Origin of the sequence: Streptomyces antarcticus (genome assembly GCF_026627255.1) — a bacterium.
GTDB lineage: Bacteria > Actinomycetota > Actinomycetes > Streptomycetales > Streptomycetaceae > Streptomyces > Streptomyces antarcticus.
In genome coordinates this window covers 1-55601 of the sequence record NZ_JAPNLM010000008.1, presented here as the reverse complement: position 1 = coordinate 55601, position 55601 = coordinate 1, and the positions used below count along the sequence as shown (strand labels likewise).

52 protein-coding genes, 1 tRNA gene and 4 pseudogenes are annotated in these 55601 nt (G+C 71.1%); 26 read left to right on the top strand and 31 right to left on the bottom strand.

Annotation, left to right across the window (positions count from 1 at the left end):
* Positions 1-361 precede the first annotated feature (361 nt).
* Positions 362-595: pseudogene (locus OTB16_RS39575) on the top strand (multicopper oxidase domain-containing protein); the annotation flags it as partial.
* 79 nt (positions 596-674) lie between these two features.
* On the opposite strand, the gene OTB16_RS14485 reads toward OTB16_RS39575, so the two are convergent.
* The 3 genes from OTB16_RS14485 to OTB16_RS14475 all read right to left on the bottom strand — a co-directional run bounded on the left by OTB16_RS14485 (position 675) and on the right by OTB16_RS14475 (position 2784).
* Positions 675-1076 carry a cupredoxin domain-containing protein gene (locus OTB16_RS14485; protein ID WP_267720557.1) on the bottom strand — a complete coding sequence of 134 codons (402 nt, stop codon included), beginning with the start codon at positions 1074-1076 and terminating at the stop codon, positions 675-677.
* Between the two features lie 426 nt (positions 1077-1502).
* Complete coding sequence (locus tag OTB16_RS14480; RefSeq protein ID WP_324290824.1) at positions 1503-2393, bottom strand: carboxylate-amine ligase; 891 nt, start codon at positions 2391-2393, stop codon at positions 1503-1505.
* A gap of 10 nt (positions 2394-2403) precedes the next feature.
* A complete protein-coding gene (locus tag OTB16_RS14475) occupies positions 2404-2784 on the bottom strand; it encodes a SixA phosphatase family protein (protein WP_267720556.1) in 381 nt (126 codons plus the stop codon).
* A gap of 53 nt (positions 2785-2837) precedes the next feature.
* Here OTB16_RS14475 and OTB16_RS14470 point away from each other — a divergent pair.
* A tRNA-Met gene (locus OTB16_RS14470) sits at positions 2838-2911 on the top strand.
* A 223-nt stretch (positions 2912-3134) separates the two neighbouring features.
* Here the strand turns inward: OTB16_RS14470 and OTB16_RS14465 are convergent.
* Positions 3135-4265 carry a site-2 protease family protein gene (locus OTB16_RS14465; protein ID WP_267720555.1) on the bottom strand — a complete coding sequence of 377 codons (1131 nt, stop codon included), beginning with the start codon at positions 4263-4265 and terminating at the stop codon, positions 3135-3137.
* A gap of 359 nt (positions 4266-4624) precedes the next feature.
* Positions 4625-5185, bottom strand: a complete 561-nt coding sequence (locus tag OTB16_RS14460) for a nucleoside-triphosphatase (protein ID WP_267720554.1) — start codon at positions 5183-5185, stop codon at positions 4625-4627.
* Positions 5186-5295: 110 nt separating this feature from the next.
* On the opposite strand from OTB16_RS14460, the pseudogene OTB16_RS14455 reads away from it, so the two are divergent.
* The 3 genes and pseudogenes from OTB16_RS14455 to qcrB all read left to right on the top strand — a co-directional run bounded on the left by OTB16_RS14455 (position 5296) and on the right by qcrB (position 8558).
* Positions 5296-5747 (top strand): annotated as a pseudogene (locus OTB16_RS14455) (YbhB/YbcL family Raf kinase inhibitor-like protein).
* A gap of 190 nt (positions 5748-5937) precedes the next feature.
* Positions 5938-6750 (top strand): HAD-IIA family hydrolase, encoded by an 813-nt coding sequence (locus OTB16_RS14450; RefSeq protein ID WP_267720553.1) that lies wholly within the window; start codon positions 5938-5940, stop codon positions 6748-6750.
* A 146-nt stretch (positions 6751-6896) separates the two neighbouring features.
* Positions 6897-8558, top strand: a complete 1662-nt coding sequence (qcrB, locus tag OTB16_RS14445) for a cytochrome bc1 complex cytochrome b subunit (RefSeq protein ID WP_267720552.1) — start codon at positions 6897-6899, stop codon at positions 8556-8558.
* Between the two features lies 1 nt (position 8559).
* Here qcrB and ctaF read toward each other — a convergent pair whose 3' ends face one another.
* The 4 genes from ctaF to OTB16_RS14425 all read right to left on the bottom strand — a co-directional run bounded on the left by ctaF (position 8560) and on the right by OTB16_RS14425 (position 16443).
* Positions 8560-8958 (bottom strand): aa3-type cytochrome oxidase subunit IV, encoded by a 399-nt coding sequence (gene ctaF / locus OTB16_RS14440; RefSeq protein WP_267720551.1) that lies wholly within the window; start codon positions 8956-8958, stop codon positions 8560-8562.
* Positions 8948-10621 carry an aa3-type cytochrome oxidase subunit I gene (gene ctaD, locus OTB16_RS14435; protein ID WP_267720550.1) on the bottom strand — a complete coding sequence of 558 codons (1674 nt, stop codon included), beginning with the start codon at positions 10619-10621 and terminating at the stop codon, positions 8948-8950. Before ctaD (OTB16_RS14435) ends, ctaF begins: the two co-directional genes overlap by 11 nt.
* A gap of 150 nt (positions 10622-10771) precedes the next feature.
* Positions 10772-14830: a tetratricopeptide repeat protein gene (locus OTB16_RS14430; RefSeq protein WP_267720549.1), complete on the bottom strand. Its 4059-nt coding sequence runs from the start codon at positions 14828-14830 to the stop codon at positions 10772-10774.
* A gap of 239 nt (positions 14831-15069) precedes the next feature.
* Complete coding sequence (locus tag OTB16_RS14425; RefSeq protein WP_267720548.1) at positions 15070-16443, bottom strand: FAD-dependent oxidoreductase; 1374 nt, start codon at positions 16441-16443, stop codon at positions 15070-15072.
* Positions 16444-16551: 108 nt separating this feature from the next.
* On the opposite strand from OTB16_RS14425, the gene OTB16_RS14420 reads away from it, so the two are divergent.
* Positions 16552-16926: an ArsR/SmtB family transcription factor gene (locus OTB16_RS14420; protein ID WP_267720547.1), complete on the top strand. Its 375-nt coding sequence runs from the start codon at positions 16552-16554 to the stop codon at positions 16924-16926.
* Between the two features lie 5 nt (positions 16927-16931).
* Positions 16932-17394, top strand: a pseudogene (locus OTB16_RS14415) (N-acetyltransferase family protein).
* A gap of 65 nt (positions 17395-17459) precedes the next feature.
* Here the strand turns inward: OTB16_RS14415 and OTB16_RS14410 are convergent.
* Positions 17460-18254 carry an aquaporin gene (locus OTB16_RS14410; protein WP_267720546.1) on the bottom strand — a complete coding sequence of 265 codons (795 nt, stop codon included), beginning with the start codon at positions 18252-18254 and terminating at the stop codon, positions 17460-17462.
* A gap of 40 nt (positions 18255-18294) precedes the next feature.
* Complete coding sequence (locus tag OTB16_RS14405; RefSeq protein WP_267720545.1) at positions 18295-18609, bottom strand: ArsR/SmtB family transcription factor; 315 nt, start codon at positions 18607-18609, stop codon at positions 18295-18297.
* 112 nt (positions 18610-18721) lie between these two features.
* Between OTB16_RS14405 and OTB16_RS14400 the strand changes: the two genes are divergently transcribed.
* Entirely contained in the window at positions 18722-19144 is a 423-nt protein-coding gene (locus tag OTB16_RS14400; protein WP_267720544.1) for an arsenate reductase ArsC, read from the top strand.
* Between the two features lie 32 nt (positions 19145-19176).
* On the opposite strand, the gene OTB16_RS14395 is transcribed toward OTB16_RS14400, so the two are convergent.
* Positions 19177-19626, bottom strand: coding sequence for a TOBE domain-containing protein (locus tag OTB16_RS14395; protein ID WP_420717695.1), 450 nt, complete (start codon positions 19624-19626; stop codon positions 19177-19179).
* Positions 19627-19847: 221 nt separating this feature from the next.
* On the opposite strand from OTB16_RS14395, the gene OTB16_RS14390 reads away from it, so the two are divergent.
* A complete protein-coding gene (locus OTB16_RS14390; protein ID WP_267720543.1) occupies positions 19848-20096 on the top strand; it encodes a hypothetical protein in 249 nt (82 codons plus the stop codon).
* Positions 20097-20202: 106 nt separating this feature from the next.
* Here OTB16_RS14390 and OTB16_RS14385 read toward each other — a convergent pair whose 3' ends face one another.
* The 5 genes from OTB16_RS14385 to OTB16_RS14365 form a co-directional block, all read right to left on the bottom strand.
* On the bottom strand, positions 20203-21048 hold the full coding sequence (locus OTB16_RS14385) for an MFS transporter (RefSeq protein WP_267720542.1): 846 nt from the start codon (positions 21046-21048) through the stop codon (positions 20203-20205).
* Positions 21049-21498 (bottom strand): MFS transporter, encoded by a 450-nt coding sequence (locus OTB16_RS14380; protein ID WP_267720541.1) that lies wholly within the window; start codon positions 21496-21498, stop codon positions 21049-21051. It abuts the gene before it with no gap.
* A gap of 179 nt (positions 21499-21677) precedes the next feature.
* Positions 21678-21977 (bottom strand): thioredoxin family protein, encoded by a 300-nt coding sequence (locus tag OTB16_RS14375; protein ID WP_267720540.1) that lies wholly within the window; start codon positions 21975-21977, stop codon positions 21678-21680.
* 14 nt (positions 21978-21991) lie between these two features.
* On the bottom strand, positions 21992-22219 hold the full coding sequence (locus tag OTB16_RS14370; protein WP_267720539.1) for a hypothetical protein: 228 nt from the start codon (positions 22217-22219) through the stop codon (positions 21992-21994).
* Positions 22216-22440, bottom strand: coding sequence for a hypothetical protein (locus tag OTB16_RS14365; protein ID WP_267720538.1), 225 nt, complete (start codon positions 22438-22440; stop codon positions 22216-22218). Before OTB16_RS14365 ends, OTB16_RS14370 begins: the two co-directional genes overlap by 4 nt.
* 206 nt (positions 22441-22646) lie before the next feature.
* Here OTB16_RS14365 and OTB16_RS14360 point away from each other — a divergent pair, with 206 nt between their 5' ends.
* The 3 genes from OTB16_RS14360 to OTB16_RS14350 all read left to right on the top strand — a co-directional run bounded on the left by OTB16_RS14360 (position 22647) and on the right by OTB16_RS14350 (position 24634).
* Complete coding sequence (locus OTB16_RS14360; protein WP_267720537.1) at positions 22647-23051, top strand: hypothetical protein; 405 nt, start codon at positions 22647-22649, stop codon at positions 23049-23051.
* 127 nt (positions 23052-23178) lie between these two features.
* A complete protein-coding gene (locus OTB16_RS14355; RefSeq protein WP_267720536.1) occupies positions 23179-24342 on the top strand; it encodes an urease accessory protein UreH domain-containing protein in 1164 nt (387 codons plus the stop codon).
* Positions 24343-24355: 13 nt separating this feature from the next.
* Positions 24356-24634 carry a heavy-metal-associated domain-containing protein gene (locus OTB16_RS14350; protein WP_267720535.1) on the top strand — a complete coding sequence of 93 codons (279 nt, stop codon included), beginning with the start codon at positions 24356-24358 and terminating at the stop codon, positions 24632-24634.
* 61 nt (positions 24635-24695) lie between these two features.
* Here OTB16_RS14350 and OTB16_RS14345 read toward each other — a convergent pair whose 3' ends face one another.
* Positions 24696-27020: a heavy metal translocating P-type ATPase gene (locus OTB16_RS14345; RefSeq protein ID WP_324290823.1), complete on the bottom strand. Its 2325-nt coding sequence runs from the start codon at positions 27018-27020 to the stop codon at positions 24696-24698.
* Between the two features lie 80 nt (positions 27021-27100).
* On the opposite strand from OTB16_RS14345, the gene OTB16_RS14340 reads away from it, so the two are divergent.
* The gene (locus tag OTB16_RS14340) at positions 27101-27514 is read left to right on the top strand and encodes a heavy metal-responsive transcriptional regulator (protein ID WP_267720534.1); all 414 of its coding nucleotides are present in this window, start codon (positions 27101-27103) and stop codon (positions 27512-27514) included.
* A gap of 40 nt (positions 27515-27554) precedes the next feature.
* Here the strand turns inward: OTB16_RS14340 and OTB16_RS14335 are convergent, their stop codons facing one another.
* Both OTB16_RS14335 and OTB16_RS14330 read right to left on the bottom strand, forming a co-directional pair.
* Positions 27555-28826, bottom strand: a complete 1272-nt coding sequence (locus OTB16_RS14335; RefSeq protein WP_267720533.1) for an MFS transporter — start codon at positions 28824-28826, stop codon at positions 27555-27557.
* Entirely contained in the window at positions 28823-30187 is a 1365-nt protein-coding gene (locus tag OTB16_RS14330; protein ID WP_267720532.1) for an MBL fold metallo-hydrolase, read from the bottom strand. Before OTB16_RS14330 ends, OTB16_RS14335 begins: the two co-directional genes overlap by 4 nt.
* A gap of 89 nt (positions 30188-30276) precedes the next feature.
* On the opposite strand from OTB16_RS14330, the gene OTB16_RS14325 reads away from it, so the two are divergent.
* Positions 30277-30945 (top strand): ArsR/SmtB family transcription factor, encoded by a 669-nt coding sequence (locus OTB16_RS14325; protein ID WP_267720531.1) that lies wholly within the window; start codon positions 30277-30279, stop codon positions 30943-30945.
* Positions 30946-31595: 650 nt separating this feature from the next.
* Here the strand turns inward: OTB16_RS14325 and OTB16_RS14320 are convergent.
* Together OTB16_RS14320 and OTB16_RS14315 are read right to left on the bottom strand one after the other, a co-directional pair.
* Positions 31596-32045: a GNAT family N-acetyltransferase gene (locus tag OTB16_RS14320; RefSeq protein WP_324290827.1), complete on the bottom strand. Its 450-nt coding sequence runs from the start codon at positions 32043-32045 to the stop codon at positions 31596-31598.
* Positions 32024-32225, bottom strand: a pseudogene (locus OTB16_RS14315) (hypothetical protein); the annotation flags it as partial. The gene OTB16_RS14320 and the pseudogene OTB16_RS14315, both read right to left, overlap by 22 nt.
* Here OTB16_RS14315 and OTB16_RS14310 point away from each other — a divergent pair.
* From OTB16_RS14310 to OTB16_RS14300, 3 genes are all read left to right on the top strand, one after another.
* Positions 32216-32569 (top strand): hypothetical protein, encoded by a 354-nt coding sequence (locus tag OTB16_RS14310; protein ID WP_267720530.1) that lies wholly within the window; start codon positions 32216-32218, stop codon positions 32567-32569. The pseudogene OTB16_RS14315 and the gene OTB16_RS14310 overlap by 10 nt on opposite strands.
* 954 nt (positions 32570-33523) lie before the next feature.
* On the top strand, positions 33524-35263 hold the full coding sequence (ctaD, locus tag OTB16_RS14305; protein ID WP_267720529.1) for an aa3-type cytochrome oxidase subunit I: 1740 nt from the start codon (positions 33524-33526) through the stop codon (positions 35261-35263).
* Between the two features lie 15 nt (positions 35264-35278).
* A complete protein-coding gene (locus OTB16_RS14300; RefSeq protein ID WP_267720528.1) occupies positions 35279-35617 on the top strand; it encodes a hypothetical protein in 339 nt (112 codons plus the stop codon).
* A 331-nt stretch (positions 35618-35948) separates the two neighbouring features.
* Here OTB16_RS14300 and OTB16_RS14295 read toward each other — a convergent pair whose 3' ends face one another.
* On the bottom strand, positions 35949-36995 hold the full coding sequence (locus tag OTB16_RS14295; protein WP_267720527.1) for a fatty acid desaturase family protein: 1047 nt from the start codon (positions 36993-36995) through the stop codon (positions 35949-35951).
* Between the two features lie 457 nt (positions 36996-37452).
* Here OTB16_RS14295 and OTB16_RS14290 point away from each other — a divergent pair, with 457 nt between their 5' ends.
* Positions 37453-37578: a hypothetical protein gene (locus OTB16_RS14290; protein ID WP_267720526.1), complete on the top strand. Its 126-nt coding sequence runs from the start codon at positions 37453-37455 to the stop codon at positions 37576-37578.
* A gap of 264 nt (positions 37579-37842) precedes the next feature.
* Here OTB16_RS14290 and OTB16_RS14285 read toward each other — a convergent pair whose 3' ends face one another.
* The 3 genes from OTB16_RS14285 to OTB16_RS14275 all read right to left on the bottom strand — a co-directional run bounded on the left by OTB16_RS14285 (position 37843) and on the right by OTB16_RS14275 (position 41315).
* Positions 37843-39069, bottom strand: coding sequence for a PP2C family protein-serine/threonine phosphatase (locus OTB16_RS14285; protein ID WP_324290822.1), 1227 nt, complete (start codon positions 39067-39069; stop codon positions 37843-37845).
* Between the two features lie 200 nt (positions 39070-39269).
* Positions 39270-39713 (bottom strand): hypothetical protein, encoded by a 444-nt coding sequence (locus tag OTB16_RS14280; protein WP_267720525.1) that lies wholly within the window; start codon positions 39711-39713, stop codon positions 39270-39272.
* 333 nt (positions 39714-40046) lie between these two features.
* On the bottom strand, positions 40047-41315 hold the full coding sequence (locus OTB16_RS14275; RefSeq protein WP_267720524.1) for a serine hydrolase domain-containing protein: 1269 nt from the start codon (positions 41313-41315) through the stop codon (positions 40047-40049).
* 209 nt (positions 41316-41524) lie between these two features.
* On the opposite strand from OTB16_RS14275, the gene OTB16_RS14270 reads away from it, so the two are divergent.
* The 5 genes from OTB16_RS14270 to OTB16_RS14250 all read left to right on the top strand — a co-directional run bounded on the left by OTB16_RS14270 (position 41525) and on the right by OTB16_RS14250 (position 47625).
* Entirely contained in the window at positions 41525-42331 is an 807-nt protein-coding gene (locus OTB16_RS14270; protein ID WP_267720523.1) for a TioE family transcriptional regulator, read from the top strand.
* 109 nt (positions 42332-42440) lie between these two features.
* Positions 42441-43667, top strand: a complete 1227-nt coding sequence (locus OTB16_RS14265; RefSeq protein ID WP_324290821.1) for an erythromycin esterase family protein — start codon at positions 42441-42443, stop codon at positions 43665-43667.
* A gap of 297 nt (positions 43668-43964) precedes the next feature.
* The gene (locus tag OTB16_RS14260; protein WP_267720521.1) at positions 43965-45107 is read left to right on the top strand and encodes an MAB_1171c family putative transporter; all 1143 of its coding nucleotides are present in this window, start codon (positions 43965-43967) and stop codon (positions 45105-45107) included.
* A gap of 136 nt (positions 45108-45243) precedes the next feature.
* The gene (locus tag OTB16_RS14255; protein WP_267720520.1) at positions 45244-45798 is read left to right on the top strand and encodes a PadR family transcriptional regulator; all 555 of its coding nucleotides are present in this window, start codon (positions 45244-45246) and stop codon (positions 45796-45798) included.
* 102 nt (positions 45799-45900) lie between these two features.
* A complete protein-coding gene (locus OTB16_RS14250; RefSeq protein WP_267720519.1) occupies positions 45901-47625 on the top strand; it encodes an acyl-CoA dehydrogenase family protein in 1725 nt (574 codons plus the stop codon).
* A 144-nt stretch (positions 47626-47769) separates the two neighbouring features.
* On the opposite strand, the gene OTB16_RS14245 is transcribed toward OTB16_RS14250, so the two are convergent.
* The 3 genes from OTB16_RS14245 to OTB16_RS14235 form a co-directional block, all read right to left on the bottom strand.
* Complete coding sequence (locus tag OTB16_RS14245; RefSeq protein ID WP_267720518.1) at positions 47770-49443, bottom strand: D-alanyl-D-alanine carboxypeptidase/D-alanyl-D-alanine-endopeptidase; 1674 nt, start codon at positions 49441-49443, stop codon at positions 47770-47772.
* A gap of 225 nt (positions 49444-49668) precedes the next feature.
* Positions 49669-50751, bottom strand: a complete 1083-nt coding sequence (locus OTB16_RS14240; RefSeq protein WP_267720517.1) for an NUDIX hydrolase — start codon at positions 50749-50751, stop codon at positions 49669-49671.
* A gap of 134 nt (positions 50752-50885) precedes the next feature.
* Positions 50886-51515, bottom strand: a complete 630-nt coding sequence (locus OTB16_RS14235; RefSeq protein ID WP_267720516.1) for a LysE/ArgO family amino acid transporter — start codon at positions 51513-51515, stop codon at positions 50886-50888.
* Between the two features lie 69 nt (positions 51516-51584).
* Here OTB16_RS14235 and OTB16_RS14230 point away from each other — a divergent pair, with 69 nt between their 5' ends.
* The 3 genes from OTB16_RS14230 (at position 51585) to corA (ending at position 54150) form a co-directional block, all read left to right on the top strand.
* Positions 51585-52502 (top strand): LysR family transcriptional regulator ArgP, encoded by a 918-nt coding sequence (locus tag OTB16_RS14230; RefSeq protein WP_267720746.1) that lies wholly within the window; start codon positions 51585-51587, stop codon positions 52500-52502.
* A gap of 10 nt (positions 52503-52512) precedes the next feature.
* Positions 52513-52908: a TOBE domain-containing protein gene (locus OTB16_RS14225; RefSeq protein WP_267720515.1), complete on the top strand. Its 396-nt coding sequence runs from the start codon at positions 52513-52515 to the stop codon at positions 52906-52908.
* A 159-nt stretch (positions 52909-53067) separates the two neighbouring features.
* Positions 53068-54150, top strand: coding sequence for a magnesium/cobalt transporter CorA (gene corA, locus OTB16_RS14220; RefSeq protein WP_267720745.1), 1083 nt, complete (start codon positions 53068-53070; stop codon positions 54148-54150).
* Positions 54151-54225: 75 nt separating this feature from the next.
* On the opposite strand, the gene OTB16_RS14215 is transcribed toward corA, so the two are convergent.
* Both OTB16_RS14215 and sigK read right to left on the bottom strand, forming a co-directional pair.
* A complete protein-coding gene (locus tag OTB16_RS14215; protein WP_267720514.1) occupies positions 54226-54948 on the bottom strand; it encodes an anti-sigma factor in 723 nt (240 codons plus the stop codon).
* Positions 54945-55532, bottom strand: coding sequence for an ECF RNA polymerase sigma factor SigK (gene sigK, locus OTB16_RS14210; RefSeq protein WP_420717694.1), 588 nt, complete (start codon positions 55530-55532; stop codon positions 54945-54947). Before sigK ends, OTB16_RS14215 begins: the two co-directional genes overlap by 4 nt.
* Positions 55533-55601: the final 69 nt, after the last annotated feature.

The following is a 55601-nucleotide window of genomic DNA, read 5'->3' as shown; positions in this document are numbered from 1 at the left end:
CGCTTCCAGCAGCGGGGACGTGGTGGTCAGAGGCCTGGCCCAGCCGCCTTCATTTGCGCCTGGCGGGACGGATCGCGTCCCATGTCGGCATGTGCCGAGCCACCGCCCGGGGGTTCATGGCGTGTCGTTGGCCATCGACGCCCACGCTCGCTTGGCCGGGGATCAAACAGGTCCCGCGTGAAGCCGCCGTCGGTGGGCACACGTCAGTGGCTCCCAGTGCGGCCGGCAAGCCCGAACGACTCCAGGTCCTCCGTCAGAACACTGCGACGGTTGGGTGAGCTGACGGCTGAGTGGGCTCACCGGCTGGGCGGTATCGACAACCACACCACGCGCATCCATGCGGTCGGCACCGATGAAACGGGACGGTGTGTTCCCGCTCGTGGCGCTGGCCGAAGGAAGGAACGCGAACGGCCTTGCGCTGGTGCGTACCGGATCGGGCGGCGCCCCGTCCCCGATGGTCGGTCTGAAAAGCACTCGACGGCGTGACTCGGCCTTCTTCGACGCAGACAACCCGGGCCAGTGGATGCTGCATTGCCACAACGCCTATCACGGTGAAGCCGGAATGATGGCGAACGTGGCCTACCGCGCTGCCTGAGCGCGGCGCCCCCGACTTCGGGCACAGGCCCGGCGCGTCAGTCGGCGTGCCGGGCCGGTCGTGGTGACGACGTGCAGCGTCAGCTGACGATGAGTGTCCCCTTCATCTGTGGGTGGATGGAGCAGAAGAAGGGGTAGCTGCCGGGCTTGGACGGTGCGGTGAAGGTGGCGGACGCGCCGCCTTCGATCGTGCTGGTGTCGAAGGCGTAGCCCTCGGTGGCGGTCAAGGTGTGCGGAGCCGAGTCCTCGTTCATCACGGTGACTGTTGCGCCGGCGGTTACCTTGACCTCCGCAGGGATGAATTTGAGGCCTTGGATGCGAACCTCTGTACCCTCGATCGTGACGGTCGACGTGCTGGCGGGTGGGGACAGGGGCGCGGCGCTGGTACTTGTGGCGCCGACGATGGCGAGCAAGGCGCAGGCGGCGCCGACGGCTGCTCCCCGAGTACGGTTACGAATGCGGCGGGACCGGGTGAGTGACATGGCCACCCCTCTCACGGATCTGTCATGGTCTTACCGGCCCTGACGGTCTCTCTCTTTCGTGACCTCGCCCGGCCGGTTCACGTCCGCCTGCCGTGGGCGAGGCGGGAGGGTTCGAGGAGGCCCTGGGTAGAGCAGAGGACGCGGCGACCCTCTGCCGACGCCTGACCGACGTACACCTCGCGGCGCATGAGTCCTACCTGACGTACGCGCTGTACGCGTACGCCAAGGTGCGGTTGCTCGCGGACACCGAATTGCACCAGGCGCGGGAGTGCATCACCCAGGCCTCACGATGTGCCGCGAGCTCGGCCGGCACGAACCCGGCCTCGTCGCCTATCACCTCCCGGACACGGAGAGAACGCGTAGGCGGCTCTGTGGCGCGTCACAACCCCGCTTGATCGCCCTCCCCTTTCCGAGGCGTCATGCTGACTACCCGTCACCCGGCCGTTCGGTGGCTGCTGTGATGAGGTCGAGGACCGCGCGGATGCCGCCGTGGGCGTAGGCGTGGCGCTGGCGGTCGGCGGGGGTGCCCCGGCGGAGGAGCCGGGTGAGCCGGGCGGTGACGGCCTGGGTGTCTCCGGCCTCCGCGAGGGCCGGGGCGATGTGGTGCATCAGCCGGTCCAGCAGCTCCCGGGCGCTCAGCCGGGTACCGCAGGCCGTCAGGAGGGCCCCGCCGAGCCCGTGCCGTGCGGCGTACCAGTTCGCTGCCTGGAGCATCTCGGGCGGGCAGGAGGGCAAGGGGGTGGCCGCCTCGGCCTCGCGCAGAGCCGTGGCGACGAGCGCGCGGGCCAGTCCGGCGAACAGGACGGCGTCGTGGGCACGCAGCTGCACGTCCGCGCACCGGATCTCCACCGTCGGATAGCGCTCGGACAGCCGTGCCTGCCAGTAGATCTGGCCGGTGTCGCGGATGACCCCGCCGGCCACGAGGGACCGTACCCGCCGCTCGTGGTCGGCGAGCCCGTCGAACCGGGGAGGGGGGCCGCTGACCGGCCACCGTCCGAAGACCACCGTACGCCAGCTGGCGAAGCCGGTGTCCATGCCGCCCCAGAAGGGGGAGTTGGCCGCCATTCCCACCAGTGCGGGCAGCCACACACGGATTCGGTTGAGGACCGCCACCCCCTGGTCGCGGTCCGGGACACCCACATGGATGTGCATGCCGTTGATCAGCTGTTCGGCCACCAGCTGCGGCGCCTGCTCCCGCAGTTCCAGATAGCGACGGGTCTCCGTCACGGGTACCGGTGCTGAGTGCTTCAGCGGAGGGGCGCCGCAGGCGGCGACCCGGCAGCCGAAGGCCTCGGCCGATGGCGGTGCGGTTGGCATGTGGCGTAGGTCAGCGGGCGGCGCCCCGGGGGACGGCGAAGTCGGTCAGGCGGGCCGAGCCCGGCGCGAGCGGCTGCCAGGGACCGGGGCAGGCAAGCACCGCGATCGCGGACGTCGGAAATTGCTCGGGCAAGCATTCGATTGCCTTGGCATCCGCACCGTCCACGGCCTCGCGGGCGAGGCGGACGGCCAGATCCGCCAGGCCCGGGTTGTGGTCCACGAGCAGCAGCGTCCGTCCCTCGTCCGGTACCTCGGACATCACTTCCAGCAGGTCCTCCGGCTCGGCGGCGTACACCCGTTCGTCGAAGCGCACGGGGACCACGGCGCCGAGCTGTCCGGCCGCCGGCGCCCAGGTCTCGAGGGCCCGCCGGACGGTGGAACAGATCGCCAAGCGACCGCCACGACCATCGCACGTGCCGGAGTGCCGTAGGGTGGTATTACCGACGCGGGGTGGAGCAGCTCGGTAGCTCGCTGGGCTCATAACCCAGAGGTCGCAGGTTCAAATCCTGTCCCCGCTACTGCTGGAAGAGGCCCAGATCCCATGGATCCGGGCCTCTTCTGTATCCGGCATCACCGCAGCCAGGAATCGACATCCAGTGCATTGCGGAGCTCAAGCCGATAGCACTGGAGTCGAAGGAGATCCCTTCACCGCTGCGTTCGAACACAGTTGTGGCGTCTCGAGCGTGCGGATGCTCTCAGGGCTGCCCAGAACGCGTCGGCCGGGACCACAGCTGCGACGGCTCAGTTGGACCCTTGGCCACCCAGAGCGTGGCGCTGCATCAGCCGGGATATGTCCTTCGCGGTGACGATCCCCACCAGATGGCCGGAGTCCACTACGAGGATGGGCATGCCGGTCCCTGGGCCGAGCCGGTCGAGAACTTCGCTCAGAAGCTCGTTCGGAGCGGCAGTCGCACACTGTGCGAGCGCCGTCGCCACCTCGCGTACGCGTAGCGCTTCCCGGTTCGCTCCCGGGATCGAGGCCAGCCTGCGCATATGCACGATTCCGCTGGGACGGCCTTCGAAGTCGAGCAGCGGCAGGGCGGAATGCCGGGATTTCACTGCTACGTCGTCGATGAAACGCCGGACGGTCAGCCAGTCGGGGCCGGTGGCCACCGGGTTGGACATTGCATCGGCCACGCCCACACCCTGTACGGCCGTGTCGAGAACGGCGCGCTGCCGTTCCGCGCCGGCGACGACCGTGATGAAGAAGCCGACGAGGATGAGCCACAGCCCGTCCGGCGCCCCGCGCAGGAAGAGAATCCATCCGACGGCTGCCAGCAGCACTCCCATGACCTGACCGCTGCGGGATGCCGCCCGATCCGCACGCTGCCGGTCTCCGGTGCGCCACCACAGCAGCGCCTGGAGCACCCTTCCGCCGTCGAGCGGAGCGGCGGGCAGCAGGTTGAACACGCCCAGGAACAGGTTCGCCCAGCCGAGCCACACCAGGACGGCCGCGGGCACCGCCCAGCCGAGCAGCGCATCCAGCCCTATTCCGGCTCCGAGTGCTACGCCTCCGATGGCCAGGCTGGCGAGGGGCCCGCTGACCGCCACCGCGAAGACCGCCGCGGCGGTCTGCGGGCGCCCCATCCTGGTCATCCCGCCCAGCGCCCACAGCGTCACGTCCTGTACCGAGATCTTCCTCCTGCGGGCCGTCGCGGCGTGTGCCGTCTCGTGGAGCAGCAGGCTGCCCATGAGCAGCACCGCTCCTACGACACTGGCGACGGCGTACACGGCATCCGAGCGTCCCGGAGCCAATGCGGGGAGGGTCTGGCGGCCGAGACCGTATGCGAGCAGCACTACCAGCAGCGGAACGCTCCAGTGCATCCGCAGCGGTACTCCGACAACACGTCCGACACGGACGGAGCCGTTCATCGTCGTCTCCTGCCGGCTCGGCAGCCGGTCCATCCGAGCAGGACCCGCGACCTGCGCTCCGTGAACCGACCGGCACGGCACTCACCCACAATTGTCACTCTCGGAATCTCCGGCAGTCGACCGGTGCGGCCGCGGTCGGCGGTGGCGTGCATGGGGATCGCCTCAGGAGCCGGAGGGAAGGCCGACGCCTCCAGCTTGCGATCACCACGACCCTCACACCGGCCGTGATCAGTGCGTTTCCCTTGTTGGTGCGCCAAGGCTCGCGCGCCACGCCTGCGAACGGCCGTGCCGTCCGGCGGTAGGTCCCTGTCTGCCGGTGAGCGCGCCGACGACGTCCAGCGGGGGGTCCCGCCGTGTTCTCAGAACTGAGAAGGCGACCGCTCGGGCGTCCGGGGCTTCTGCAGCCGGGCCGCGAGCTTCTCGGGCAGGCCGTCTCGGTTGGCCGGGGTGAGGTGGATGACCTCGATGTCGGCGCGCCGCTTGAGGGCGTCGGTGAACGGATCGCGGTGCGCGTGGATCGTGGCTACGACGTCGACGTCCGCGGCGAACAGCGTGATGACCGCGTCCCGGAACGCCGTGCACGCCAGTTCCATCCGCCCCAGCTCGTCGATGAGTACCAGCCGCCCTGTCGCCTCCTCGATTGCCGTCGGCCGTAGCGACGGCAGCGCCAGTCGTTCCATGACACTCAGGTCTACGCCGTATTTTCCTACCTGCGGCGGGCCAGGGAGGTCGACATGGGCGAGCACCTCGCGTCGGCCTGCCAGGGTCTCCAGGGTGAAACCGACCCGGATGCCGGACTGCCGGATCTCCTCCGTGGTAAAGCCGGCGGCCGTGTGGGCGGGCAGTAGCGCGGCCAGCCGGCGGAGAGCGGTCGTCTTGCCTGCGCCAGGGCGGCCCTCGAGCAGGATCCTCGTCGGCACACTGCCATCCTCACCCCTGCTCCTGAGCGCGGCCGGGTCAGATCGGCCGAACGGGGGTTTTGGTCTGCGGACCGGTGCTGGCGCCGCCGCCCGCGGGTATGGCGGGGCGCATGAGCGGAATTGAACTCAGCAGCACCGCGTTCGACGACAAAACGGTGATCCCCCGCCGGTACAGCGGGGAGGGAGAGAACATCTCACCGCCCCTGACCTGGTCGGGTACCCCAGGGGGCCACGGAGCTGGTGCTCCTGTGCGAGGACCCGGACGCGCCAAGGGACGACCTTCCTGCACTGGCTGGTGACCGGCATCGATCCGGGGACGACCGGGGTGGCGGAGGGCCAGAAGCCCCACGGCGGCCTGCCATGGCCCAACGGCTTCGGGCGCGTGGGCTGGGGAGGGCCGATGCCTCCACCGGGGCACGGGCCGCACCGGTACTTCTTCCACCTGTACGCCCTGTCCGAGCCGCTGGCGCTGCACGACCGTCCGGGTGTCGAGGACGTGCACCGTGCCCTGAAGGGTAGAGAGCTCGCCTCCGGCACCCTGATCGGGACCTATCGGCGCTGAGCGCATCACCGCCGGTCGTACCCGTGGGCGCCGTACCGCCGGACGAACCGGGCCGCGCCGCTGTCCAGAGTCCGCGCGATCAGTGAACATCATGGTGGTTCACCCCAATGAGGGGAGACGGAACCCTGTACACACCTACTTCGAAGCAACCCCATTTGCGACTTCGGCGCAAGCCGGGGACGGTCGGCGTATGGAACGAATCCGAGCGGTCCTGATCGACATCGACGGTGTGCTCACGGTGTCGTGGAAGCCACTGCCCGGCGCCGTAGAGGCCATGCGGCAGCTCCGGGCCGAGGGACTCCCGCTGGCGCTGGTCACCAACAACACCTCACGGACTCGCGCCTCGATCGTCGCGAAACTATCCGGTGCGGGCTTCCCCGTCGGCGTCGACGACATCTTCACCGCACCCGCCGTCACCGCCGCATACCTGCGGGAGCACTACCCCGGCGCCCGCTGTCTGCTGGTCAACACCGGCGACGTCCGTGACGATCTCGCGGGCCTGACGCTCGTCGACGAAGCGGAATCGGATGCGGACGGCGCCGCGCTGGATGTGGTCGTCTTCGGGGGAGCGGGCGAAGCGTTCAGCTATGGGGCCCTCAACCGAGTCTTCAGGCATCTGCAGCGTGGTGCGCGTCTCGTCGCCATGCACCGGAATCTGTACTGGCGTACCGCCACCGGCCTCGACCTCGATACCGGGGCCTTCCTCCTGGGACTGGAACGGGCCGCCCGGGTCGAGGCGGAGATCACCGGCAAACCCGCCGAAGCGTTCTTCGCCTCCGCCCTCACGCAGATGGGCGCCACCCCGTCCGAAGCCCTCATGGTGGGCGACGACATCGAATCCGACGTGCTGGCGGCCCAGCGCAGCGGAATCACCGGCGTACTCGTCAGGACCGGCAAATACCTGCCCGAGACGCACCGGGCGGCCGACGGTACACCGGACCACGTCCTCGACTCCTTCGCCGACCTTCCCGCGCTGCTGGAACGGCTCGGGCACCGGGAGTGATGCAACGGGCGGCGATCCTGCCGAGGCAAGCCGTCCGGCGCCGTGTCTGAATTGATAGCGAATGGTGGCTCTCGGTAGTTTTATGCGTGCACTCCGGATGACTTGCTTGAACCGGTAGCGAGGATTCGGACAGGAGGTGCAGGCCAGTGCCGGGTTCAAGGCGGGAAGCGCGGCTGAGGAACAAGGCACGGCGTGCGGTGGTGCGGGGGGCCGACGGCTTGGACGCGCGGCTGCCGCTGTCGGAGCTGGCTCGGTCGGTCGTGCGGAAGGTCTTTCCCGACCACTGGTCGTTCCTGCTGGGCGAGCTGGCGCTGTACAGCTTCATCGTGCTGTTGCTGACCGGGGTGTTCCTCGCCTTCTTCTTCGATCCGTCGATGCGAGAAACTCCTTATCAGGGTCCCTACGAGCCGTTGCGTGGCGTGCTCATGTCGCAGGCCTACCTCTCCACCCTGAGGATCAGCTTCGAAGTACGGGGCGGGCTGCTGATCCGTCAGATCCATCACTGGGCCGCGCTGGTGTTCCTCGCCTCCATCGGGGCGCACATGCTGCGGGTGTTCCTCACCGGCGCCTTCCGCCGGCCCCGCGAAACCAACTGGCTGGTGGGCGTGACACTGTTCCTGCTGGCACTGCTGGAGGGCTTTGCGGGATATTCCCTGCCCGACGACCTGCTGTCGGGCACCGGCCTGCGGATCGCCCAGGGGATCATGCTGTCGATCCCAGTCGCCGGCACCTATCTGAGCTTCTTCGCCTTCGGCGGCGAGTACCCCGGGGACGACATCATGTCCCGCCTCTACCCCATGCACATCCTGCTGGTCCCCGGCCTGCTGCTGGGCCTGATCACGGTGCACATCCTTCTCGTCTTCACCCTGAAGCACACGCAATGGCCGGGGCCCGGCCGGACCGGCCGCAACGTCGTCGGCCTGCCCTTCTTCCCCCAGTACGTGGCCAAGTCCGCCGGGTTGTTCTTCACCGTCTTCGGACTGATGGCCGTCCTGGGAGCCGTCGCGCAGATCAACCCCATCTGGACCTACGGCCCCTACCGCGCCGACGTGGTCTCCACCGGCGCCCAGCCCGACTGGTACGTCGGGTTCCTGGAGGGGGCGCTGCGGCTGATGCCCGGTGTCGAAACACGCCTGTGGGGGCACACGATCATGTGGAACCCCCTGCTGACGGCGGTGGTCCTGCCCGGCATCCTCTTCGGGATCCTCTACGCCTACCCCTTCTTCGAACGCTGGATCACCGGCGCGGCGGGGGAGCGCCATCTGTGCGACCGTCCGCGTGACCGGCCCGTCCGCACAGCTCTGGGTGTGGCGGCACTCTCCTGCTACGCCGTGCTGCTCCTCGCCGGCGGCCAGGACATCCTCGCCTTCGTCTTCGACGTGCCCGTGCACGCACTGACCTGGGTGCTGCGCGTCGGGTTCTTCGCGGTACCGGTGACGGTCTTCTGGCTCACCCGGCGGCTGTGCCTGGCTCTCCAGTCGCGCGAGGGCCGACTGCTGGCCGAGGGGGACGCGTCCGGCCTGGTGCACCAGAGCGCCGAGGGCGGCTTCCACCCGCAGCTTCGGGCCCTCACGGCCGTCGAGCGGTACGCCGTGCTCGCCAGGGAGCGGCCACGGCCGCTGCGCCCCGTCGACGATGCCGACGCCGACCGCGGTGTCCTGCGCCGTCGGCTGGACGGGGTGCGGTCGGCGATCAGCGCCTGGTACTACGAGGACCAGATCGCCTACCCCACGACCGCCGAAGAGCGCCGGAAGATCGACGCGACCATCGCGGGACCGGATGCTCACGGGTCTGCCGAGGGCGGCTGAACTATTCCTCGCTGTCCGGGGTCCCGAGGTTCTGGAAGGCGAATCCCAGGACCCCCGGCAGCAGGACGCCGAATCCGATGAGGCACAGCCACAGGCCCTGGACCACCCCCAGGCCGATCAGCGCGCTGCCCGCGGCCGCGAGTACGGGAAAGTAGCTGCGGGCAGGGAAGAAGGCGTGCCGGCCGCCGGCTTCTCGTACCTCGGCCTCCTCACGGTCCTCCGGCCGCTCTCCGCCGCGCCGGTACTGGCGCCAGAGGTAGGCGGCGACGAGGCTCGCCATGACGAAGGAGACGCAGAGTGCGGCGCTGCCCGCCGGCTCCCGGGAGAACCAGCCGTAGACGATGGTGGTCGCCGCGAAGAACAGGGCCGTGCCGGTGAAGAGCCAGGCCTCACCTTTCACGGGGCACCTCCGGGTGGTGAAGGTCGAAGGCCGGGGATTCCGAGCGGATCCGGGGCAGGGCGTGGAAATTGTGCCGTGGTGGCGGGCAGCTCGTCGCCCACTCCAGGGAGCGGCCCCATCCCCAGGGGTCGTCGACGGTGACCCGCTCGCCGTAGCGGTGGGTCTTCCAGACGTTGTAGAGGAAGGGCAGCGTCGAGAGGCCCAGCAGGAAGGACCCGAGGGTGGACACCGTGTTGAGGAGCGTGAAGCCGTCGCTCGGGAGGTAGTTCGCGTACCGGCGCGGCATGCCGGCCTCACCCAGCCAGTGCTGGACCAGGAAGGTCGTCTGGAAGCCGATGAACAGCGTCCAGAAGTGGATTCTGCCGAGCCGCTCGTCCAGCATCCGCCCGGTCAGCTTGGGCCACCAGAAGTAGAAGCCGCCGAAGGTGGCGAAGACGATGGTGCCGAAGAGGACGTAATGAAGATGGGCGACGACGAAATAGCTGTCCGTCAGATGGAAGTCCAGCGGCGGTGACGCCACCAGAACACCCGTCAGGCCGCCCAGGAGGAAGGTGACGAGGAAGCCGATGGACCACAGCATCGGTGTCTCGAAGGAGAGCGATCCCTTCCACATCGTCCCGATCCAGTTGAAGAACTTCACGCCGGTCGGCACGGCGATCAGGAAGGACAGCAGGGAGAAGAAGGGCAGCAGAACGGCGCCCGTCGCGAACATGTGATGCGCCCACACAGTCGCGGACAGTCCGGTGATGGCGATCGTCGCACCGATCAGGGACACGTAGCCGAACATCGGCTTCCGGCTGAAGACGGGGAGGATCTCGCTCACCACCCCGAAGAACGGCAGAGCCACGATGTAGACCTCCGGATGCCCGAAGAACCAGAAGAGGTGCTGCCACAGCAGGGCGCCTCCATTGGCAGGGTCGAAAACATGCGAACCGAATTTCCTGTCCGCCTCCAGGACCAGCAGTGCCGCCGTGAGGACCGGAAAGGCCAGGAGCGCCAGAATGGAAGTGAACAGCACGTTCCAGGTGAAGATCGGCATGCGGAACAAGGTCATGCCGGGGGCGCGCAGACAGACGATGGTGGTAATGAAGTTCACCGACCCCAGGATCGTGCTGAGCCCTGAGACGGCCAGCCCCATGGCCCACAGGTCGGGGCCTGTTCCCGGGGAGTACCGGGCACCGTTCAGTGGTGCGTAGGCGAACCATCCGAAGGACGCCGCCCCGTCCGCGGTCAGGAAGCCGGAGACCACCAAGAGGCCCCCGAACAGGTACACCCAGTAGGTAAAGGCGTTGAGCCGAGGAAACGCGACATCCGGCGCGCCGATCTGCAACGGCATGATCGCGTTGGCGAATCCGGTGAATGTCGGGGTCGCGAATAGCAGCATCATGATCGTGGCGTGGATGGTGAATGCTTCGTTGTACTGCTGGTTCGAAATGATCTGCAGCCCGGGGCGGGCGAGTTCGGCGCGCATGAGCATGGCCAGAACGCCGGCGAAGAGGAAGAAGGCGAAGGCCGTCACCAGGTAGAGGTTGCCGATCACCTTGTGGTCGGTGGTCGACAGCCATCCCAGGACGGCGGAGCCCTGGCCGGCCCGCCGCGCGGTCCTCGGCCCGGTCGGGTCGTCGGGTAGTGCCTCTTCCGGTGAACGGTCCACCGACGTCATCCGTCCTCCAGAAAGCCTCGCCGCGGCACCTGCACCCCTTCCCCTACAGGCTGTGGCGTCCTGCGAACCGGCGGCGCGCCGGGGACGCCGGTCGTGTACCCCGGCTGCCGTGCTCAACGGCTCCGCAACTGCGGCCGTCGCGGGGACCGCTCAGTCCGCGGCGGCCGCCGCTGCCTCGCGGGCGCGGGTGTGGTGGGACCGGGCCGTGTGTTCGAGGGCGGTATGGCCGCTGTAGTGGAAGATCTGGGCGGCGTAGTCGCTCGCGCGCTCGGCCTCCGCGTACTTCCCCAGCGCCAGCAGCGTCGAGCGCAGGTCGAGTACGGCGAGGCCCTCGCGGTGGCGGTCCCCGAGCTTGCGCCAGTAGTGGCAGCAGCCGCGCTGGGCATGGAGGGCCCTCTCGTGGCGGCCCTTGGCCAGGTGCCCCCGGGCCTGGGCGGCCAGGCGGCGGGCGTACGCGGCGCGCAGCCGGTCGGCCGCGCCGCTGACACCGCGCCGGCCCTGGCGGGTCAGTGCGAGGTTGTACCGGGTCACCCGGAGCCGCTCCGTGTTCCCGAGGGCCCGGTAGAGCTCCACCGCCTCCGCGAGCACCTGGGCCGCCTCGCCGTAGGCGCCCGTCTCCCGCAAGGTGGTGCCGAGGTTGTTGAGTTCGCCGGCCACCTGCTCGGGCGACCCCACCGCCCGGCAGAGCGCCGTCCCCGCACGGTGGGTGCGCAGTGCCTCCTCGTACTCCCCCAGGTGGCGAAGGGCGAGCGCGAGGGTGCTCAGCGCGACGCGCTCGCCCTCCTGGTAGCCCTCCTCCCGGCAAAGCCGCAGCGCCTCGCGGGAGCTGCCGACGGTCGCCTCGTACAGGTGGTCCTGCTGCTGGACGACGCCGAGTTCGGCCAGGGTGTGACCCTCGCCGGTGCGCTCGCCGAGCTCGCGGCAGATGTCCACCGCCTGCCGGAGCGCCTCCTGGGCACCGATCAACTGCCCGGCGGAGCGCAGGACACGGCCCAGAGCTACGAGGCTGTCGGCGCGGCGGCGCGGCTCGCCCAACCGGGCGAAGGTCTCCGCGACCTCCTGCAGGTACGTGGCGGCCTCGGGGGTATCCCCGAGGCCGGCCAAGGCCATCGCCGCCTTGAAGAGCGCCTCGGCGGACTCGGTCTCGTCGCCGCTTTCCTCGTACAGATCGGCCGAGGCCTCGTAGATGCGCGCCGCACTGGCCTTCGCCCCCTGTGCCCACCGGGTCCGCGCGGCGCGGGCGAGCACCTCGGCGCGGGCGAGCACCTCGGCGCGCCGGTGCCGGTCGTTGAGTGCGTCGCTCAGCTCCGCGTTGCGCTCGTAGGTCTCCAGGGCCTCCTCGTAGCGGTCCTGGTCGTGGAGGGCGTCGGACAGGACGAGCAGGGCCTCCGACTCGTGGTGGCGGTCGCCGATGGCCCGATAGCGCTCCACCGCCGTCCGGACGGCCGTTTCCGCCTCCTGGGGGCGGTCCACGTCGAGCAGGGCGCGGGCCAAGTTGGTGAGCGCGATGCCCTCGTTCTCCGGGTCGCCCAGCGCCCGGTGCTGGTCGGCCGCGCCCCGCAGGATGCGGATGGCTTCGGTGAGCCGACCGGCGTCGCGCAGTGCGCTGCCGAGGTTGCCGCGCGCCGCGGCGAGAGCGCCCGGATTGCCCAGGGTGCGGAAGGCGTCGACGGCCTCGCGGCAGGCGGCGACCGTCTCCTCGCTCCGGCCAAGTCGGCGGTGGAGGCTGCCCATGTCGCTGAGCAGCGCGGCCTCGCCGGCCCGGTCGCCGCGCGCCCTGGCGTACGCCAGGGCCCGCCGGTGGGTCTCCAGGGCCTGCAGTTCCTCCGTGCGGCGCAAGCCCTCGGCGCGGAGCACGGCCAGCGTGGGCAGCAGGGCGGCGGCTTGGTCAGGCGCCGGACGCGCGTCGCAGGTCCCGGCGCCGTCCGGCCGTACCCCGCGCGCGGCCCAGATCTCGTCGCGCAGCGCTTCCGTACGCTCCAACTCGGCCCGGTACACGCGGGGGTTGACGGTGGCGAGCCGGCGGCGGACCGCGGCGGCCTCCGCGATCAGCTCGCGGGCCTCGTCGAGCACGCCGATCCGCAGCAGCCACAGTGCCGTGTTGTGCAGGGAGTTGGCGAGCCACGGCAGGTGAGTGTCCGGATCCTCCTCGGCGAGCCCGCGCCGGATCTCCAGAGCCTCGGCGGCGGGCAGGACGGCATCGGCGAAGTTGCCCACGGCGCCCAGCCGCAAACCGAGGTTGTCCAGCGACTTGGCCAGGCGCGGGGGTACGTCCCCGAGGTTGACGGTGTCCACGTTGACGTTGGCCGTACGGATGCCGCCGGCCTCGCGCACCTGCAAGCCTGGCGCGGCGGCGAGCCGACGGCGGATGTCCACCCCCTCGCGGGTGGCGGCCAGAGCCTCCTGGGCACGTCCGGCCAGGGAGAGGTAGGTGCCCAGGTTGTCGACGGCGGGGGCAAGGACGCGCAGCTCCCGGTGTTTGCCCAGGTCCCGGCTCAGCGGGCGCAGGATGGCCACCGCCTCCTCCGTGGCGGCGATGGCCTCGTCGAGCCGGTCCGAGTCGAACAGGGCATTGCCCAGGCTGATGAGCGCCCCGGCGAGCTCGTCGCGCTCCTCCGGGTCCTCGCCGACCAGGCCCCGCAGGAGGTCCACCGCCTCCTGGAGGGCCTGGGTGGCCTCCAGGGCCTGCCCGGACCTGAGGCAGGCGATACCGAGCCGCCGGTTCCAGTAGGCGAGGGTCATCGGGTCGCCGGTGGTGGCCCGGGCGTGCTCGGCGAGGCGGCGGGTGACGGCGGCGGCGGGCAGGTCGAGGCTGAGGTGCTCGTCGGGCGGCAGCCGGTCGTGCAGGGTCTCCAGGGCGCCCAGGAGATGGGGCCAGCGCTCGGCGGCGGAGTTGAGGTACGTCAGGAGGCGGGGGGCGTGCGGCGGGTGGGGCGTGTCGTGCTCCGGGGCGAAGAGCAGCTCGGGGATGTCGGTGGACCAGGGGTCCGGCTGGAAGTCGGGGTGGTCGTGGCCGGTGATCGTGAGGGCGAGGAAGTCCTCAGCGAGACGGTCGGGCAGGAGCGGTTCGAGGAGGTTGGCGCGGTCGGGGTCGGTGGCCGGGTAGCAGCGTCCGTGGTCGGCGAGCGCCCGGTCCGCGGGTACGTCGGGCAGGACCCGGCGAACGAGATCGGCGGCGCCCCCGGGGTGCTGGGGGCCGGTCAGCACGGCGGTGAACACGAGGCGGGACATGGTCCGGTCGGAGGTGGTGAAGTCCAGGCCGGCGGCCTTGTTCTCGTAGAGCTGCCGCCAGTTCTCGTGCTCGCGGTCCAGCAGGTGGATCGTGAGGCCGAGGACGTCGGTGGGAGCCGCCGGGGCACCGGCCCGGTGCCCGTCCACGGCCGCCAGGGCGGCCATCTGCACGGCCAGGGCCTGCCCGAAGTCGGGGTGGCGCAGGGACGGGGGCGGCTCGAGGGCCCGTACGGCGGCGGGGTGGATCGCCCGGTAGTGCGCGGCGAAGTCGTCCCGGGCGGCGGTGAACAGGGTCACCCGGGCGCCGTCGTCGGGGGGCAGGCCGGCGAGCGCGTGGGTGGAGGTCTCGACTCCGGTACGCCGCTTGGCGAGCTTGCCGCGTACGGCGGGCCAGGTCTGCGTGGAGCGGGCGAGGAGCAGTACCCGGACCGGGACCCGCTGGCGCAGCAGCCGGTTCTGGAAGAGCCAGCTCAGGTAGCTGACCGGCCAGCGGTCGGCGTAGTCGACCAGCAGCAGTACACCAGTGGCGTCCTGGATCCGCAGGTCCTGCGTGTCCTCGGTGGGCGGATGGGCGTCGGCGCCCTGGACGGCGTCGGCCACCAGCCAGCCGGAGGCTTCACTGAGGGCGGCGAAATGCCGGGCCAGCCGGGTCTTGCCCTGCCCGCCGGGGCCGTGCAGCCATCGGACGGTTAGCTTCGGCGGCCCGTCGCGCCACGCGATCAGGGCGGCGAGGTCCTGCTCCCGGCCGGTGAAGGCGAGGACCTCCGCACGGGCGTCGAGCATCCGGCTGGGCTGTGCGGTGAGCCAGTGGGAGGCGGGGGTGGGGGTGGCCCGGTGCCGGAAGAGCAGGTAGACGGGGGTGCCATTGCCGAAGACGTGGATGTCCGCGCCGATGGCCCCGTACGCCGTGCCGGCCTCGACCCGGATGGTCTGCTGCATGGAGTGCCGGACGACGTCCGGCTCGTCGTCGGGCGCCATCAGGGCGCCGTCGGGGGGAGCCGCCCGTCGTCTGCTAGTGGTACAGCAGCTGCGCCCATGCTGACCAGCGAAAAGGGCGGCATCAGAGGCCTCTTGGAGGGGCCTGGTCCGGAAATGGTCCGGATCTTGGTGCGCGTGGAGCCCAAGGGGTAGGCGCCGGGTGCGGCGGGGTGGGAGCGATCGGGAGCACCGGTCTGGCCGAGCGTGAGGCGAACGTGAGCGTTCTGCGGCCACGGTGGTCAGCAGCCGCCGGAGGAGACGGGGGCGCCGACGTCGATCTGCAGCGTGCTCGCGGTGGGAGCGGCGCAGCAGCCGCCACCCGTCTCCGCGGCCGTTTCGGGCTGGTCGAAGAGGCCGGCGCCGCCGCAGACTCCAGTCTCGGGGAGGGTGAGTTCGACGCGCTCGGCGGCTTCCTGGTCGCCGGCGAGGGCTGCGGCGATGGAGCGGACTTGCTCGTAGCCGGTCATGGCGAGGAAGGTCGGGGCGCGGCCGTAGGACTTCATGCCGACGAGGTAGACGCCCTTCTCCGGGTGGGAGAGCTCGCCCACGCCGTGCGGGTAGACGGTGCCGCAGGAGTGCTGGTTGGGGTCGATCAGCGGGGCCAGCTCGGTGGGGGCCTGGAGGCGCTCGTCCAGGCCGAGGCGGAGCTCGTCCAGGAAGGTGAGGTCGGGGCGGAAGCCGGTGAGGCCGATGATCTCGTCGACCGGGTCGAGGCGGCGGCCGTCCTCCCCGACGAGGACCAGACGGCCGTCCGCGTCGCGCTCGACCGCGTCGGTACGGAAGCCCGTGACGGCGTCGGCGTATCCGTTGTCGACGGCGGCCTTGGCGGCGAGGCCGAGGGCACCGCGGGCGGGGAGCTGGTCGGCTTCGCCGCCGCCGAAGGTGGAGCCGCTGATACCGCGCCGCAGGATCCACACGGCGTGCGTGCCGGGCTCCTCCTTCGCGAGGTCGGCCAGGTAGGCGAGGGCCGTGAACGCGGAGGCGCCGGAGCCGACGACGGCAGTGCGCTTGCCTGCGTACCGGGCACGCTGGGCCGGGTCCTTGAGGTCGGGGACGCGGTAGGAGATGCGATTCGCTGCCGTCCGTTCGCCGACGGCGGGGAGGCCGTCGCCGCCGATGGGGCTCGGGATCGACCAGGTGCCGGAGGCGTCGATGACGGCGGCGGCGAAGATCCGCTCCTCACGGCCGTCGGCGGTGGTGAGGTGAACTGTGAAGGGCTGGGCGTCGCGATCGGCGTCCACGACGCGGTCGCGGCCGGCACGGGAAACCCCGGTGACCGTCGTGTTGTAGCGGATCTGCTCGCCCAGCACCTCGGCCAGCGGCTGGAGGTACTGCTCCGCCCAGTCGCCACCCGTCGGGTAGGTGGCGCCGTCGGGCTTGACCCAGCCGGTCGGGGCGAGGAGCTTCTCGGCGGCCGGGTCGGTGATCTCGGCCCAGGTGGAGAACAGCCGGACGTGGGACCAGTCGCGGGTCGCGGTGCCCGCGCTCGGGCCTGCCTCCAGGACCAGGGGCGTCAGGCCGCGTTCGGCGAGGTGGGCGGCGGCGGCCAGGCCGATGGGGCCGGCGCCGATGATCACGGTCGGCAAGGTGGCGGGGGTGGTGTGGTCGCTCATCGAGGGCTCCATTTGGCAGGCTTCCGTCGATCTTCTGCTTCGGCGTTTGTCGATATGGCCGACACCTGGAGCTTGGACCACAGCATCGACCGATGTCAATATCGACACATGTCGAAATCGAGTGTGGTCGAGCTGCCGGTCCTCAGTGAGCCGGTCGCGCCGTGCTGCCCGCCGCTGAACGAACGCCCGCTGAGCGCGGAGGAGGCGGAGCGGACGTCGAAGATGTTCAAGGCGCTGGGTGACCCGGTGCGGCTGCGGCTGTTCTCGCTGGTCGCTTCCCACGCGGGCGGGGAAGCCTGCGTGTGCGACATCTCCGACGTCGGCGTCTCGCAGCCGACCGTCTCCCACCACCTGAAGAAGCTCAAGGACGCAGGCCTGCTGTCCTCCGAGCGGCGCGGCACCTGGGTGTACTACCGGGTCGAGCCTGCCGTCCTGGCAGCCATGGGCGCCCTGCTGACCACCGCCGCGACGAAGGCGGCCTGACGGGGATGCGTATCGCTCCGCTGCTTCCGGAACACGCGGACGAGGTCCTGGCGATCTCCCAGGCCGGGATCGACGAGGGCAACGCCACCTTCGAGACCGCCGCACCGACGTGGGCGGCCTTCGATGCCGCCAAGCTGCCCGAACACCGTTTCGCCGCCCTCGGCGAGGACCTCAAGGTGCTGGGCTGGGTCGCCGCCGGCCGGGTCTCCGACCGGTGCGCGTACGCGGGCGTAGTGGAGCATTCCGTCTACGTCCACCCGGGCGCTGCTGGATGAGCTGATCGCGTCCACGGAGGCGGCGGGGATCTGGACGATCCAGTCCGGCATCTTCCCCGAGAACGGCGCAAGCCTTGCCCTCCACCAGCGCGCCGGCTTCCGGGTCATCGGCACTCGGGAGCGCATCGGCCGTCACCACGGCGCCTGGCGCGACGTCGTCCTCCTTGAGCGCCGGAGTCCGTCGATCGTCTGACGGCTTCGCGAACGACGTCGCACCAGGTCGAACCAGGAGCGCTGCCACCCCGGCCAACCACTTCATCAGGCGGAGGGCCGCCCGCCAACCGTCTTGGCGCGCATGAAGATGACCGCCACCAGCGCCAGCCCGACCACAGCGCCTATGAGCTGCATGCCTATGAACGCCGGGACCGACGCGGGGGCGATGCCCGCGAAGGTGTCGGTAAATGCGCGACCGATGGTCACGGCCGGGTTGGCGAAGGAGGTGGAGGAGGTGAACCAGTACGCGGCACCGATGTAGGAGGCGACGGCGACGGGCGCGAACCGGAGCCGGTCGGTGCGTGCCAGCCCGAAGATCAGCAGGATCAGGCCGGCAGTGGCGACGACTTCACCCAGTAGCAGGTTCCCGGCGGACCGGTCGTGCGTGGACCACTTCACGAGGGGCTCGCCGAACATCGCGTCCGCCAGGATCGCGCCCGCGATGGCGCCGACGATCTGCGAAGGCACGTAGACGGCCAGCTCGCGTGCGGTGACACCGGCGCCACCGCGGCGGGCGGTCCACCACTCGGCCAGCGTGACGGCCGGGTTGAAGTGGGCGCCGGAGACCGGGCCGAGGAGCGCGATGAGGACCCCGAGGCCGAAGACGGTGGCGGTGGAGTTGGCCAGAAGCTGGAGGGCCACATCGTCGGTGAGCTTGGTGGCCTGGATTCCGGACCCGACCACGACCACGACCAGGGCCCCGGTACCGACCAGCTCGGCGGCGGCGCGGGCGATCAACGGAGTGCGGGGCGGGGTGGCGCCAGGTGCAGGCCGGGGCGCGTCGGCGGCTATGACGCCCTCCGCTGCGGGGCCGGTGTCAACAGGCTCGGTGACGGTCAAGACGGGTTCTCCTCGGGCAGGTGAGGCACAGCGGGAAAGACTATGGGCAGGACCGCTTGAGGTTCGCTTCGGCGGTGGCACGCGCGGTCTGGGCGAGGTCGGCGAACTGACCGGCGAGGGCTTCGATGACTTCCGGGCGCAGGCGGTAGTAGATGTACCTCCCGCATGGCTCCGTATCGACGAACCCCGCCTCGCGCAGCACCTTCAGGTGGTTGGAGAGGTTGGTCTGCTTGGCACCCGTCTCCTCCACGAGGTGGGTGGTGCAGAGCGTCTCCTTGGCGAGGAGGGTCACGATCCGGAGCCTGAGCGGGTCGGCCAGAACCCGGATCGGATCAGTGTCGACTGACGTCATCATGAACTGATACTTTCACATCACTCGGGAGTGATACCAGTCCGGGCTGAGCCGTCCCTTCGTGCGTGCGTGGAGTGTGGAGTGCGGCAGCCCCGCAGCCATGAAAGAAGAGCCGATGTCCGCCACCCCGCTCGCGTCCGTGCTGTTCGTCTGCATCCACAACGCAGGCCGTTCACAGATGGCCGCAGGCTTCCTGCGCCACCTCGCAGGGGATCGCGTCGAGGTCCGCTCCGCCGGCTCCGTGCCCGGCGATCAGATCAACCCCTCCGCCGTGGCCGCGATGGCCGAGCTGGGCATCGACATCTCCGACCAGAAACCCAAGGTGCTGACGACGGAGGCCGTCCAGGCCTCGGACTACGTGATCACCATGGGCTGCGGCGACGCCTGCCCGTACTTCCCCGGCAAGCAGTACCTCGACTGGCAGCTGGAGGACCCGGCCGGCCAGGGCGTCGAGGCCGTTCGCCCCATTCGCGACGAGATCAAGATTCTCATCGAAGGCCTCATCGCCGAGATTGACGCGAAGAAGCAGGAGAGCTGACGCGCCGGCCAGGAGTCGGGCGTGCGTGTATGTCAGGCGCGGTCGATGTGGACGCTGGTGGACTTCACCCGGGCGGTGGCCTGCGTGCCGACCTCAAGTCCGAGTTCTTCGACCGCTTCACGGGTCAGCAGGGATACCAGTCGGTGCGGGCCGGCCTGGATCTCCACCTGGGCTGCGACGTCGCCCACTTTGACCGCGGTCACGATGCCCGCGAAGGCGTTGCGGGCCGAGGTGTAGGACTCGCCGTACTCGGTGTCGGCCTCGTGGGCGACTTGGACGCAGAAGGCCGCCAGATCCGGGCCGTCGACGATCCGCCGACGGTGTCGAGGTAGCGGGTGGGGCCGTTGGGGAAGATCGCGGCGATCCGGGTTCCGGCCGGCCAGGTGCGGGCGGCCCAGCCCGCGACGAGCGCGACCGCTCCCACGCTCCAGCCCCGGAGGCGTAGTGGTGGCGAGCCAGGGTGCGGCAGGCCGAGACGGCATCGCCCGGGCCGACCCAGTGGATCTCGGTGAACGCTTCGTAGACGACTGCGCAGGAGAGGCGCAGTCTCCGGGGCTCGGCGCCAGAGTCGGGCGTCTGCGCCGAAGGGGATCCGGTAGGTGATCGGCGGGACGGGGAGCCGTCGATTTCGTCGCGGCCGGGGCGGCGAGGGCAAGGTGAGGGTGTGGGGGTGGGCCGGTCGGGGCTTCTCGGCGAGTCGGCCATGGCTCGTCGTGACCGCATGCCGGAGCTGGACGCGACGCGACCGCTAGGGTCGCTGTCCCAGGGGAGGGGCACCCTGCTGATAGGTCTTCCGTACCGTGCCGGAACACCGTCAGGCCGCCTTCGGTCCCTCGACACGGACTGCAGCGGCAAGCTGAGCGTCGACGAACTCCTCGCTGCCATGCGCCACTCCTACACCAGCCCCGGGGTCGACGCGGCCGGCAACTGGCTCTACGGCCCCATCGCCTGAGCCAACAACGGCCTGCGGCCCCCTGGCACACCACGAGCGCCACTCGGGCAGGCGAGGGTCCCGGATTCCGAGACGCATTTCGCGTGCTCTGAGTAGCCACGGGGCGTCACGGCGCGAATTCGGGGTCCCACAGAAGCGGTTGGCCAGGCGTATGTCTCTCAGGCAGGCGTTGCCGCCCGCGCGCGCGGGCGGCGGAGAAGAGGAGGGCCGCCAGGGCGATCGCCATCCAGGCGGTGAGGTACGTGAAGGCGGCCGTCGGGGAGACCGCGGTCCACAGGATGCCGGCGATCGTGCTGGCGGCGAGGTTGCCGAGGGACTGGACCGTGGCGAGCATGCCGAAGGCGGAGCCTCGGAGGTCCTTCGGGGCCAGGGCCGCGACGGCGGAGTGCTGGGCGGTCTCGACAGCGCCGATGCCGATGCCGGCCAGGACGAAGGGGACCGCCAGGAAGGCGAAGGCGGCGGCGTCGATGGTGAACAGGCCGTACGAGAGGGCGAATGCCCCGACTCCGGCGGCCATGACGATCACCGGGCCACGGGTGCCGAGCCGGTCGGACAGGCGTCCAGCGGGGACGGAGGCGATCGTGGCGGCAACGTTGTACACGGTGTAGAGGCCGAGCGCGATCGTGGTCGCGGTCTTCGTGCCGTGCCCGGGCGCCAGCAGGTCCGAAGCGCGCAGGATCAGGAGCGTGGCGGCGACATTGCCGACCTCGAAGGCCGCGACCGCGCTCAGCAGCCGGCCGAGGTCGCCGGTGAGGACCGGCTTGACCCCGATCTTGAGCGGGACCTTGTCCCGGCTCGTGGGCTTCGGGGTCTTGCGGATCGCGTAGACGATCGCCGCCGCGGCCAGCAGGCCGGGGATGACGGAGAGCCCGATGGCCCACTGAACGCCGAGCCAGGCGACGCGTCCGAGCGCGAACAACGGCCCGAAGATCGCGCCGAGGTTGTCCATCATTCACTCGAAGCCGTACGCGCGGCCATACGCCTTCGCCGGGACGATGTCCGCGAGCAGCGCGTTGCGCGCGGGGACCCGGAGCCCTCGGGCCGTCCAGGCCGCCGCGCGGAGCAGGCCGACCTGCCAGACCGCGGTGGCCCCGGCGGTGGCGGCACCGAGGGCGGCGGTGGTGGCATAGCCGCCGACGGCGACCTTCCGGCGACGGGCCGGGTCGTCCGCCAGGAAGCCCCCACCGAACCGGGCCGCACCCGCGAGCGCGTCCGAGATGCCCTCGATCGCGCCGAGCGCGGCAGCCGGCGCCCCAAGGGTGGAGGTCAGCAGCGAAGGAAGCAGGGCGGTCGGGATCTCGTGACCGACATGGGCCAGGAAGCTGGCCGCGCCGATGCCCTTGACCCGGGTGAGCCAGGCCTGGTCGGCAGCGGTATCGGCAGGTGGTGCGGTGTCGGTCATGCTTGGCAGTCTGCACAACGTCCCGTCGCAGATCACAGTGGACGATCGCATGAGGCATGCCGACTCGAAACTGCAATCCATCTGACACCATCACCTGGCAGATCGCAGGAGGCGAGCTCCGCGGCATCGCAGGTGCGCGCCAACGGCAGCAGCCGGGTAGACCCGTAGCCCGCAAGTACTCAGCCTCGTTGAAGGACTTCCCGCAGCTGCTCGACACTCGGGGCGCCTTCTCTGCGTCCATCAGCGCCGCCGTAGATCCTGCAGGAGACACTCGTGCCGACGCCCGCTGCGGCGAAGGGGTCCATTCCGTTCGCGAGCAGAGTCGGTGAGCCGTGCATTCCGAAGCGGGCCGCCTCCGCGTCGGTCGTGATCACGTGGACCCGGACAGGCGCTCGCGCCTCGGGTAGTGCCTGCTCCAGGCGCTGGAGCAGTAGGGCAACGTTCGGGCAGTCGGGCACAGCCAGCACGGTGAGCTCCATGGCCTCGTCCCCAGTCACCGGCCGGAGGCCCGGGGAGCGCGGGCCTCCCGCGTGGCGGCCTGCTCACGCAGCACGCGCAGTTCCTCACGGGTGTTCCTGATCTCCTCGTCGACGCTCTCCCGGGTGCGTGGGGGCGGAGTCGTACAGCAGCCGGCCTTGCGCCGCATCGGGCGGATGCAGCACACGTACATGAAGGCGACGGCGAGGAGAGTCGCGGCCAGGGGGAGCCAGATGCCGGTCACGGTGTGCCGTCCTTGCCGGGAGCGGTCTCCGGCGTGATCTCACTGCGCAGGGCCTCTACCTCCTTGCGGAGGCGGATGAGTTCCTGCTCCTGTTCGGTGGTGGGGGCGGTCTGTGGCGGCTGCGCGGTGTCCGAATGTCGGGAGCGCATCATGAACCACATCATCAGCCCCATGCCGATGGGGCATGCGAGCAGCGGCAGCAGGTACAGCAGCTTGTCCATCACCCGTCCTCCGATCCGTTCTGGCGGCATCGCAGGTCCACGGAGGAGAGCAGACCTCCAGATGCCTGACACTACGACGCTAAACCCTTCCCCCGGGGGCAAGGTCAAGGGCGACAGTTCGGCTCGTCGCCCGGATCGGTGGAAGTCATGGTTCGCCCTAGTGGTCGCGGCGGGGCGGCGGCAGGCTGTGGCCTACGATGGCGCGCATGACGCGACGCCTGCCCCCGGCGCTCCGGACTTGGTCCGGGGCGTTGCTGGTGTGCGCGTTGATGTTCTGCCTGACCGGGCTGGCGCGTTCCGCCATGGCGATGCCGATGGCGATGACGGGCCCGATGGGTGCTGTATCCGCGACGGTCGGCTCGGATGCCCCTGCGGGGCATGTGGTGATGGCGAGCGATTTCAGCGACAGCGGACCTGAGTGTCCGACCTCCCGGCAGGTGTGCGAGGCGCCGAAGGGGACCGTCGTCAACGACGGTCCGACGGCTCCGGTGCTCGACGCCGCGCCGGACACGGCCACCTGCCCGCCGGCTGCCCTGGTGTCGCAGCCGAACACGCCGCCGCGCGTACTGCCCCCTCCTGATCTACATCGGTTGTGTGTGTCACGGACGTGACAGCTCCCCTCTCGTGAGTCTCTGCCTCGCGGGACGCCGCGCTGTCCCCATGTCCGCCTCGGCACGCCCGATTTCACTGTGCGTTCCCTCTGCGCGTGCCGCTGTCGCAGAATAGGAGTTACGACGCATGCCGTCGTCCATCACCTTGCTCATCACCGGTCTCAGCACCGGTCTGCTCGCCGGTGGCGCTTCCTGCGCCGCCGTCCAAGGGGGGCTCCTCGCCGGCGCGGTCACCCGCCGCACCCCCGCCCGAGTCCCCGCCGCCGCTGCGTCCGCGAAGCGGCCGAAGTCCGGTGGCCGTACCGCCACCGCTGAGCGGGTCGCCGCGGCCCAGGCGCCCGAGCCGTTGGCCGGGCAGCTGGCTCCGGTGGGGGCCTTCCTCTCCGGGAAGCTGCTCTCGCACACTCTCCTCGGAGCGCTGCTGGGGATCTTCGGATCAGCATTGCAGCCCAGCCCCCGCGTCCAGGCAGGGATGGTGGTCGCCGCCGGGCTGCTGATGGTGCTGTTCGCGCTCGACCTATTCGGGGTCAAGGCGGTGGGGCGGCTGGTGCCGCGGCCTCCCGCCTCGTTCGGACGGCTGCTGCGGCGCAGCGCGAAGACCGACTCGGCCGCCACCCCGGCCCTGATCGGGTTCGCCACGGTCCTCGTACCATGCGGGGTGACGCTGTCCGTGGAGCTGCTCGCGATCACGGCCGGCTCGCCGGTGGCCGGAGCTGCGGTCATGTTCGGATTCGTGCTGGGGACGGCGCCGCTGTTCGCGGTACTCGGCTACGTACTCCGCCGGACCAGCAAGGCGCTCTCGGGCCAGCTCGCCTTCCTCACTGGTGTGGTGGTGCTGGCGGTCGCCGCCTGGACCGTCATGTCCGGGCTGCAAGCCGGCGGCTGGGTGTCCTTCGACTCCCCGGCCAAGCGGCCCGCAGCGAGCGGCCCGTTCATCGTCGAGGGCGGAGACCAGAACAGCGCCGAGGCAGACGCCGGGAGCGGAAAGACGTCTGCGGCCGACGCCCCCGTACGGATGGACGCCTCCGGGCAGCAGATCCTCACGCTGACGGTGACTGACTTCTACGAGACCACCCAGTTCACCGCCAAGGCGGACGTGCCCACCACGCTGGTGCTGCACGGGAAGGACTCCGGAGGCTGCGCCCGCGCCTTCACCATCCCGGAACTCGGCGTTCAGGAGATCGTCAAGCGCAACGGCGACACCACGGTGGACCTGGGCACCCGCAAAGCGGGCACCCTGCGCTTCACCTGCGCCATGGGCATGCAGACCGGCAGCATCGACTTCAAGTAGAGAGACCCTGGACGTGAGCCTGTTCAGCCGTAAGAAGACGAAGTCCGATGCCTCGGCCGGAGCAGGAGCCGGTACAGAGGTCGTCCTCCTCGTCGAGGGCATGCACTGCACCAGCTGCGGCCTGCTGATCGACGACGAGCTGGAGGAACTCCCCGGCGTCCGCTCGTCGAGCACCGATACCCGTGCTGGTCGGACCGTCGTCCGCCTGGAAGAGGGCGCCACCGTGGCAACCGCCGTGCTCATCGCGGCGGTCGAGGAGGCCGGGGAGTACCAGGCCCGGCCCGCCGCCTGACGCCCGTGCACGCAGGACCGCCCCGGTGACCGAAGTCGCCGGGGCGGTCCGGTTTTCCGGCTCAGGCGCGGCCGGCGGGCTGGAAGCGGCGCAGCCGAAGGCTGTTGGTGACGACGAACACCGACGAGGAGGCCATGGCGGCCCCCGCGATCAGTGGGTTGAGCAGGCCGAGCGCGGCCAGCGGCAGGGCGGCGACATTGTAGGCGAAGGCCCAGAACAGGTTGCCCTTGATGGTGGCAAGGGTCTTACGGGCGAGGCGGATCGCGTCGGCGGCGCCGCGCAGGTCCCCCTTCACCAGGGTGAGGTCGGCCGCGGCGATCGCCGCGTCGGTGCCCGTACCCATGGCCAGTCCCAGGTCGGCCTGGGCGAGGGCGGCCGCGTCGTTGACTCCGTCGCCCACCATCGCGACAACCTTGCCCAGCCCCTGAAGACGCTTGACCTCGGCGACCTTATCCTCGGGGTGGACCTCGGCAATGACGGTGTCGATGCCGACCTCGGCGGCCACGTGCCGGGCTGCCGCCTCGTTGTCCCCGGTGAGCAGCACCGGCGTCAGCCCGAGCGACTTGAACTGGGCGACGGCTTCGGCACTGGTCGGCTTGACGGTGTCGGCGACCACCAGGGCCGCGCGTACCTTGCCCTCCCAGGCTGCGAACACAACCGTACGACCGGCTCGTTCGGCCTGCTGCTGGGCCCGGAGCAGCGCGGGCGGAACCTCCAGTCCCCACTCGGCCCCGAGCCAGCTCGCCCGCCCCGCGATGACCTGACGGCCGTCGACGGTCCCGGTGACGCCCCGCCCCGCGTGATTGGCGAAGCCGGTCACGGGGGTGAGGCCGCCATTCTCCTCGGTGGCGGCGTCCGCGATCGCCTTGGCGATCGGGTGTTCACTGGCGTGCTCCAGAGCCCCGGCCAGGCGCAGGATCTCCGTACGGTCCTCACCGTCGGCGGTGACGACCTCGGCGAGCCGCATGCGGCCCTCGGTGACGGTGCCGGTCTTGTCCAGCACGATCGTGTCGATGCGGCGGGTGGACTCCAGCACCTCAGGTCCTCGGATCAGCAGCCCGAGCTGGGCCCCGCGTCCGGTGCCGACCATCAGCGCGGTCGGCGTGGCCAGTCCGAGCGCGCACGGGCAGGCGATGATCAGCACGGCCACCGCCGCGGTCAGCGCGAGTGCCACCGGGTGGCCGAGCAGCAGCCAGCCGGCCAGCGTCCCGGCTGCTATCAGGATCACGATCGGCACGAAGATCGCCGATATCCGGTCGGCGAGGCGCTGTACGGCCGCCTTGCCGGTCTGCGCCTCCTCCACCAGGCGGGCGATCTGCGCCAGCTTGGTGTCCGTACCCACCCGCGAGGCCCGTACGACGAGCCTGCCGCCGGCGTTGACGGTCGCGCCGGTGACCGCGTCACCCGGGCCGACCTCCACCGGCAGCGATTCACCGGTCAGCAGCGACTCGTCCACCGCGGAGGAACCCTCGGCTACGACCCCGTCGGTGGCGATCTTCTCGCCGGGCCGTACGACGAACTCCTCGCCCACCGCCAGCTGTTCGATCGGCACCCGCACCTCATGCCCGTCGCGTAGGACAGCGACGTCCTTGGCGCCCAGGTCCATCAGCGCCCGGATCGCGTCGCCGGCACGCCTGCGGGCACGCGCCTCGAAGAACCGCCCGGCCAGGATGAACGCGGTCAGCGCCGCGGCCACCTCCAGATACAGCTCGGCCGGACCGCCGTGCCCGCCTGCGGCCGAGCGGGGCAGCAGCGAGACCGCCATGCGCATCCCCGGCTCACCGGCTCCGCCGACGAAGAGCGCGTACACACTCCACACCCAGGCCGCCAGCACACCCAGCGAAACGAGGGTGTCCATGGTGACGGCCCGGTGCCGCAGATTCAGCGCGGCGGCCCGGTGGAAGGGCCACGCGCCCCACAGAGCCACCGGCGAGGCCAGCGCGAACGCCAGCCACTGCCAGAACCGGAACTGCGTCGCCGGAACCATCGACATCACCACGACCGGCACCGTCAGCACCGCAGAAGAGATCAGCCGGTCCCGCAGGGCCCGTACGTGCCGCTCCTCCGCGCCGGTGAACCCCTCAGCGTCGGTTGCCTGGCTTTCCGCACCGGCCGCAGCAGGCGAAGCGGGCAGGGCCGCCCCGTACCCCATCTCCTTGATCACGTCGATCAGGTCCTGCGTCGTCACATCGTCGGCGTAGCCGACGTGAGCGCCGGCGGTGGCGAAGTTCACCGACGCGCTCACCCCTGGCAGCTTGTTCAGCTTCCGCTCGATCCGTGCCGCGCACGAGGCACAGGTCATGCCCGTGATCGACAGGTCGACGGTGCGCGCTGGCTCGGTCTGCACCGGCGCCGCGGCGGCTCCGGGTATGTCAGTGGTCGTCATGACCCTGACGCTAAAACCTTGCCCCTGGGGCAAGGTCAAGCGCACACTGGCAGCATCCACACTCACAGGAGACCGAGCCCATGCTGACCGTCGGACGAGTGGCCAAACAAGCCGGACTGAGCCCCAAAGCCGTGCGCTTGTACGAGGCGAACGGCCTCATCGACCCGGCGGAGCGCACCGCGGCCGGATACCGCAGCTATCCCGAGAAGGCGCTGCCCGAACTGCACTTCATCCGCCAGGCCCAAGCCCTCGGCCTGAGCCTGAAGGAGATCAAACGCATCCTGGACCTCCAGCGCCAGGGCGCACAGCCCTGCGACCTGGTCACCAGCCTCCTCGACGAACACCTCGCCGAGATCGACCGCCGCATCGAGGACCTCCAGACCCTCCGGGAGACGCTGAAGAGTGCACGCGACCGCGCCGACCAGGCCGCCGGCCGCGGCGAACCCGGCGTCATCTGCCACATCATCGAGGCCACCCCCACCGAAACGGCCTGACGGCAACGGGAGAGGGCGGCAAACGATCACGCGCTGTGACTCAGGCGCGGGGGTGGGTTTCGTACATCCGGACGGCGACCAGGAGTCCGGAGGCGGCGGTGAGGGCGGCGATGGCCCAGATGGCGGTGGTGAGGCCGTAGGCGTCGGCGAGGATGCCGGCGAGGAGAGCGCCGATGGCGAAGCCGCCGTCGCGCCAGAGGCGGTAGACGCCCACCGCTCGGGCGCGCCAGGCGGGGTGGGCGACGTCGCCGATGGTGGCCAGCAGGGTGGGGTAGACCATCGCGGTGCCGGCGCCGAGGAGGATCTGGGCGACGGCCCACGTTCCGAAGGTGGTGCCTGCGGCGACCAGGGCGATGGCGGCAGCCTGGATGAGCATGCCCGTGGTGATGAGGTGTTTGCGGCCGATGTGGTCGGACCACCAGCCGGTGAGCATCTGCCCGGCTCCCCAGACGGCAGGGTAGAGGGCGGCGAGGATACCGATCTGAGTGATGGACAGGCCGTGGGCGGCGAAGAGCAGCGGGAAGATGCCCCAGGCGAGGGCGTCGTTGAGGTTGTTGACCAGGCCGGCTTGGCTGGCGGCGGACAGGGCCTTGTCGCGGGCGCTGGTGAGCCAGGCGATCTGGCGGGTAGTCAGTTCACCGTGGTGGTCGGGGTTGTCGGGTGCCGGATGCCGGGTGGCCTCCAGACGGGCGTGGTCGCGGGTCTCGCGGACGGCGAGGGTGGACAGGCCCAGGGCGAGCACGATGTAGGCGGCGCCGAGGAGGAACGGGGCGGGGCGAAGACCGTAGTGGCCGGCGATGGCTCCGGTGGCCATGGCGGTCGCGGCGACGGCGACGTAGCCGGCGGCCTCGTTGAAGCCCATCGCGAGGCCGCGTCGTTCGGGTCCGGCCAGGTCGATTTTCATGATGACGGTGGTGGACCAGGTCAGGCCCTGGTTGACGCCGAGCAGGACGTTCGCGGCGACGATCCAGCCCCAGGACGGGCCCCAGGCCAGCATCGCCGGTACGGGGAGGGCGATCAGCCAGCCCGCGACCAGGACGGGCTTGCGGCCGTATCGGTCGGACAGGGTGCCGGCGAAGAAGTTGGTGACGGCCTTGGTGGCGCCGAAGGCCAGGATGTAGGTCAGGGCCGAGGTGTAGCCGTCGAGGTGGAACGTCTGGTCGGCCAGCAGGGGTAGGACGGTGCGTTCCTGGCCGAGCATGCCGCCGACCAGGGCATTGACGGCAACGAGGAGGGTGAACTGGGCGAGGTTGGCGCGCAGTCCGAGCCGAATCCCTCCGGCAGGGCCGGTGGTGGTGGGCGGGGTGGTCACCGGCTCTCCCGCAGGGGGCGGCCGGTGGCGGCGGCCCAGTCGCCGGGGCCGCCGTCGAGGACGGCGAGGCCGTGGTGTCCGGCGCGCTGCAGCAGGCTGGCCGCCGTCATCGCGCGCTCGCCGTGCCCGCAGGCGACCACGGCGCCGACCGGGGTCCGGTCGGCGTGCGATGCCAGGTCGCCGAGTTCGATGTGCAGCGCGCCGGGAATGTGCCCGGCGGTGTGCTCCGCCGCCTGCCGGACGTCGAGGACCGGGCGGTTGGCGAGGCGGCCGGGCGCGAGAAGCTCGATGCTCTGCTCTGCTCCGCCGTCGGCCTTCCAGGCGATCATGCCGCCGCCCAGATGACCGGCGAGGCGCTCGTATCCGATCTTCAGGGACTGCCAGGTGACCTCGGCCAGATCCTGTCGGGGGCCGGCGACGAAGACGAGTGGGACGGTGTCGGGCAGCAGCCAGCCCAGCCAGGTCGCGAACTGGCCGCGCAGCGGGATGGACACCGCGCCAGGGATGTGGCCGGAGGCGAACTCCGCCACCGGCCGCACGTCGACCACGTACGCGCCTTCGCCGAGCAGGGTCCGCACCTCGGCAGGGGTCAGGGCCGGCAGGGCAGGCTCTGCGGCGATAAGAGCGGGGCCTCGGCGGTTGATCTCGCCCAGGCGGTCGAAGTAGGCAGGGTAGGAACCGAGACCGGACAGCAGCGCCGTCACAAAGGTGTCCTCGTCCGGGGCAGTCAGCAGCAGGTTGGCCCGCTTCTGCGCCCCGATGGTGGTGGTCCGCTCAGATCCGGGCGGTGCCGAACAGAACGACCCGGCGCCATGGGTCGGCCACACCCCGGTCGCATCGGGGAGGGCGGTCAGACGCTGGAGGGAGCGGTACTGGGCGCGGGCAAGTTCCACCGTCCGCTCCTCGCCGAGCAGGTCGGTGCGGGCGGCCGAGCCGACGATCAGGGACCCGCCGGTGAACACCCCCAGCTCGGCCGATCCGTCGAGCAACAGGAAGGACAGGTGCTCATCGGTGTGGCCGGGGGTGGCCAGCGCCCGCAGGGTCAGCCCGCCGAGGTCCACCTCGTCGCCATCGCCCAGAGCGGTGTGAAGGAAGGCCCGGTTTCCGGCGGCGGAGGCCAGCACCTGGGCGCCGTCGTCAGCGGCGAGCTGAAGCGCGCCGGAGAGGAAATCGGCGTGCAGGTGGGTGTCGGCGGCGAACGCCACCCTCAGGTCACGCCGGTCCGCGGCAGCCCGCAGGGCGCGCAGATCCCGGGCGGCGTCGACGGCCAGCGCCCGGCCGTCACCCAGGTCGACCAGGTAGGCACTGTTGCCCAGGCCCTCGTCGACCAGCGGCATCAGATGGCGGTCTTCGAAGCTCATCACACACTCCCAGGGGCGTAGGACCAGGGTCAGGGTGGCGCAACCACCTCCCTACTCATACAATATTCCATGGATTGATGGAGGAAGCTATGGGAGACCCCACCCGCAAAGCCGCCATGTACGAGGCGCTCGCGCTCACCGGCAAAGCGCTGGCCAGCGGCAAGCGCCTGGAACTGCTGGACCTGCTCGCCCAGGGCGAGCGCAGCGTCGACGCCCTCGCCAAAGCGGCGGGGCTGGGTCTCACGACCTGCTCTGCCCACCTGCAGACCCTCAAGCAGGCAGGACTGGTCGCCACACGCCGCGAGGGAGTGCGCATCCACTACCGGCTCGCGGGAGGCGACGTCGCCTCCCTCTACGCACTGCTGCAGCAGGTCGCCCGCACGCACCTCGCCGCTGTCGAGGCCGCCCGCACCGACTACCTCGGCCCCGCCGACACCGACCAGCTCACCCGCGAGGAACTGCTGGAACGCGTCGCGGCCGGCACCGCCACCGTCATCGACGTGCGCCCGTCCGAGGAATACACGGCAGGCCACATCCCCGGCGCCCTCTCCATCCCCCTGGAGGCACTCGAAGCACGTCTGGCCGAACTCCCCGCCGGCACCGAGATCGTCGCGTACTGCCGAGGCGCCAACTGCGTCCTGGCCCACGACGCCGTCCGCCTGCTCAACCACCGCGGCCGACGCGCGCTGCGCCTGGCCGAGGGCATGCTCGAATGGCGCCTGAGCGACCTGCCCGTCACCACCGGCACAGCCGCCTGAGCAACAACCCACCGGCGGTCGACAGGGCCAGCAGGGCCCTCACGGATGGCGCCCCAGAGGCCATCGACCCCCGCGCATCAGCGATCCCCAAGCCGATAGCGCGGGTCCCATTCCCGCCATCGCTCTCGATGGAAGGCCCAGGCCTGTCGGCCTGGTTCGCCGGTGGCTGTACGGCCGGAGCCATCACTCCGGCCGGGCAGACAGAGGCCCGGAACGTCAGGAGGGACGACTTCAGCTCCTTCGTGACAGGTATCGGCTGGTCGTTGCTCCCTCGATGCAACGGGGCATCCGGCGAAGAGGGACGGCTGGTGCGAGGTGATCGGCGGGGGCGCGGAAAGCTGTCGCCGGGAGCCGAACCGGCACCTCCTGCTCCACTTGACGGGACGGCCCCTTCCGCCGTCCGCCAGAGTGGCCACGCCGAGGGCGATCGCTTGGTAGGCGGGGTTCCCGTCCATCAGTCCCCTTCCGGCACAGACCCCACGATAGCCAGGCCGTCATGGCGGGTTCATGCCGGAACCCGGCAAGCAGCAGCGGCCGGAACTGCCGACAAACCACTGCCTCGTCATGGGCGAAGTGAAGTGGAGGAGTCCGACAGTCCGTCGAACGCCTCGTCATCTTCAACTCGCAGGACAAGTGGGCCTTGGAGGATGTCAGCCTGCGAGCGGGGCGCGGGTGCGGGCGGGGCCGGTGGCGTAGTGGATGTACTCGCGGGTCAGGCGGAAGCCGGCCGACCAGGCGAGTAGGCGGCTGGGGCGGTTGTCGCGGGAGCAGCTCCAGCTGGGGGTGCGGCCGCGGGCCGCGATGTCCGCGCACAGGGCGGCGACACAGGCGAGGGCCAGGTGTTGGCGCCGGTGGCCGGGTCGGCGAGGACGGCGATGTCCTCGTAGCGGCTGCCGAGGATGTACGTGCAGGCCACCGCGAGGAGGTGGTTTCGCTGGAAGGCGCCCGAGGCGGCGCCGGAGCTTGCCAGGGCGTGCGGGCCGCCCCAGATCGAGTGGATCCAGGCGGCCTTGGGTCCGAGGGCGGTCAGGTCCTGTGCGTCCTCGGCCGTCAGGTGGCGTACGGAGACTCCCCGGGATGATCGCGAAGTACTTCGCCACGTCGTTGGTGATGGAGAGCGTGGTGAGCGCGCCTCGGGTGATGAGAAGTTGCTTGCCGATTTCGATGAGCTTGGTGGGGTTGGAGTCCAGGTCCACCATGTTCCCGGCCTCTTTGGCGGCCGAGGTTCCGGTGTTCATCGCGACGCCTACGTCGGCCTGTGCGAGGGCGGGTGCGTCGTGCACACGGCGACGACCTCCTGAGCGTCTCCGACCTGCTGGCCCGTGACGACTGGGACTGGTGCAGCAAGTGCGGCGGCTACGCTGCGCGCCGGCTGACCGACACCCAACTCTCCTACTACCGCGCTGCCCACCAACTCCACGACATCGCCGGCCAGCTCGACGACGATCGCACCTACCGCGCTCCTGTCGAACCGGATGCCCTGATCAAGCAGCTGGAAGAGCTTGCGGACTGGGAGCCCGGCGGGCACGAGGACTGCGACTGGGACGGCTCCTGGCGTTGGTATGAGGTCATCCGCGACCTGCGACGCCGAGCCGAACGGAAGCGGCGTCACCCCGCTCCCTGAGCCGCTTTCCACCTGGCGCCCGTCTGTTGTGACGGGGGGCGGGCCCGAGGGTTATGTGGTGCCTCTTGGGGACCAGTTGGGGACCAGCGCCCACGTCGGTGGGCGCACGGCAGGTACGTATGTGCACGCTGTGCGCCCTCAGATTGAGGCGTATGTCGCGAAATTTCCTCCGACCCATCGATCTGGGGGTCAAGGGGTCGCAGGTTCAAATCCTGTCGTCCCGACTTTTCGAAGTCGCAGATCAGGGGCCGTTTCAGAGCAATCTGAAACGGCCCCTTGATCGTTCCTGAGGGCCATGTGAGGACCCCGTGGGGACCTCGTGGGGGTGCAACCCGCCTTGACCGCGTCAGTGGACCGCGACGATCTGCGCGGGTATCGATCGAGGCGCCCGCAGCACGCTCAGGCCCGTGTGCCGGAGGTCGTGTCGGCGTAGGTGCTTGTGCCCGAGCTTGGTGATCATCCCGTCATCCGGAGGGACAGGGGTCACGGGTCTGCAATTCGAGGCCGCGGGGCGCGAGTTCCGTGTTCGCATCGCCGTGCACGGTGGAGCGGAGCACCCCGCGGTGAATCGGCGCACCCACTTGGGTGTTCAAGCCTGCGTGCCGCTCTCGGTCGTGAACGCGCTGCCGGAAAGGCGTGCGCCTGGGTCGACGGAACCGCGTGGGGGGAGTGGTGGGTAGCCGTGGTGTCCTCCTGAGCGTCGCCTACCCGATCGCTGGAGCGACACCCATCACGGCAGGTTCCTTGAGCCGCTGCCGGCGGAACCGTGGTGGCGTGAGACAGACGGCTACGCCGCGTGAGCCAAGCGGGTTACCTCATGGCCGTCATACAGTCCATGGTCACTTTCCGTAGTACATGTGTAAGCCGCGCGTAAGTCTCGCCGCGGCGGCTATCGGCGCGCCCTGTGTGACCGACCGCGTGACCGACCGTGTGATCTGACATAAGGAATCGCCCATGGCGACGTCGACCGAGACCGTCACGCCCATCCCGGTACCGGGTCGCTCGTTCGGGAGCGTGCTGGTTTCCTGGCTGACCACCACCGACCACAAGAAGATCGGGCACCTGTACCTGATCGCGTCGTTCGGCTTCTTCATCATCGGCGGAGTTCTGGCGCTGCTGCTGCGGGCGGAGGTGGCCCGGCCCGGCATGCAGATCATGTCCAGCGAGCAGTACAACCAGATCTTCACCCTGCACGGCACGGTCATGCTGCTGTTCTTCGCGACCCCCACCTTCGCCGGTTTCGCCAACGCGATCATGCCGTTGCAGATCGGGGCCCCCGACGTGGCGTTCCCGCGGCTGAACATGCTGTCGTTCTGGTTGTTCCTCTTCGGCGGCCTCATCGTCGTGGGCAGCGTGCTCACTCCGAACGGCACCGCGGACTTTGGCTGGACCGCCTACACGCCACTCAGCGGTTCGACCCGTACCCCGTCCATCGGCGGCGACATGTGGATTATGGGCCTCGCCCTCTCCGGGTTCGGCACGATCCTCGGCTCGGTCAACTTCGTGACGACGATCATCTGCATGCGGATGCCCGGCATGACGATGTTCCGGATGCCGATCTTCACCTGGAACATCCTGCTGACCTCGGTGCTGGTGCTCTTCGCGTTCCCCGTCCTCGCCGCGGCCCTGCTGGTGCTGGAGGCGGACCGCAAGTTCGGCGCCCAGGTCTTCGATCCGCAGAACGGCGGTGCGCTCCTGTGGCAGCACCTGTTCTGGTTCTTCGGGCACCCCGAGGTCTACATCATCGCGCTGCCGTTCTTCGGGATCGTCACCGAGATCTTCCCTGTGTTCTCCCGCAAGCCGGTCTTCGGATACCTCGGGCTGGTCGGAGCGACCATCGTGATCGCCGGCCTCTCGCTGACGGTGTGGGCGCACCACATGTTCGCCACCGGTGCGGTGCTGCTGCCGTTCTTCTCCTTCATGACGTTCTTGATCGCGGTTCCGACCGGGGTGAAGTTCTTCAACTGGATCGGCACGATGTGGAAGGGCTCCCTCTCGTTCGAGACGCCGATGCTGTGGGCCATCGGCTTCCTGGTCACCTTCCTCTTCGGCGGCCTGACCGGCATCATCCTGGCTTCCCCGCCCATGGACTTCCACGTCACCGACTCGTACTTCGTGGTCGCCCACTTCCACTACGTGGTCTTCGGGACGGTCGTTTTCGCGACGTTCGCCGGCTTCTACTTCTGGTGGCCGAAGATGACCGGCACGATGCTCGACGAACGCCTCGGGAAGATCCACTTCTGGACGCTGTTCATCGGCTTCCACGGCACGTTCCTCGTGCAGCACTGGCTCGGCGCCGAGGGCATGCCGCGCCGCTACGCCGACTACCTGGATGCGGACGGTTTCACCGCACTGAACACGGTGTCCTCGATCGGCGCGTTCCTCCTTGGTGCTTCGACGCTGCCGTTCTTCTACAACGTGTGGAAGACGGCCAAGTTCGCGCCCCGTGTAGAGGTCGACGACCCGTGGGGGTACGGCCGCTCCCTGGAATGGGCCACGTCCTGCCCTCCGCCCCGGCACAACTTCGAGACCCTGCCAAGGATCCGGTCAGAGTCGCCGGCCTTCGATCTCCACCACCCGGATATCGCCGCCCTTGATTCCGCCGTCAACCCCAAACGGGACGTCGTCGACCAGGACAAGGCTTCCGGTCCTCGAGGGTCGCTTTCCGGGTCGGGTCCGGACCAGGCCGAATAGCCGGGGACCGCGCCGATGACCGAGCACCCGGACGAGACGGCGGCAGGCCTGGCCCGGATCGAAGGCTTCCTGATGAGTCAGGCGGCCCTTCGGGAGGCGCGCGAGGAAGGGGAGGCTTTCGCGCGCACCCTTACGTGGCTCGGCCCCGGCGAACAGGACGAGATCAGCGACCGCTTCGCCCAGCGCCACCTGAGCCTGCGCCGGGAGATGCTGGCCACGACCGTGGCGCGGGCGGCGGAACTCAAAGACGAGTACGCACACCGGTACGGCCGTCTGTGCCGGCGCGCCACCGGGCTGGCGGTAGGCGTTTTCGCTCTGTGGACGGCCGTCCTGATCCTCCTCTGCCGCCCCTGAACCACGTTCCCGGGGATACCGTGCGGGACGATGCCCCCGGGCCGCGTCGAGTCGATCGGCGTGCCCCGGGTAAGCGGCAGGCGGCCCGTCCCGTCCGCTCGTGCGGGTACCGGTCGGTGCCTGATCGTCGGCGGCCGTCCTGGACGTGTCCCCCGGCAGGACCGCGCGTCCCGGACGTCGATCGCCCTGGATGTGGCGGGACCACCCGCGCGTGCCCCCGCGCCATCGGGCCAACCGTCGTCCATCGCGCCGTCCGCCGCACTGCTCGTACGGGGGCGCAGCCGACGAGATCGCGGGCCCAGAGGGACAGCGGCAGTGCGCCCCGCGCCTCTCAGGTGGCTCGGGCCTGTCGGATAGGGGCGGCGGCGTGGTGGAGGCTGGCGAGGGTCTGCCGGTAGGAGTTGATCAGGCTGGTCTCCAGGTAGCTCACTCCGAGTTCCCGGCAGTGGCCGCGGACGATGGCCTGGGCCCGGCGCAGGTGCGGGCTGGGCATGCTCGGGAAGAGGTGGTGCTCGATCTGGTAGTTCAGGCCGCCGAGCATGATGTCGGTGAACCAGCCGCCCCGCACGTCGCGCGAGGTCAGCACCTGGCGGCGGAGGAAGTCGGGGCGGTCCGTCCCCCGCAGGGTCGGCATCCCCTTGTGGTTCGGGGCGAAGATGGAGCCCAGGTAGATCCCGAACAGGCACTGGTGCACGAACAGGAACGCGACCGCCTTGCCGGGCGGAAGCACCAGGAACAGCGCACTCAGGTAGACCGAGAGGTGCGCGAAGAGGAGGCCGGCCTCCCATGCACGGTTCTTGAGGGACTTGTCCGCCAGCGACCGGATCCCGGACACGTGCAGGTTAAACCCTTCCAGCGTGAGCAGCGGGAAGAACAGGTACGCCTGGCAGCGGCCGATCAGCCGCGGCAGTCCGCTGGCGGTGCGTGCCTGGTCCTGGGTCCAGACGAGGATGTCCGGATCGAGGTCGGGGTCGAGGTCCTCGTGGTTGGGGTTGGCGTGGTGGCGGGTGTGTTTGTCCTGCCACCAGCCGTAGCCCATGCCGATGCCGAGGTTCCCGGCGATGCGCCCGGACAGCTCGCTGGCCTTGCGCAGCCGGAAGACCTGTCGGTGCGCGACGTCGTGCGCCAAGAGCGCCACCTGCCCGAACACGAAGGCGAGGAATCCGGCGGCGAGCAGCGTCCACCAACTGTCGCCGATCAGTACGAATACCGCCCAGCCCACGGCGTAGAGGGCCGTCACGACAGCGATGCGGAGCGTGTAGTAGCCGGGGCGGCGGGCCATCAGTCCGGCCGCCTGGATCTTCTTGGAGAGCCGGGCGAAGTCACTGCCCGCTTCCGCCGGAGCGGGCGGGGGACGCTCCTGTTGCAGAGGATTCATGGTGAGGGGTCACTTTCCTTCGTCCACCACGGTGGAAGGAGCGGCAGGCTGGGTGCAGGGGACGAACCGGCGCGCCGGAACCCTGCACACGGCGCCTACCCGCATTCAGGCCATTGACCACCGCCCTCAGCAGCTCCCGGTCCGACGGGTCCCGTGGCCTTCGGCGGCGAGCAGGCAGTTCGGCGGTTTCTGCGGGGAGGCCACCCGGGGCTGCTCCTGCTGCTGCCCCTGCGTCTGGGCCACGGCGACTTCGCCTCAGCGGTCGCCGGTAGCCGGTTCGATATGGTCCTCGCCAATCCGCCCTGCGTCCCGGCCCCGGGAGCAGTGCTTCCTGTTGCGGGGGCCGGAGCGTGCGTGGGACGCCGGCCGCGACGGGCGGGCGGTCATCGACCGGATCTGCGCGAGCGCCCCCGACCTTCTGCGTCCGGGTGGTGTCCTGCCAAAGGTGCATTCCGGCATGTGCGGAGCGCGGGAAACCATCGACCGGCTGACAGCCGTAGGGCTGATCGCGGAGGTCACCGCCCGCGTGCTCGTGCCCTGGGGGCCCGTGCCGCGCTCCCGCCGGGCGTGGCTGGAGCAGTAGGGCCTGGCAGGCGAGGCGGAGGAACTCGAGGAGCTGGTGGTGATCCGTGCCCAGTACCTCTGACAGCCCCCGAATGACAGCCCCGAACCGCACCTGGCGTCCGGCAGGATCCGGCACGCGGGGTGACGGTGGATGCGCGGGGCCCGGTTCTGGTCGAAGGCCCGGTCGAGACCGTCATCGAGGCCGGGACCTGGCGGCCTCTTGGTGGTCCTTGGAGAGGCGGGTGCGGCCGGCCGCACATCGGCGTGCATGTTGCGCGGGCTTCTACCGGCCTTGACTGGGCTCGGTGGGGCGTAGTTGCTTGTTGCGGCTGGCGCCGTGCCATTCCAGGATCAGGACGGTGGCGTCGTCGGCGAGGCGTCCGTCGTGGTGGTCCAGGACGGCCTGCATGAGGCGGCGCAGGGTTTCGGGTACGGGTAGGCCGTTGGCGTGGTGGCGGATGATGAAGTCGGTGAACTGGTCCATGCCGAAGGGGCGTCCGTTGCGGTCGCGGGCTTCGGTGATGCCGTCGGTGTAGAGCATGATGCGGTCGCCGGGCTCCAGCTGCTCTCGGCACATGGTGATCGGCAGGCCCAGATCGGTGCCCAGCGGGTGGGCAGGCGGGCAGGACAGGGCGGTCGTCCAGCGGCCGCCGCGGATGAGGATCGGCGGGTGGTGTCCGCGGTTGATCCAGCTGAATACCCCGGTGTGCGCGTTGACTTCCCCCATCACGGCGGTGACGTAGGTGGTGTGCCCGAAGTGCTGGAGCAGGGTTTCCTCTACGCGTTTGCTGGTGGTGACCAGGTCGGTGTCCTGCCGCCGCTGGTTGCGGCAAGCGGTTACCGCCAGGTTCGCGGCGAGTCCGGCATGGCTGTCGTGCCCCATGGCGTCGAAGATCCCGATGTGGACCTGGCCGCCGGCGATGGCGTAGTCGAACGCGTCACCTCCGACGGCGTAGGCGGGCTCCATCGCCGCGGCGACCACCACGTCCTGGTTGGCGAATGCGCGTGGCGGCATCAGGTTCCACTGCAGTTCGGCCGCGAGGTTCATCGGCTGGGTGCGTACCAGACGGGGGTGGGCGTCGCTGTGCGGGCGTTTCGCGACCACCAGCAAACCCACCAGGGAGGCCAGAGCGGTTGCGTCTTCCAGGCCAACACCCTCGGCGAGCTCTGTGCCCAGTACGCCGATCCGTTCGGTCCCGTCGAGAATGGGCACCCAACAGGCGTGGGGCACGGCCTCGGGGCCGGACAACGGACGAATACCGGTGAAGACGCGACCGGGCAGCGTGCTCTCGATGGGCAGCGATTCGCCGCCTTCAGCGGCGTCTATGCCACGGCCGGTCGCCTCTCGCAGGACCCGCTCGCGCAGATCGGCCAGGAAGATGCGCACATTCCTGAAACCGGCCCTCTCAGCGTGTTCGGCCACGAGAGCCGGTACCTGATCGAACGAACGCAGGTGCCCATCGTCGAGGATCCGGGTGAGCATTTCCAGCATGTCCTGTTGCCGGTCCACGTCACGTCCTCATCCTTCTTACGAAAGGCGATGTCCTCTTTCTACCCAGAATGCGCCCCTACCGGGAAGTAGGGCCTTCACACCGGCCTGCTTGCGCATGACCGCCGACGTGCGCCCACGTGGTGATCGCCCCAGACGTGGACTGCCCCGAGAGCAGCGCGTGTCCCGTGTGGGCCTTCACCTTCTCTCGGCGTGGGGGGTCAGGGGCGGGCGGTGTGGTCGGGGTGGCCCCGGGTCCGACGTGCCTCTTTCATTTCGGCCTCGTACAGATGTGTCCGGCCTTCGGCGAGCTCCTGGCGTACCTGGCGCTCGACATCGGCGAACGGCGCGTAATAGGTGGCGTTGTACGCCTCGACGATCTGGAAGGTCCAGCAGCCGGGGATGACATTGCGGCCGACGATCTCTCGCTCCACCAGGTCCGCCTGCTCGCCATGGCCTGCCGCCCGCAGCTGCTCTACCGCCTTGCCAAGGGTCAGGTCGGCGCCTCCGGTCAGCTGGTGGAAGGCGTAGAGGTGTCCACGAGCCTGCTCCGCCGTTTCCAGTGCCTCCGACAGCGTGCCGAGGGCTTGCACGGTGCCGTCGCTGACGCTGTCCGGCCGTACATGACGGTCATCCGGACGATCCGTGTCGTGAATTTCGCTCATGGCGACGATCCTGCCCGCTCACGCTGCACAGACGGGGTGACCGGGCCGCAGGAGCGAAGTGCCGAGCCACGCACACGTTGCGGCTGCCACCGGTATCGGTATCTGCCTGACGGCTACATGACCGATTCCCGGCCGACGTAGCGTGTGTGACCTTGTGGTCACCGCTCTGGTCCGGCCGCCTTCCCGCCGACTCGGAAGCGGTGCGGCCGCCGTGGCGCGGGCGCAGCTGTCGTTACACCTCGGCCGGGGAACAGGTGGCCGGCGGACGGGGCCTGACCCGCGGTTCGGGTGCCGTTCCGGAGCGGTCCGGAACGGCCGGCAGCCGGGACCTCGTTACTTCGGCGGTATCAGCGGCTTGTGGCCCGGGTACACGTGGCCGGGGCTGACGATGCCGGTGACCGCCTCGCCGAAGAGGGTGCTGGGCTCCTGGCCCTCGTGCTGGACGTCCGTGGTGAGGAGGATGACCATCGTCGCCCCCGCCTGCGGGAGGTAGACGGGCAGCACCTCGTACCCGGGGAGCGAGCCGTTGTGGCCGATCCAGCCCTGGACGTCGAAGATGCCCAGCCCGTAGCCCGCGCCCGGGATGTCCATCGGGGTGGTCTTCAGGCGTTCGGCCTGGGTCGCCGGCGTCAGCAGCGTGCCGGTGGCGAGCGTGCGGGCCCATCCGCGCAGGTCCTGGAGGTCGGAGATCATCGCTCCGGCGGCCCAGGCCCAGGAGGGGTTCCAGTGGGTCGCGTCCTCGATCGCGCCGGAGGCCGTCTGGTTCGTGTAGCCCTGTGCGTAAGGAGCGGGCAGCTCAGGGCCCGTGGGGAAGACCGTCTCGCGGAGCCCGGCCTCTTCCAGCACGTCCTGCTTCACGACCTCGTGGAGCGGCCGGCCCGTGACCTTCTCCACCACCAGGCCGAGCAGGATCAGATTGGTGTTGGAGTAGTCGAACTCCGCGCCCGGCTGGAACAGCGCGGGATGCTTGAAGGAGTAGTCGAGCAACTGCCTTGGCAGGAAGGTCTGTTCCGGGTCGGCTTCGAACTTCTTGATGAAGTCCTCGTCCAGGCTGTAGTTGAAGAGTCCGCTCCGCATGCCCGCCAGCTCGCGCAGGGTGATGCGGTCCCCGTTAGGAACTCCCGGCACGTACCTGGCCACGGGGTCGTCCAGCCGCACCTTTCCCTGGTCGACCAGCTGGAGCAGGGCGGTGACCGTGAACGTCTTGGTCTCGCTGCCGATGCGCACGTGCAGCCCGGTCGTCATCGGCGCGCCGGTCGCCTTGTCCGCCACGCCGAAGGCCTTTACGTAGCTCCCCTTGCCGGGGGCCCACAGCCCCACGGTCACGCCCGGGACCCCCGTCTCGCGCATGACGCGGCGCACGGCCGCGTCCAGTCGCGCCGCAACGGCCGGCGTCAGCCGCACGAAGTCGCTGTCGGCGGCCGGGGCAGGGGTGGTGGACGGAGCGGGAGTGCCGGACGGAGCGGGGGTCGCGGCCGAGGGGGCGGACAGCACCGGGGGAGACGCCCCGTACGCGGAGCCGGCGACCGCCGGGGCCACGAGCACGCCTGCCGCGGCCGCGGCAGCGCAGGCCCGGCGCAGTCGGATGGGGGGTGGCTTCACGACATGGCCTCCGGTCGTCCGGGGACGCGGGCAACGGGACCAGCGTAGGTCCGCACCACCCCGGTCGCGAGGCGGGCCTTCCGGTTGCGCCGGCCCGCGCGGCGCGTACCCTGCGGCGGGCGCCGCCGCGTGCCGCTCCACCGGACGGCCGCGATCCGTTGAGGCTTGCCCGGGACCGTGCCGGGTTCTGTTCGCTAAAGTCTCAAACCATGGATCACCTGCGCCCGGTAGACCTCGCCCGCGAGCACGGCATCTCGACGCAGGCGGTTCGCAACTACGAGCAGGCCGGATGGATTCCGCCCGCCGAACGCACCCCGGCCGGCTACCGGACGTACACCGCCGCGCACGCGGCCGCCCTGCGCGCCTACTTGGCCCTCGTCCCGGCCCACGGCCACGCCCTGAGCGGGCAGATCATGACGGCGCTTCACGCGGGCGAGGTGGACGCCGCGCTGACGGCCGTCGACCGCGGCCACGCCCAGTTGCTGCGCGACCGGGAAACGCTGGACGTCGTAGGACGGGCCCTCGAGAACCTGGCGGCCGCCCCGGGCACCGCCGCGGACGGCCCGCGCACCGCCGCGGGCGGGCCTTCGGGCGCGCCCGAGGGCGGCCAGGAGCTGAGCATCGGAGAACTCGCCCGGCGCCTGCGCGTCACCGCGGCGACCCTCCGCAACTGGGAGGAGGCGGGCATCCTCGTCCCCGCTCGCACCCCGGTCACCACCCACCGCACGTACGGCGCCGACGACGTCCGCGACGCCGAACTCGCCCACCTCCTGCGGCGCGGCGGCTATCCGCTGGCTCACATCGCCACCGTCGTCCAGCAGATCCGTACCGCCGGCGGCACGCAAGCGCTGTCCGGCGCCCTCGACGACTGGCGGCACCGGCTGACGGCCCGCGGGCTCGCGATGCTGCACGCGGCCGGGCTCTGCGGCCGCTACATGTCCTTCCTCGGCATCGGCATCGGCCCCGACCTCGGCCCCGCCGCGCCCGGGCCGCGCGCCCCCGTACCGGAACGGTAGGCCGCCGGTTGAAGACCGGTTTGAGACTTGCCGGCCTCCTGTGCGGCTCGGTGCAGGGATACAGCGCTCCAAAGTCTCAACCGTTCTCTCAATGATTCAATTGAGACACATGAGACAGGACATTCACGGCCTCGTCACGGCCTCATGTGGCGTACTGGCACTCGGCGAGCCGACGCACCAGGAACACGCCTTCGGGTGGGTCCGCAACGAACTGCTCGTTCAACTGGCCGACCGCGGCTTCCGGTCGGTCGCCCTCGAAACCGACCGGGTGGCCGCGCTCCGTGTGAACGACTTCGTGCAGGGTGCGACCGGAAGCCTCGACGCGGTGATGCGCGAGGGCTTCTCCCACGGCTTCGGCGACCTGGAGCACAACCGGCGGCTGATCACCTGGATGCGCGACCGCAACGAGAACCGACCGCCGGGGGAGCGGCTGGCCTTCCACGGGTTCGACACCCCCACGGAGAACGCCAGCGCACCCAGCCCGCGGCGCTATCTCGAGCACGTCCGCGACTACCTGCGCCTCGACCTCGACCTCCGGCACCTGCTCGGCGACGACGAGCGCTGGAGCCGCACGGAGGCGGTCATGGACCCCGAGGCGTCGATCGGCGCCACGGCAGAGGCCGACAGCCTGCTCGGGATCGCCGAAGACATGGTCACCCTGCTCCACGCACGCGCACCGCGACCGGCCGAGGCCACTGCGCTCGCCGAGTGGCTCCGCGCCAAGACGCACCTCTACGCCGGCCTCGGCCTGCTGCGCTACCACCGCCAGTCGGCGGAGCGCCTCGACGCCGGCGCACGGCTCTCCCGCCTGCTCGGCGTCCGGGACGCGCTCATGGCCGAGAACCTGCTCGACATCCGCAGCACCGAGGCGCGGCGGGGCCCGACCCTGGTCTTCGCCCACAATCTCCACCTCCAACACAGCCGGAGCGCCTGGAGCCAGGGGGACATGGACGTCACCTGGTCCGGAGCCGGCACCGTCGTCGGATCCCTGCTGGGCGACCAGTACACCTTCGTCGCCGGCAGCCTGGGCCGCAGCGGGGCCCTCGGACTCGAGGACCCCGAGCCCGACACGTACGAGGGCTCCCTCCAGAGCCGTACCGACACCTGGGGCCTGACCACGGGGACCGCGGTCGCCCCCGCCCGTACGCGGACCGACACCCATCCCCGGCAGGGCTACTTCCCCCTCGACCGCTCGACGCTCGACGCGGCCGACGCGGTCCTGCACATCAGCGACGGCGCGGCCGTCGTCACGCAGGCGCAGGCGCAGGCGCAGGCGCAGGCGCGGGCGCAGGCACGGGACGGGCTCCGCCGGCCCCTGCTCGGAGGCGCGGTCTGACCGGCGCGCCTCGTCCGCCGGACGAACCGGCGTGCCGTGTCCGACGTACGGAGGCGGGACCTGGCGGGGCCGGACCGTACGCGGCGCGGTGCCCGGGCGAGGCTGCCCGGGCACATGCCGACTCCGAGTCGGGAAACGCCGTCGGTCATGCTTCCATGATGATGCCGTCCCCGTTTGCGCCCTCGATCTCCGGTCCGTCTCCGTCAGAGCCGTTACGGCCGCCCCGCCCCGCGCCGCCCGCCCGCCGCTCCCGCCGTACCGTTCGCCGCGTGTGCTGTACCCGTAGGAAACCAGGACGTGAACACCACCAGAACCCTCTGCTTCGTCATAGCGGCGCTCTCGTCGTACGCCGCACTCGCCTACCGGCTGTGCCAGGGACGGCGCGGCTGGAATGACGCCGGCTACCGCACGCTGATCACGACCCTGCTGTTCCAGTGCCTCACCTTCACGCTGGGCGCCGTCGCGATGGAGAGCGCGAGCCTCCTCGGCGTCGGAAACCTCGCCATCCTCCTCATGCACCTGTCGGCGGTGGCCTTCTGCGTCAGCGCGCAGGTCATCCTGCTGAGGTGGGCGGCCGTCGGTGCGGAGGCCGCGCGCAAGACGCGGTTCTGGGTGGCCACCGGCATCGCCCTCGACGTACTCCTGACGGCCCTGTTCTTCCTCGCCGACGGTCCCGCCCGGGCCCCGCTGGACTTCGACGGCAGCGGCGATCCGCTGCTCCTCGCGTACCTCCTGGCCTTCCTGGCCTCCCAGGCGATCCCCTGCGTCACGATGCTCCGGCAGTGCGGGCCCTGCATCCGGATGACCGGCAACGCGTCGCTGCGGCGGGCCCTGCGCATGCTGTCCCTCGCGGCGGCGATCCTGCTCCTGTACGGCCTGGTCCGGACGGCCAACGTGCTCACGATCGCCGCCGGGGTCGAGATCGGGGCGGCGAAGGAGACCGTCGCCTCCGTCCTCAACGCGCTGGGCATCGTCACCCTCTCGCTGAGCCTGGCCATGCCGTCCTGGGCCCCCTCGGCCGCGAGGCTCCTGGGGTGGGTCCGCACCTACCGGTCCTACCGGGCGCTCTACCCGCTGTGGCGCGACCTGTACGAGTCCTGCCCGGACATCGCCCTGGAGCCGCCGGGCGCCTCGTTCCGCGACCTCGACTACCGGCTCCACCGGCGGACCGTCGAGATACGGGACGGCTGGCGGGACCTGCGCCCGTACATCGACCGCACGGTCGACGGCGGCGCCGGAACGAGCGAGGAGTCGCGGCAGGCGTTCACCGAAGCCGCCCAGATCAAAAGCGCCCTGCTCGCCAAGCGCACCGGCACCGTCCCGCACGACAACAAGGACGTCGGCGATTTCAACGACCGCGATACGGACAACTTCAGCGCGGAAGTCGCCTGGCTCACCAAAGTGGCGGCCGCCTACCGTACGTTCCACAGGGCGAGTTGAGCGTTCCCAGCCGGTTCGCGGCCATCGTTCCGCGCACCCGCTTCGCGCCGGGGCTCCCCTTCCGCACCGGGTGAGCCGCGTCTCACCGGGGCGGCTGCGCTTGTTTATGCACCGAGTTGCATAGAAGGATCTGGGCATGGCGATTGAGCACGCGATCCTCGTCTCCCTGCTGGAGCAGCCGGGCTCCGGCTACGAGCTGGCCCGGCGGTTCGACCGGTCCATCGGCTACTTCTGGACCGCGACCCACCAGCAGATCTACCGCGTGCTCAAGCGCATGGAGGCCGACGGCTGGGTCGACGTCCGCGAGGTGGCGCAGCAGGCTCGGCCTGACAAGAGGGAGCACTCCGTCACCGAGGCCGGCCGGGCCGTCCTCGCCGCCTGGCTCCACGAGCCGATCCAGCCCGACAGCGTCCGGCACGAGCTGGCGGTGAAGATCCGCGGTGCGGCCTTCGACGACCCGGCCGCACTGATCCACGAGGTCGAACGGCACCACCGGGCACACGCCGACCGGCTCACGCACTACCTCGCGGGGGAGCTGCGCGACTTCACGGGCCCGGACGCCCCCGCACGGCCCGACGCCGGTCAGGAGCTCCAGCACGTCGTGCTCCGCGGCGGCATCGCCTACGAGCGGATGACGCTCGCCTGGCTCCAGGACGTACTCGACACGCTCCACCAGCTCGCCGAGCGCTGACCCGGCACCCACCGCCGGCCCCGGTCCCGCACCCCCCCCGCCGACCCGGCCCGGCACCCACCGCCGGCCCCCTCCCGGCCCTCGACCCGAAAGGCGAACGCCATGACCGCCGCCCTGCTGTTCAACCCGCGCACCTACGACCCCGCCCACTTCGACCCCGAGACCCGCAGGCTGCTGCGCGCCACCGTCGACTGGTTCGAGGGCCGCGGCAAGCGCAGGCTGATCGAGGACTACCGCTCCCGCGCCTGGCTGGCGGACTTCCTCGCGTTCTCGGCGAAGGAGGGGCTCTTCGCCACGTTCCTGACCCCGGCGGCCGCCGCCGGCGAGGGGGAGCCGGACAAGCGCTGGGACACCGCGCGGATCGCCGCCCTCAACGAGATCTTCGGCTTCTACGGCCTCGACTACTGGTACGCGTGGCAGGTCACCATCCTCGGCCTCGGCCCGGTCTGGCAGAGCGACAACGCGGCCGCCCGTGACCGCGCCGCCGAACTCCTGGCACAGGGCGAGGTGTTCGCCTTCGGTCTGTCGGAGAAGACGCACGGCGCCGACATCTACTCCACCGACATGCTGCTGGAGCCCGACGGCGACGGCGGCTTCCGCGCGAGCGGCTCCAAGTACTACATCGGCAACGGCAACGCCGCCGGCCTGGTCTCCGTCTTCGGCCGCCGCACCGACGTCGAGGGCCCCGACGGCTACGTCTTCTTCGCCGCCGACAGCCGCCACCCGGCGTACGGGCTCGTGAAGAACGTCGTCGACTCCTCCAAGTACGTCAGCGAGTTCCGCCTCACGGACTACCCGGTCGGCCCCGACGACGTCCTGCACACCGGCCGCGCCGCCTTCGACGCCGCCCTGAACACCGTCAACGTAGGCAAGTTCAACCTCTGCACCGCCTCGATCGGCATCTGCGAGCACGCGATGTACGAGGCCGTCACCCACGCCCACGGCCGCGTCCTCTACGGCCGCCCCGTCACCGCCTTCCCGCACGTGCGCCGGGAACTGGCCGACGCGTACGTCCGCCTCGTCGGGATGAAGCTGTTCAGCGACCGCGCCGTCGACTACTTCCGCTCCGCGGGACCCGACGACCGCCGCTACCTGCTGTTCAACCCGATGACCAAGATGAAGGTGACCACGGAGGGCGAGAAGGTCATCGACCTGCTGTGGGACGTCATCGCGGCCAAGGGCTTCGAGAAGGACACCTACTTCGCCCAGGCGGCCGTCGAGATCCGCGGGCTGCCCAAGCTGGAGGGCACGGTCCACGTCAACCTCGCCCTCATCCTGAAGTTCCTGCGCAACCACCTCCTGGACCCGGCGGACTACGCCCCCGTGCCGACCCGCCTCGACGCGGCCGACGACGCCTTCCTCTTCCGCCAGGGCCCGGCCCGCGGCCTCGGCTCCGTACGCTTCCACGACTGGCGCCCGGCCTTCGACGCGTACGCCGCCCTCCCCAACGTCGGCCGCTTCCGCGAGCAGGCCGACGCCCTGTGCGCGTTCGTCACCACGGCCGCCCCGGACGAGGAGCAGAGCCGCGACCTCGACCTCCTCCTGGCCGTGGGCCAGCTGTTCGCACTCGTCGTCCACGGCCAGCTGATCCTGGAACAGGCCCGCCTGACCGGTCTGGACGAGGACGTGCTGGACGAGCTGTTCGCCGTCCTCGTACGGGACTTCTCCGCGCACGCGGTCGAGCTCCACGGCAAGGACTCGGCCACCGCGGAGCAGCAGACCTGGGCGCTCGGCGCGGTCCGTCGCCCGGTCGTCGACGCCGACCGCTCCGCCCGCGTCTGGGACCGCGTGCAGGCGCTGGCCGGGACGTACGAGATGGCCCCCTGAGCCCGGACGGCTCCCGATACCCGCACGCCACCCGCACGCACGGACGGCTCCCGGAAGCGGGAGCCGTCCGTGCGCTCCGGGGCGCGCGGCGCGGCCCGGTGACCGCGCCGGGGCCGTCCCCCGGGCGCGGGCGCCGGCCGGGCCCTACTCTCCCCGGTCCGTTCCCCGTGCGGCCGACTCCTGGAGATAGGCGGAGATCATGGCCAGGTCGTTGGCGATGGCCAGGACGCCGGCGGGGTCGGCCGTCGGGGTGGAGGCGCCGTTGACGCCGACGTAGAAGGTGTCGAAGCGGCCGTCACCCCGGTCCAGGTAGCCCGCGATCGTGATGGCTCCCGCGCCCAGCCGGTCGTTGAGCGCGTCCAGCCCGACGGCGGCGCCGGTCTTGGCGAACACCTTGCCGCGCGCCGGGCAGTCGCGGCAGTTGTCCGCCAGCAGGCCGTCGACGCCGAGGACCGGCAGCGCCTCCCGGAAGCGCCGCGCCTCGGGCGTGCGCGTCCAGTACGTCAGCATCTGTACCTCGGCCCGCGGTGTCGCCCGGTCCACGGGGTTGCCGCCCCGGCCGTCCAGGAGCTCCACCTGCTCGCGGTCGACGCCCGCGCGGTCCAGGAACCGGGCCAGCACGGGGAAGCCGTCCATGCACTGCCCGCTGCCCGCCTCGACCGCCATCAGGCAGATGCCGAGGTTGGCCCCCAGGTTGTGGCTGACCTTGAGGATGAGCTCGGCGTAGTCGGCGTACGGCGGGGAGGTGTACACGGCCACGCGGTCGTCCTTCCCGTAGGAACCCGGCAGCCCGGCGACCGGGTTGGGGCCCGTCGGCTCCGCGGTGACCTCGACCCCGGCCCGTTCGAGCGCCTCGATCAGGGCGGTGCGGCCGAAGGCCGCCGGGTCGGCGATCGGGGACACCCGCAGCAGCGGGGCGGAGCCCGCCGCGATCGTCCCGGACAGGCTGATCCGGGTGCCGTCGGCCGACGCCGTCACCGCGATGGCGGTCGGCTTCCCCGCCGCCACGGTCTTCACCGTGGAGGTGACGCGGTACGGGGCGACCTTCGGCCGCCAGTCGAGCCGCACCGGTGCTCCGGCGCGGTCGCCGGGGGTCGTCATCAGGTCGATGAGGTTGTCGTTGATGATCAGCGGCGTCGGAGTGGGGTCGAGGACCGGCTCGGGCTGGAAGAGGCGGTCGTCCACGATCACGTCGCCGTCGACGCGGGTGATCCCGGACCGCCTCACCTGCCGCGCTATCAGGTCGATCCCGGCCAGCGGGTCCTGCGGGGTCAGCGTGGCGCCGGGGAAGTCGTTGGCGTACGTGTGGTCCAGGTCGGTGAAGGCGACCGTGCCGTCGGGGCGGGTGCGCCCGCCCATGGTGAGGTCGCCCTGCGCGACCAGGGCGAGGTCGCCGTCCAGGGTGCTCCCGCTGCGCGGGCCCACCGCGTAGACGGGAGTTTCGAAGCGGTGGCCGCCGCCGAGCGTGTCCCACGGCCCGGAGACGCTGAACAGCTTGGCCGTCGAGCCCGGGATGAAGAACTGCTCGGGGAACCGGCTGTGCGTCACCCGGCCGTTCTCCGGGTCGCTCTGGAGCAGGCCCCACTGGGCGTTGCGGTACTCCGGCTTCCGCATGATCTCCGTGATCCGCGGGTCGAGCCCGCCGGACCCGGCCTCGTCGGACGGTGATGGTGAAGGTGACGGCGTCGCGGCGGCGGCCGTGCCCGGAGCCAGCGCCACGAGCAGCAGGGCGCAGAGCCCGCCGGCCAAGCGGCGTCCGAAGGACGGGGTACGGGCGGCTCCGGAGCGGGCTGAGACGGAACGCTCTTCTCGCACCACAGCACGCCCCGTCCTCTCGGCGGTCCCTGTGCGCCGCCCGGTCGGAACGCGGCGCTCGGCGGCTGCGGTGGGCGGCCCCGATCAGGCCCCTCCACTCGTCCGGACCAGCGTGACACGTCCGAATGCGGCGCGCACATCGCCCGCGCGTCGCCCGTACGCCGCCCGCGCGTCGCCCGCGCCCCGCTCCGGGGCGGCGTACGGCGGGCGGTCTCCCGGGCCGCGTTCTCAGAGGTCCGGGGGTGCCTCTTCCGCGTTCCGGGCGGGGCGGCCCGCGTGCAGTTCGAGGGGGCCGGAGCCGGCCTCGCGCGCGGACAGGCAGGCCTTGATCTGACGGCGCAGCGAGGGCGCGACCAGGGAGCGCAGCTCCGCCGGGGCCGCCGTGCGCCAGCCGAGGAGTTCGGCGGGGGGCACCCGGATGCGGTCCAGGGCGGGGGAGTCGAGGATCCCGCCGTCGTAGAGGAACCGGATCCGGGCCGGACGCCCCGGCTTGTGCGACCAGTTCACGGCGAGGAGCCGGCCGGGGGCGATGTCCAGGCCGAGTTCCTCCAGGACCTCCCGGCGGGCCGCGGCGCGCGGGGTCTCGCCGAGGTCGCTGTCGACCCCGCCGCCCGGCAGCTGGTGGCGGCCGGACCTGCCGTACGCGGGCCGTACGAGCAGGACCCCGCCGTCCGGCCCGGTGAACAGGACGCTCGCCGCGGTGAGGGACTTGGGGCGGTTGGCCCGGTGGCTGGCGGAGTCGAGCGAGCCGGAGTGTTCGAGGGCCGCGCGCCGGTCCGGGTCCAGTCCGGCCGGGGAGCCCGGCTGCGGAACGCCGTCGGCGAGGTGGGCGAACGAGCCCGTGTACAGGGCCGCCAGCGCGGCGCGCAGCCGGGACGCGCCGCGCGTGGGGAGGACCCCGTACGCCTCGTCCGGCGGCAGCCACCGGGCGCTGACGGTCGTGCCGGCCGGGGCCGGGAGCGCCGCGGCCGCTTCGGGCGCGAGCGGGCCGACGAGGTGGACGTGGACGACGAGGGAGCGGCCGTGCGGGCCGCCCGGCCGGGAGTCGACGGCCAGCAGCCGGCCGACCGGCGCGCGCAGGCCCAGGTCCCGTGCCAGTCGCCGGGCCAGCCCCTCCTCGGGGGTCTCGCGCTCCCCGACCGGGCCGCCGGGCAGCCCCCGGCCGCCTTCCGACGGGTCCGCGCCGGCCGGTACGAGGACCCGGCCGCGCGCGTCCAGCACGACGGCGGCGGCGGTCACGAGCGGCGCCGGCCGGGCGGCGCGGTCCGCGCGCACCGCGTCGGGGGAGGGGCGGTCGGGTTCGGCGGTCACGGGACTCCCCGGGGTGGTCGGCGGCGGACAGGCCAGCACTATGCCCCGTACGCGGCCCGGTGGCCGCCGCTGACACGCCCCGCGGGCGCGTCGGCGGCGCGGCCCCGTACGCCGCCGGGGCCGGGCGGCCCCGGTCAGGCGCGGGCCAGCAGGAGTCCGCCCATGGTGACCATGGTCACGGCGACGAAGCCGTCGAGGACCCGCCAGGCGGCGGGGCGGGAGAGCAGCCCGCTGAGGAGGCGGGCACCGTAGCCCAGGGTGCCGAACCAGGCCAGGCTGGACACGGCGGCTCCGATGCCGAACACCCAGCGCAGGTCGCCCCGGTCGGCCGCGAGGGATCCGACGAGCAGCACGGTGTCCAGGTAGACGTGCGGGTTGAGCCAGGTCATGGCCAGGCAGGTCAGGACGGCGCGGCGCGCCGAGCCGGGAGCGGGGGCGGCCCCGTCGGCGGTGAGGGCGGCGCCCGGGGCGGGCCGCAGGACGCGACGGGCGGCGAGGATCCCGTACCCGATGAGGAACGTGCCGCCCGCCAGGCCGACGACGGTCAGGGCGGCGGGCCAGGCGGTCACGAAGGCGCCGACACCGGCGACGCCGAGGGCGATCAGCAGGGCGTCGGAGACCGCGCAGATGGCGACGACCGGGAGGACGGCGTGGCGGCGGGCCCCCTGGCGGAGGACGAACGCGTTCTGCGCGCCGATGGCCATGATGAGCGAGAGGCCGGTGCCGAAGCCGGCGAGGGCCGCCGTGATGATGCCGTGTGTCATGACACCGACCGTAAACAGCACATACATTTCAGTACAGCTAAAGATTTTTACGTACCCTTAGCGTTCGTGATGGAAGAACTTCCCCTGGACCAGGTGCGGACGCTGCTGGCCGTGGTCGACGAGGGCACCTTCGACGCGGCGGCCGCCGTCCTGCACGTGACGCCTTCGGCGGTGAGCCAGCGGGTCAAGGCGCTGGAGCAGCGGACGGGTCGGGTCCTGCTGATGCGGACGAAGCCGGTGCGGGCGACGGAGTCCGGGGAGGTGGTCGTCCGCTTCGCGCGGCAGCTGTCCCGGCTGGAGCGGGACGCGCGGGCCGAGCTGGGCATGTCCGACGGGGCGGGCCCGGTCCGGCTGCCGATCGCGGTGAACGCGGACTCCCTCGCCACCTGGTTCCTTCCCGCCCTGGCCCGGGTACCGCAGGATCCGCCGGTCTGCTTCGAGCTGTACCGCGAGGACGAGTCGCACACGACGGCTCTGCTGCGGGAGGGGCAGGTGATGGCGGCGGTGACCTCCTCGCCGGACCCGGTGGCGGGATGCACCGTGCGGCGGCTGGGGCGGGCGAGGTACCTGCCGGCGGCGAGTCCGGGCTTCGCGGCCCGGTACTTGACGGGGACGCTGAAGCGGGACCTCCGGGAGGCGCCGACGATCGCCTTCGACCGGAGGGACGACCTCCAGGACGCGTTCGTCCGGTCGCTCACCGGGGACGCGACGTCCGGGGCGGGACCGGTGCGGCACTACATGCCGACGTCGGAGGGGTTCCGCGACGCCGTGGTCGCCGGGCTGGGGTGGGGGATGGTGCCGGAGACGCAGGCGCGGCCGCTGGTGCGGACGGGGCAGCTGGTGCTGCTGGCGCCGCGGCGGCCGATGGACCTGCCGCTGTACTGGCAGCAGTGGAAGCTGGACTCGCCGGTCCTGTCGATGGTGGCCGAGGTCATCGCGGAGGCGGCCGGGGAGGCGCTGCGCCGGCCCTCACCGGACAAGACCTAAGCTGCGGGCCATGGAGTCCTACACGATCGGTCAGGCGGCGCGGCTGCTCGGCGTGAGCGTCGACACGGCGCGCCGCTGGGCGGACGCGGAACGGTTCCCCACCCGCCGGGAGGGGGCCCGCAGGATGGTGGAGGGGCCGGACCTGGCGGCGTTCTGCGTACAGGTCGCGCAGGAGGGCGCCGAGGGCGGTGAGGGAGCCCCGTACACCTCGGCGCGCAACGCCTTCCCGGGGATCGTCACCGGGGTGAAGCTCGGGACGGTCGACGCGCAGGTCGAGATCCAGGCCGGACCGCACCGGGTCGTGTCGCTGCTGACGCGGGAGGCGGTGGAGGAGCTCGGGCTCGTGGTCGGCGCGCGGGCGACGGCCCGCGTGAAGTCCACGAGCGTGTTCATCGACCGGGTGTGAGTCCGCCGCCTGGACCGGCCCCCGGACCGCCGCCTGGACCGGCCCCCGGACCGGCTCCCCGGGCGGACGCGGCCCCGGAGACGGGCGGCCCCGTCGGAAGGGGGCGGCAGCGGTGGCACACTTGCCGGTGTTCCGCCGAAGGGGAGAAAGCCGTTGTCCATGTTCAGCAGCCTGCGCCGGGCCGTGCGCCGCAGCTACCGGCGGGCCGTCGACCTCAGCCACCCCGCCCGCTCCCCGCTCGGCAGCGCGGTCGTCAACTGCGTCGTCTACCAGGACGGCGTACGCCAGGACGGCTGCGCGGAGGCCGAGGAGGCGCTGCGCCGGGTCCGCAAGACGGGCCACGGCTTCGTGTGGATCGGCCTGCACGAGCCGGCGCAGGAGGAGCTCGCGGGGCTCGCGGAGCTGTTCGGCCTGCACCCGCTCGCCGTCGAGGACGCCGTCAACGCCCACCAGCGACCCAAGGTCGAGCGGTACGACGACACCCTGTTCTCCGTCTTCAAGACCGTGCGCTACGTCGAGCACGAGGAACTGACGTCCACCAGTGAGGTGGTGGAGACCGGCGAGCTCATGGCGTTCACCGGCGACGACTTCGTCATCACCATCCGGCACGGTGGCCGCGGCACCCTCGGCCCGGTCCGCGAGGAGCTGGAAGCCTCCCCGGACCTGCTCGCCAAGGGGCCGGCGGCCGTCCTGCACGCCATGGCCGACCACGTCGTCGACGACTACCTGGCCGTGACGGACGCCGTCCAGAACGACATCGACGCCGTCGAGACCGCCGTGTTCAGCGAGTACGGGGGCCGGGGCGACGCCGGCCGGATCTACCAGCTCAAGCGCGAACTGCTGGAGCTGCGACGGGCGGTGGCGCCGCTCGGCCGCCCGCTCACCCAGCTGGCCACGCAGCCGATACCGGTCATCCCGCCAGAGGTCCGCACGTACTTCCGCGACGTGGCCGACCACCTGACCCGGGCCACCGAGCAGATCGGCGCGTACGACAACCTGCTCGACTCGATCCTTCAGGCGCACCTCGCCCAGGTGACCGTCGCGCAGAACGAGGACATGCGCAAGATCACGGCGTGGGCGGCGATCGTGGCCGTGCCCACCATGGTCTGCGGGGTCTACGGCATGAACTTCGACCACATGCCCGAACTGCACTGGACCTACGGGTACCCGCTCGTCCTCGGGGTCATGGCGCTCGCCTGCTTCGCCATCCACCGGGGCTTCCGCCGCAACGGCTGGCTCTGACCCGGCGGGCGGCGCGCCCCAACGCGCCGCCCGCCCCGTCAGGCGGTCAGGACCACCGGCCGCCGGCCGGCTCCGTCAGGCGGTCAGTGCCATCAGCATCACCGGAGCCGTCGTCGGCTGCGCCGATCCGCCCGCCGGCTCCAGCGTCAGGCCGACCGCCGAGGCCCGGCCCGGTGAGCCGGTCATCAGGGTGCCGCCGTCGCCGGCGAGCAGCCCGGCCGGCCGCATCGCGGAACCGTCCGCGAACCACAGCTGGTACGTCTTGCCCTCCGGCGCGGGCGGCAGCCCCGAGCCGAGGAACACGGCCCGGTCCTGCCGTGCGGAGAGCACCACCGTCGCCGTCGCGCCGCCGGGCGACCGGCCGGACACCGTACGGGCGTCGGGCGCCGTGATTACCGACGCCAGGTCCTGGAGGGCCTGGTCCGGCCGCGGGGACTCCTCGCCGGACCACAGCGCCGCACCGCCCAGGGCGAGGCCGCCGGCCAGTCCGCCGGCCAGGCACGCCGCGAGTGCCAGCGGGAGCGCCCGCCGCCGCAGCGCGACCATGCCGAGCCGGGCCGGGGGCAGTTGGCGGACCGTGTCGATCCGGGCCAGCACCTCGGTCCGCATCGCCGGCGGCGGCGCCAGCGCGACCGCCGAGCCCAGCCGGGCCGCGGTCGCGGAGAACTCCCGTACGTCCTGCGCGCACACCGGGCACCGCGTCAGGTGGCGCGCGAACGCGTCCCGTTCGCCGGCCTCCAGCGCGTTCACGGCGTACGCGCCCGACAGGGCGTGCAGGTGGTCGGAGTCGGTGGTCATGCGGTCACCCCCATGCAGTCGCGCAGCCGGATGAGGCCGTCGCGCAGGCGTGTCTTGATCGTGGGCAAGGGGGTGTCCAGGGTCTCGGCGACCTCGCGGTAGGTGAGGCCTCCGTAGTAGGCGAGGGTGACGGCCTGGCGCTGCAGCTCGGTCAGGCCGCGGACGCAGCGGCGTACCTGCTCGCTCTCCAGCCGGATCTCGACCTGCTCGCTGACCTCGTCGTACGGGCGCTTGTGCTCGCGGGCGGCGGTGTCCTGCTCGCGGGCCGCGGCGGCCTGGGCCGAGCGGACCCGGTCCACGGCGCGGCGGTGGGCGATGGTCATCACCCAGGTCATGACGGAGCCCTTGTCGGCCCGGTAGCGCGGCGCCTGGCGCCACACGTCGATCATCACCTCCTGGGCGACCTCCTCCGACTGGGCCCGGTCCCGCAGGACCTTGACGGCGATGCCGAAGACGGGGCCCGCGACCACGTCGTAGAGCGCGGCGAAGGCGTCCTCGTCGCCGCGGGCGACGCGTTCCATGAGGGCGGGGAGGTCGGGGGCGCCGGAGCGGTCCGGCGCGCCGAAGGCCGTCTGCTGCCTCACGCCGCCGCCCCCGGGCCGGCCGGCGGGCGGACACGCGTATGCGTCATGGCTGTTCCTTCACTGCGGGCG

Coding starts and splice junctions, on each gene's coding strand:
- OTB16_RS14485 (WP_267720557.1), bottom strand. CDS start 1,076: ATGTCACTCACCCGGTCCCGCCGCATTCGTAACCGTACTCGGGGAGCA.
- OTB16_RS14480 (WP_324290824.1), bottom strand. CDS start 2,393: ATGCCAACCGCACCGCCATCGGCCGAGGCCTTCGGCTGCCGGGTCGCC.
- OTB16_RS14465 (WP_267720555.1), bottom strand. CDS start 4,265: ATGAACGGCTCCGTCCGTGTCGGACGTGTTGTCGGAGTACCGCTGCGG.
- OTB16_RS14450 (WP_267720553.1), top strand. CDS start 5,938: ATGGAACGAATCCGAGCGGTCCTGATCGACATCGACGGTGTGCTCACG.
- ctaD (WP_267720550.1), bottom strand. CDS start 10,621: ATGACGTCGGTGGACCGTTCACCGGAAGAGGCACTACCCGACGACCCG.
- OTB16_RS14430 (WP_267720549.1), bottom strand. CDS start 14,830: ATGGCGCCCGACGACGAGCCGGACGTCGTCCGGCACTCCATGCAGCAG.
- OTB16_RS14425 (WP_267720548.1), bottom strand. CDS start 16,443: ATGAGCGACCACACCACCCCCGCCACCTTGCCGACCGTGATCATCGGC.
- OTB16_RS14420 (WP_267720547.1), top strand. CDS start 16,552: ATGTCGAAATCGAGTGTGGTCGAGCTGCCGGTCCTCAGTGAGCCGGTC.
- OTB16_RS14405 (WP_267720545.1), bottom strand. CDS start 18,609: ATGATGACGTCAGTCGACACTGATCCGATCCGGGTTCTGGCCGACCCG.
- OTB16_RS14400 (WP_267720544.1), top strand. CDS start 18,722: ATGTCCGCCACCCCGCTCGCGTCCGTGCTGTTCGTCTGCATCCACAAC.
- OTB16_RS14395 (WP_420717695.1), bottom strand. CDS start 19,626: ATGCCGTCTCGGCCTGCCGCACCCTGGCTCGCCACCACTACGCCTCCG.
- OTB16_RS14390 (WP_267720543.1), top strand. CDS start 19,848: ATGGCTCGTCGTGACCGCATGCCGGAGCTGGACGCGACGCGACCGCTA.
- OTB16_RS14385 (WP_267720542.1), bottom strand. CDS start 21,048: ATGATGGACAACCTCGGCGCGATCTTCGGGCCGTTGTTCGCGCTCGGA.
- OTB16_RS14380 (WP_267720541.1), bottom strand. CDS start 21,498: ATGACCGACACCGCACCACCTGCCGATACCGCTGCCGACCAGGCCTGG.
- OTB16_RS14375 (WP_267720540.1), bottom strand. CDS start 21,977: ATGGAGCTCACCGTGCTGGCTGTGCCCGACTGCCCGAACGTTGCCCTA.
- OTB16_RS14365 (WP_267720538.1), bottom strand. CDS start 22,440: ATGGACAAGCTGCTGTACCTGCTGCCGCTGCTCGCATGCCCCATCGGC.
- OTB16_RS14360 (WP_267720537.1), top strand. CDS start 22,647: ATGACGCGACGCCTGCCCCCGGCGCTCCGGACTTGGTCCGGGGCGTTG.
- OTB16_RS14355 (WP_267720536.1), top strand. CDS start 23,179: ATGCCGTCGTCCATCACCTTGCTCATCACCGGTCTCAGCACCGGTCTG.
- OTB16_RS14345 (WP_324290823.1), bottom strand. CDS start 27,020: ATGACGACCACTGACATACCCGGAGCCGCCGCGGCGCCGGTGCAGACC.
- OTB16_RS14340 (WP_267720534.1), top strand. CDS start 27,101: ATGCTGACCGTCGGACGAGTGGCCAAACAAGCCGGACTGAGCCCCAAA.
- OTB16_RS14330 (WP_267720532.1), bottom strand. CDS start 30,187: ATGAGCTTCGAAGACCGCCATCTGATGCCGCTGGTCGACGAGGGCCTG.
- OTB16_RS14325 (WP_267720531.1), top strand. CDS start 30,277: ATGGGAGACCCCACCCGCAAAGCCGCCATGTACGAGGCGCTCGCGCTC.
- ctaD (WP_267720529.1), top strand. CDS start 33,524: ATGGCGACGTCGACCGAGACCGTCACGCCCATCCCGGTACCGGGTCGC.
- OTB16_RS14300 (WP_267720528.1), top strand. CDS start 35,279: ATGACCGAGCACCCGGACGAGACGGCGGCAGGCCTGGCCCGGATCGAA.
- OTB16_RS14295 (WP_267720527.1), bottom strand. CDS start 36,995: ATGAATCCTCTGCAACAGGAGCGTCCCCCGCCCGCTCCGGCGGAAGCG.
- OTB16_RS14290 (WP_267720526.1), top strand. CDS start 37,453: ATGTGCGGAGCGCGGGAAACCATCGACCGGCTGACAGCCGTAGGGCTG.
- OTB16_RS14280 (WP_267720525.1), bottom strand. CDS start 39,713: ATGAGCGAAATTCACGACACGGATCGTCCGGATGACCGTCATGTACGG.
- OTB16_RS14270 (WP_267720523.1), top strand. CDS start 41,525: ATGGATCACCTGCGCCCGGTAGACCTCGCCCGCGAGCACGGCATCTCG.
- OTB16_RS14265 (WP_324290821.1), top strand. CDS start 42,441: ATGAGACAGGACATTCACGGCCTCGTCACGGCCTCATGTGGCGTACTG.
- OTB16_RS14255 (WP_267720520.1), top strand. CDS start 45,244: ATGGCGATTGAGCACGCGATCCTCGTCTCCCTGCTGGAGCAGCCGGGC.
- OTB16_RS14250 (WP_267720519.1), top strand. CDS start 45,901: ATGACCGCCGCCCTGCTGTTCAACCCGCGCACCTACGACCCCGCCCAC.
- OTB16_RS14235 (WP_267720516.1), bottom strand. CDS start 51,515: ATGACACACGGCATCATCACGGCGGCCCTCGCCGGCTTCGGCACCGGC.
- OTB16_RS14230 (WP_267720746.1), top strand. CDS start 51,585: ATGGAAGAACTTCCCCTGGACCAGGTGCGGACGCTGCTGGCCGTGGTC.
- OTB16_RS14225 (WP_267720515.1), top strand. CDS start 52,513: ATGGAGTCCTACACGATCGGTCAGGCGGCGCGGCTGCTCGGCGTGAGC.
- corA (WP_267720745.1), top strand. CDS start 53,068: ATGTTCAGCAGCCTGCGCCGGGCCGTGCGCCGCAGCTACCGGCGGGCC.
- OTB16_RS14215 (WP_267720514.1), bottom strand. CDS start 54,948: ATGACCACCGACTCCGACCACCTGCACGCCCTGTCGGGCGCGTACGCC.